Raw genomic sequence first — 56,515 nt, 5'->3', positions numbered from 1 at the left:
CCGAGCTGCGCGGCGCCACCGCCGCGGTCGACGTCGCCACCGCGCAGTACAATGAGTCGGTCGTCGCCGCCGCGCGCGACGCCGCCGATGCGATCGCGCGGGTCCAGGCCGCGGACGCCGCCCGCGTGCGCCAGCGCGAGGTCGTGACCGGGCTGGCCGAGACCAACCGGCTCAACGGCGTGCGCGTCCAGAGCGGGCTGTCGAGCCGGCTCGACCTCGTGAACACCGACATCCGCCTGCTCGACGCCGAGCTGGCCGACGCCAATCTCGCGATCGACTCGCTCGCGGCGCGCGCGCAGCTCGCCACCGCGCTCGGCGGCGGCTTCGCGCTGCCGACGCCCGCCACTCCTTCTCCCGCCACCGGCGCCCAGGACCTGTCCCGATGACCGACACCGCCGCTCCCTCGCCGTCGCCCGCCCCCGCCGCGACGCCCACGCCCACGCCCGCGGGTAAGCCGAAGGCGCGCCGCCGCGCGTTCCTGATCCTGGGCGCGGTGCTGCTGGTGGTGCTGATCATCTGGGCGATCATGCACTTCTTCTTCGCGCCGCCGGAGGAGGAAACCGACGACGCCTATGTCGCGGGCGACGTCGTCGCGATCACCGCGCGCGATCCCGGCACGGTGACCCAGCTCCACGCCGACAACACCCAGTCGGTCACCGCGGGCCAGCCGCTGATCGACCTCGATCCCACCACCGCCGACGTCAACGTCGCGGCGGCCGGCGCCGAGCTGGCGCGCGCGGTGCGCTCGACGCGCGCCGACTTCACGCGCGTGGGCCAGTCCGACGCCGGCATCGTCCAGGCCGAGGCCGAGCTCAACCGCGCGCGCGACGATTACGCGCGCCGCCGCGGGGCCGCGCAGCAGGGCGCGATCTCGGGCGAGGAGCTGAGCCACGCCGCCGACGCGGTGAAGGTGGCGACCGCCAACCTGCGGCTCGCGCGCGAGCAGCGCCGCCAGGCGCAGAGCGCGGTGCAGGGCACCGACGTCAACACCAACCCGGCGGTGCTCGCCGCGATCGCCAACTACCGTCGCGCCGCGGTGGCGCGCGGCCACATGCACGTGATCGCGCCGATCGCGGGCGTGGTGGCGCAGCGCACCGTCCAGGTCGGCCAGCAGGTCAACGCGGGCACGCCGCTGATGGCGATCGTGCCGCTCGACCGGCTGTGGGTCGACGCCAACTTCCGCGAGACCCAGCTCAAGGACCTGCGCATCGGCCAGCCGGTCAAGCTCACCGCGGACATGTACGGCGGCGACATCGTCTACCACGGCCGCGTGGTCGGCCTCGCCGCGGGCAGCGGCAACGCCTTCGCGCTGCTGCCGCCGCAGAACGCGAGCGGCAACTGGATCAAGATCGTCCAGCGCGTGCCCGTGCGGATCGCGCTCGACCCGCGCGAGCTCCGTGCCAACCCCCTGCGCGTCGGTCTGTCGGTCAACGCCACCGTCGACACCGCCGACCAGCGCGGCGCGCGGCTCGCGCAGGCCGCGGCGGCGCCCTATCACGGTGACACCAACGTCGGCACCGACCCCAAGGTCGAGGCGGAGATCCGCCGCATCGTGGCGGCGAACCGGTGAGCGGCGTCGCGGAGCGGCTCGGGGCGGTGACCGCGCTGCTGTTCCCCCATCCGTCCACCCCGGCGAACGCCGGGGTTCAGGTGGGGGACCTCAGCGTGGCGCACCCACGTCACCCGAGTGAACCCCGGCGTTCGCCGGGGTGGCAGGCAGAGGAAGCGGTCCTCTCCCTCATCGCGCGGACGGGCACCGATCATGGCTAGCGGCGCGCCGCAGGAACAGGCGCCGCTCACCGGCGTCCAGCTCGGCGTCACCGCCCTCGCGCTGGCGCTCGGCACCTTCATGATGGTGCTCGACAGCACGATCGCCAACGTCTCGCTGCCGACGATCGCGGGCAACCTCGGCGTGTCGAGCGACAATTCCACCTGGGTGGTCACCGCCTTCGCGGTCGCCAACGGCGTGGCGGTGCCGCTGACCGGCTGGCTGATGCGGCGCTTCGGCGTGGTGCGCGTGTTCTGCACCTCGGTGGTGCTGTTCACCATCGCCTCCTTCCTGTGCGGCGTGGCCTGGGACCTTCCCTCGCTGATCCTCTTCCGCGTGCTGCAGGGCGCCGTGTCGGGGCCGATGATGCCGGGCAGCCAGGCGCTGCTGATCTCGATCTTCCCGCACGACAAGCGCTCGACCGCGCTCGGCATCTGGTCGATGACCACGCTGGTCGCCCCGATCATGGGGCCGATCCTCGGCGGCTACATCTCCGACAACTACCACTGGTCGTGGATCTTCCTGATCAACGTGCCGTTCGGTGTCGTCACCGCGCTGGTGTGCTGGTTCAACCTGCGCAGCCGCGAGACGCCGACGATGAAGCTGCCGATCGACACGGTCGGGCTCGGGCTGCTGGTGCTGTGGGTCGGCTCGCTCCAGGTGATGCTCGACCTTGGCAAGAACGCCGACTGGTTCAACGACCCGCTGATCGTGGTGCTGACGCTCACCGCGGCGATCGGCTTCGTCGCCTGGGTGATCTGGGAGCTCACCGACGCCAATCCCACGGTGGACCTGACGCTGTTCGCGCGCCGCAACTTCTGGATCGGCAATCTCTGCTTCTCGCTCGGCTACGCGGTGTTCTTCGCCAACATCCTGATCCTGCCGCTGTGGCTCCAGACGCAGTTGGGCTACACCGCGACCTGGGCGGGTCTCGTGGCGGCGCCGAGCGGCGTGGTGGCGGTGCTCCTCACCCCGCTGGTGGCGCGCGTCTCGGGCAAGCTCGACGCGCGGTTCATCGCGACGATCGCCTTCGCCGGGTTCGCGATCAGCTACTGGATGCGATCCGGCTATACCGCGCAGGCGACGTTCGGCGACCTGGTGCTGCCGCTGCTCGTCCAGGGCGTGTCGATGAGCACCTTCTTCCTCGCGATGCTGACGATCTCGCTCGACAAGATCCCGCCGCAGCGGCTGCCCTCGGCGACCGGCATCTCGAACTTCTGCCGGATCACCGCGGGCGGGTTCGCGGCCTCGCTGATCTCGACCGCGTGGGACCGGCGCGAGGCGCTCCACCAGAGCCGGCTCGCCGAGGCGATCGGCAACGGCATGCCGTATCAGCTGGCGGCCGAGCAGATGCAGCGCATGGGGATGAGCGCGCAGCAGGCCGCCGCCGCGGTGACGCGGCAGATGGTGGGGCAGGCCTATCTGTTGGCGTCCGTCGACCTGTTCCGTTTGTCGGCGTGGCTGGCGGCGGGGCTGATCCTGCTGGTGTGGACCTGCCGCCGGCCGAGCGCGCCGTCCGGACCGGTGGCGGCGGACTGAGGCGCGCGGTGCCCCGGCGGAGGCCGGGGCCCAATGGGGAGACGCCGGTGAGATCCACTCCCGCCGTCCCGACTGGGCCCCGGCCTTCGCCGGGGCACGATGGGGCGCTGGAAAGTGCGGAGATGCGGTCCTCCCCCTTTCCCCTTACCACCCCGGCGGACGTCGGGGTCCAGTAGGGAAAGCCGTCGTGGGACTCGCCATCGTCCCCCAACTGGGCCCCGGCGTCCCCCGGGGCGGTACCGAGCGTGGAGCGGCAGCGCGCGTGCCGATTGGCCCGCCCCCTCCCCCGCGCTAAGACACGGACATGACCGACTTCGCCGCCACCCGCGCGCTGTTCCAGCTGCCCCCGGGCGTGATCTACCTCGACGGCAACTCGCTCGGACCGCTGCCGCGCGCGGCCGAGGCGCGCGCCGCCGCGGTGATCCGCGAGCAGTGGGGCGAGCGGCTGATCCGCGGCTGGAACGACTCCGGCTGGATGGCGCTGCCGACGCGCGTCGGCGACCGTATCGCGCGGCTGGTCGGCGCGCCCGCCGGGAGCGTGATCACCGGCGACACGCTCTCGATCAAGCTGTTCCAGGCGCTCGCCGCCGCGCTCGCGCTGCGCCCCGATCGCCGCGTGGTGCTCAGCGACAGCGGCAACTTCCCGAGCGACCTCTACATCGCCGAGGCGCTGCTCGACGCGCTCGGCCAGGGGCACGAGTTGCGAGTCGTCGCCCCGGAGGAGGTGGCGGAGGCGATCGACGACAGCGTCGCGGTGACGATGCTGACCGAGGTCGACTATCGCACCGGTCGCCTCCACGACATGCGCGCGCTCACCGCCCGGGCGCACGCCGCCGGCGCCATCGCGCTGTGGGACCTGGCGCACTCGGCCGGCGCGCTGCCGGTCGACCTCACCGGTGCGGACGCCGACCTCGCGGTCGGCTGCACCTACAAATATCTCAACGGCGGCCCCGGCGCCCCCGCCTTCCTCTACCTCGCGCCGCGCCACGCCGCGACCGCCCGGCCGATCCTGAGCGGCTGGCTCGGCCATCGCGCGCCCTTCGCGTTCGAGCGCGACTACGCGCCCGCGCCGGGAGTCGAGCGGATGCGCGTCGGCACGCCGCCGGTGATCGCGCTGTCGGTGCTCGACGCCGCGCTCGACGCCTGGGACGGCGTCGACATGGCCGACCTGCGCGCCGCCTCGATCCGCCTGTCACAGTGCTTCATCGCGGAGGTGGAGGCGCGCTGCCCGCAGCTCACGCTCGCCTCGCCGCGCGACCCGCACGCGCGCGGCAGCCAGGTGAGCTTCGCACACCCCCAGGCCTACGCGGTGATGCAGGCGCTGATCGGGCGCGGCGTGATCGGCGACGTGCGCGCGCCCGACCTACTGCGCTTCGGCTTCACACCCTTGTACCTCGGTGAAGAGGAGGTGGTGCGCGCGGTCGACGTCCTCGCGGACATCCTCGCCACCGACGCCTGGGATCGCCCCGAGCATCACGCCCGCGCCGCGGTGACGTGATGGGCGAGCATCACGACGCCGAGCTGAACTTCGCCGAGCGCATGGGCTATGGCGACTATCTCGCGCTCGACCGCGTGCTCGACGCGCAGCACCCGCTGAGCGACGCGCACGACGAGCTGCTGTTCATCATCCAGCATCAGACCAGCGAATTGTGGATGAAGCTGGCGGTGCACGAGCTGGAGAGCGCGCGCGACGCGATGCTGGCCGACCGCTTGCCGCAGGCGTTCAAGCTGCTCGCGCGGGTGGCGCGGATCCTCGAGCAGCTTAACGGCGCGTGGGACGTGCTGCGCACGATGACTCCGTCCGATTACACCACCTTCCGCGACGCGCTGGGGCAGTCGTCCGGGTTCCAGTCGTGGCAGTATCGCGCGGTGGAATACCTGTGCGGCAATCGCGTGTCGGCGACGCTCGGGCCGCACCGCCACCGCGCGCCGACGTTGGCGCGGCTCGAGGCGATCCTCGCGGCGCCGAGCATCTACGACGCCGCACTGACCCGCCTCCACGCCGCCGGGCTGCTCGCCGACCCGGCGCGCGACTGGCGTGCGGCGCACGTCGCGAGCGAGGCGGTCGTGGCCGCGTGGGAACAGGTGTACCGCGCGCCCGAGACGCACTGGCCGCTCTACGAGCTGGCGGAGAAGCTCGTCGACCTGGAGGATTATTTCCGGCGCTGGCGCTTCAACCACGTCACCACGGTGGAGCGCGTGATCGGGCTCAAACGCGGCACCGGCGGCACCGCGGGCGTCTCCTACCTGCGCAAGATGCTCGAGGTCGAGCTGTTCCCCGAGCTGTGGCAGGTGCGCACGCGGTTGTGAGGGGGCTCGCCACTTCTGCTTTCACCCCGGCTCCTCTCCACCCCCGCGACCGCCGGGATCCAGTCGGGGGACGCCGGTGCGACCCCCGACCGCCCCGGCGTTCGCCGGGATGGTCAAAGGGGCGGGCTGACGAGCGGACCGGGGAAGCGACGTCGCGGGGGATGCGCTCCGGTCGGTTCCGTCCTAGGCCCGCGGCAACCACCACGAAGGTCGCGCCCATGAGACTGCTTCTGCTCGCCTCCACCGCCCTCTTCCTCGCCGCGCCCGTCCTGGCGCAGCAGACGCACGCCGCCGCGGTCACGGCCGCCCCCGGGCCGGTCCCGCTCGGGCAGCTCCCCGACATCGCGCGCCCGAGCGCCTATCGCATCGACCTCACCGTCCGCCCCGAGCAGGAGCGTTTCACCGGCCACGCCGAGGTCGACGCCGAGCTCCGGCGTGCCGCCCCCTCGCTCTACCTCCACGGCAACGGCCTCGCGGTCGCTAAGGCGGTCGCGCGCGTCGGCGGCCGCACCGTCACCGCGCGCTACACCCAGGTCGACGCCTCGGGCGTGGCGCGGCTCGACTTCGCGACGCCGCTCCCCGCCGGCCGGGTCACGCTCGCCTTCGACTATGACGCGCCGTTCATGACCGGCGCCGAGGGGCTGTACCGTGCCAAGGTCGGCGACGACTGGTACGCCTGGACGCAGATGGAGCCGATCGACGCGCGGCGCATGTTCCCGGGCTTCGACGAGCCCGGCTTCAAGACGCCCTTCACGCTCAGCGTCACCGCGGCGAGCGCGCAGAAGGTCTTCGCCAACACGCCCGAGATCGCCGCGACGCCCGCCGGCGCGGGACTGACCCGGCACGTCTTCGCTCCCTCCAAGCCGCTGCCGACCTATCTCGTCGCGATCGCGGTCGGGCCGTTCGACGTCGTGCCCGGCGACGCGCCCGCCAACGCTGTGCGCACGACCGCGCTGCCCTATCGCGCGATCGCCACCAAGGGTCAGGCCGAGCGGCTTCGGCTCGCCGCGACCGAGGGGCCGAAGATCCTCGCGCTGCACGAGCGATATTTCGGCATCCCCTATCCGTACGAGAAGCTCGACCAGATCGCCGGCCCGGTGATGAGCGGCGCGATGGAGAATGCCGGTCTCGTCAGCTACAACGACACCCTGCTGCTGCTCGACCCGGACGCGCCCGCGTCGCAGCGGCGCGGCTTCGGCACGGTGGTGGCGCACGAGCTGGCGCACCAATGGTTCGGCGACCTCGTAACGCCGAAGTGGTGGACCGACATCTGGCTCAACGAGAGCTTCGCCGAATGGGCGGGCAACCGCGTCGGCGAGATCTGGCAGCCCGGGCTCGGCACCGACGTGGCGCAACTCGCCGAGGCGTTCGCGGCGATGGACACCGACAGTCGCGCGGTGGGCCGCCCGATCCGCCAGGAGATCACGCGCAACGACCAGATCGCCAGCGCCTTCGACTCGATCACCTATCAGAAGGGCGGCCAGGTGCTGACCATGGTGGAGCGTTATCTCGGCGCGGAGAAGTTCCGGAAAGGCGTGCAATTCCATCTGAACCGCTTCCGCTACGGCAGCGCGGCCGCGGACGACTTCTTCGAGTCGATGGCGACCGGCTCGGGCGATCCCGGCATCGTCCCGGTGTTCCGCAGCTTCGTGACGCAGACCGGCGTGCCGGTGATCCGCATCCGCGCCGACGGTGCCGGGCGGTGGCAGCTGAGCCAGCAGCGCTATCGCCCGATCGGCGTCGCCGCACAGCCCGCGCCGCAGACCTGGACGGTGCCGGTCTGCGCGCGCCAGGGCGCGACGCGCAGCTGCACCCTGCTCGGCGGTGCGACCGGCACGCTGGCGCTGCGCGGCAGCGGCCTGGCCGTGCCCAACGCCGATGGCGCCGGCTATTGGCGCTACAGCCTCGACGACGCCGGCTGGGCCGGGCTGCTCAAGGGCGCCGACACGCTGCCCGCGCGCGAGGCGATGGCGGCGGCTGACAGCCTCTGGGCCGACTTCCTCGCGGGCAACGCCAGTTTCGCGCGCGTGATCGCGGGAGCGCGCGCCTTCGCCGCGCATCGCGAGCGCAGCGCGACGCTGCAACTGCCGCAGGCGATCGCCGAGGTCGAGCAGCTCGACCTCTCCCCCGCCGCGACCGCGGGGCTGCGCCGGCTCGCGGGCGAGCTGTCGCTGCCGCGACTGCGCGCGCTCGGCGCCGTGTCGCTCGCGCCTGGCGCCTATGCGGGCGAGGAGACCGGGCAGAGCCTGCTGCGACAGAACCTGATCGACTATGCCGCGCAGACCGCGCGCGACCCGGCGCTCCGGTCGCAGCTCGCCGAGGCGGCCGAGGGCGCGCTCGCCGCGACGCCGCGGCCGGTCGATCCCTCCTATCGCGAGCTGGCGTTCGCCGTGGCGGTGGAGGATCGCGGCGTGCCCTTCATGGACCGCCTGCGCGACTCGCTGGCGGCGAGCGGCGATCCGCTGTTCCGCTCGCACGCGGTGCGCGCGCTCGGCCACGCCACCAGTGCCGCCGAGGTGGCGCGCGCGCTCGAGCTGACGCGCGACCCGGCGCTGCAATCGACCGAGCGGCTGACGCTCATGACCCGGCTCGCCTATCAGCCGCTCGGGCGCGACGCGTTGCTGGCGCTGTTCACGCGCGACTTCGACGGCGCGATCGCGGGCGTGCCGGCCTTCGCGCGCGCGCGCATCCCGACGCTGTTCGGTGGCTATTGCAGCGCGGACAAGGCCGACGCGGTCGAGGCATTGTTCCGCCCGCGGCTGGCGACGCTGGGCGGCGGCGCGCTGGAGCTGAGCCAGGCGCTCGGCGCGATCCGCCAGTGCGTCGCGCTGCGGGCGGCCAAGCGCGCGGAGGTGGAGGCGGCGCTGCGGTGAGGAGTGATAAGCGGGTAGCCGTGCTCCTGCGATAGCAGGAGCCTAGGATCACGAGCGCTGTCTCATGTGGCTCTAGGCTCCTGCGTTCGCAGGAGTACGCCCTCGGACACGTCGCGCCTGCTACGTCTAGGGTGGAGCAGGAACGGGTGTGGTCTGCGACCTTCGCCGACTTCCCCTACGCCCCCCGCAGCATCCGGATGATGCCGGAGAAATCCTCCCCGCCCTGTCCGCCCTCGCTGAACGCGCGGTACAGGTCGCGCGCGTGGCCGCCCAGCGGCAGCGCCGCGCCGCCGTCCGCCGCCGCGGCCATCGCCAGCTCGAGGTCCTTGAGCATCAGCGCGCCCGCGAAGCCGCCGCGATAGTCGTTGTCCGCGGGCGACTGCGGGCCGACTCCCGGCACCGGGCAGTAGCTCGTCATCGACCAGCTCTGCGCCGTCGCCTTGCTGGCGATGTCGTAGAACACCTGGGGATCGAGCCCGAGCCGCTCGGCGAGCACGAAGCCCTCGCAGGTCGCGATCATCGTCGCGCCGAGGATCAGGTTGTTGCAGAGCTTGGCCGCCTGGCCGGTGCCGCTCGCCCCGGCGTGGATCACCGCCTTGCCCATCGCCTCGAGGAACGGCCGCGCGCGCTCGAACGACTCGGCCGGGCCGCCGACCATGAAGGTGAGCGTGCCCGCGGTCGCCGCCGCGATCCCGCCCGACACGGGCGAGTCGACCGCGGCGACCCCGCGCGCGCGCGCCTGCTCGGCGACCGCGCGGGCGGTGGCGACGTCGATCGTCGAGCAGTCGATCAGGATCGCCGCGGCGTCGACCAGCGGCAGGATCTCGTCGTAGACCTGCGCGACGTGGCGCCCCGCGGGCAGCATGGTGACGACCGCCTCGGCGCCATCGACCGCCGCCGCGGCGCTCTCCGCGGCGAGGCAGCCGGCGGCCTCGGCGCGCGCCAGCGCCTCGGCGGAGAGATCGAAGGCGCGCACGTCGTGGCCGTGCTTCGCCAGGTTGGCGGCCATCCCGCCGCCCATGTTGCCCAGCCCGATGAACGCGACGCGTGCCATGTTGCCTCTCCTTCTCGCTGGGGCTTGCCCCCCATCCGTTCGCCTCGAGTAGCCGTCGAGCTTGTCGAGACGGCGTCTCGAGCGGTCAGCGCACGCGGCCCTCTCGACACGTGATCCCTCCAAGCTCGATCACTGCTCGCGGCGAACGGCGGAGAGACGACGAGGGTTTATCATTACCCCTCACCGCCCGCTCCACTGCCCGGCGCGCTTCTCCACGAACGCCGCCATCCCCTCCTTCTGGTCGGCGGTGCCGAACAGGGCGTGGAACAGCCGGCGCTCGAACTGGACGCCCTGCGCCAGCGTCGTCTCGAACGCGGCGTTGACCATCTCCTTGTTCGCGATCGCGGCGAGCGGCGCCATCTCGGCGATCGCCGCGGCGGTGCGCAGCGCCTCGTCGAGCAGCTCGGCCGCGGGCACGACCCGGCTGACCAGCCCGGCGCGCTCGGCCTCGTCGGCGTCGATCATCCGGCCGGTGAGCACCATCTCCATCGCCTTGGCCTTGCCGACCGCGCGCGCCAGCCGCTGCGAGCCGCCCATGCCCGGCGACACGCCGAGCTTGATCTCGGGCTGACCGAACTTGGCGGTGTCCGCCGCGAGGATGAAGTCGCACATCATCGCCAGCTCGCAGCCGCCGCCCAGCGCATAGCCCGCCACCGCCGCGATCAGCGGCTTGCGCGTCCGCGTCAGCTGCTCGTAGCCGGCGAAGAAATTGCCCGCGTACATGTCGGCGAAGCCCTGCCCCGCCATCTCCTTGATGTCGGCGCCCGCGGCGAAGGCGCGCTCGCTGCCGGTGAGCACCGCGCAGCGCTGCGCGGGATCGGCGTCATAGTCGGCGAGCGCTCGCAGCAGTTCGGCGAGCACCTGCGTGTTGAGCGCGTTGAGCGCCTTGGGGCGGTTGAGCGTCAGCAGCGTCACCGCGCCGCGTCGCTCGACCAGGATCGTCTCATAGTCGGCCATCGATCGGTCCCTCAATTGTGCGGAGTCCAGGCTTCGGCCTCGGGCAGCGGGGCGAAGATCTGGTCGATGACATGGTCGCTGACGCCCTCGGGGGTGGCGGGCTCCCAGCGCGGGGCGTTGTCCTTGTCGACGATCACCGCGCGCACGCCCTCGAGGAAGTCGTGGCGCTGCACCACGCGCGTGGCGACCGCATATTCCTGCCGCATCTCGTCGGCGAAATCGGCCATGCCCGCGCCGTCCTTGAGCAACTTGAGCGAGACCTTCATCGTCTGCGGCGACTTGGTGCGGAGGGTCTGGAGCGTCGCGCGCGCGAACGCGCTGTCGTCCGCCTCGAGCGCGGCGAACACCGCCTCGACCTCGTCGGAGGCGAACAGGCGATCGATCGCCTCGCGCTGGTCGAGCAGCGCGGCGGGGCCGGGCGCGACATGCGCTGCGTCGAGCACCGCGCGCAGCTCGGCCGGGCGCGCGGCGATGTCGCGCTTGACCGCGTCGAGCCGCGCGCTCTCGACATAGTGCGTCGCCAGCCCGAGCGCGTGGCACGCCGCGCCGTCGACGCGCGCGCCGGTGAGCGCGAGATACTGGCCGATCCGCCCCGGCAGGCGCGAGAGATACCAGCCGCCGCCGACGTCGGGGAACAGGCCGATCCCGGTCTCGGGCATCGCCAGCCGCGTGTGCTCGGTGGCGACGCGGTAGCGGCACGGTTGCGACAGGCCGACCCCGCCGCCCATCGTCACCCCGTCCATGAACGCGACGACGTCCTTGGCGTAGGTGAACAGCCGATGGTTCATCCGGTACTCGACGTGGAAGAAGGCGCGCGCGGCACTGCCGTCGCCCGCGCCGCTCTCGGCGAGCAGGCGGATGTCCCCGCCGGCGCAGAAGCCGCGGCCCGCGGCATGGTCGATCGTGACGCAGCGGATCGCGTCGTCACCGCGCCAGCGCTCGAGCGAGTCGAGGACGGCGGCGCACATCTCGGCGGTGAGCGCGTGGAGCGCCTGGGGGCGGTTGAGCCGCAGCCTGGCGACGCCGCCGTCGGCCTCGGCGATCAGGTCTGTCATGCGATCCTCCCCGGCACGGGGAGGGGCACCGCCGCGTGACAGCGCGATGGTGGAGGGGAGCTTCCCCGAGCGGTACACTCGACGACGCGCAGCGCTCGCGGAAAGCCCCCTCCACCATGCTGCGCATGGTTCCCTTCCCCGCTCGCGGGGAGGAATTGAGTCACCCCCCTCATTGCCGGGTCAGCTCGCGGCCGACGATCATGCGCATCACCTGGTTGGTCCCCTCCAGGATCGAGTGGACCCGCAGGTCGCGCCAGAAGCGCTCGATCGGATAGTCCTTGAGATAGCCGTAGCCGCCGTGGAGCTGCAGCGCGCGGTCGACGATCGACGAGCCGTTGTCGGTCGCCAGCCGCTTCGCCATCGCCGAGAAGCGCGACTTGTCGGGCGCGTCCGCGGTCACCTTGGCGGCGGCGAGGTAGAGCAGCGCCCGCGCCGCCTCCAGGTCGGTCGCCATGTCGGCCAGCGTGAACTGCGTGTTCTGGAAGTCGGCGATGGGCTGGCCGAACTGCTGGCGCTCGCGCGCGTAGCGGATCGACTCGTCGAGGCAGCGCTGCGCGCCCCCGAGCGAGCAGGCGCCGATGTTGAGCCGCCCGCCGTCGAGCCCCGCCATCGCGATGCGGAACCCCTCGCCCTCCGCGCCGACCAGGTTGGAGGCGGGCACGCGGCAGTCCTCGAAGATCACCTGCGCGGTCGGCGACGCGTTCCAGCCGAGCTTGCGCTCGGGCGCGCCGAAGGACAGGCCGGGCGTGCCCTTCTCCACCACGATCGCGCTGATGCCGCGGCTCTTCTCCTCGCCCGTCCGCACCATGCAGACGTAGACGTCGTTGTAGCCGGCGCCCGAGATGAACTGCTTGGTGCCGTTGAGCACGTAATGGTCGCCGTCGCGCCGCGCGCTCGTCTTCAGCGCCGCCGCGTCCGAGCCCGAGCCGGGCTCGGTGAGGCAGTAGCTGCCGATCGTCTCCATGGTGACGAGGCCGGGCAGGAAGCGGTCCCTGATCGCCGCCGAGCCGAAGCGGTCGATCATCCAGGCGACCATGTTGTGGATCGAGATGAAGGCGCTGGTGGCGGGGCAGCCATAGGCCATCGCCTCCATCACCAGCGCCGCCTCGAGCCGGCCGAGCGCGATGCCGCCCGACGCCTCGCTGACGTAGATCGCGCCGAAGCCGAGCTCGCCCGCCGCCTTCCACACGTCGACGGGATAGTGATGCGTCTCGTCCCACTCGGCCGCGTGCGGGGTGATGCGGTCGGCGGTGAAGCGGCGCGCGAGCTCCTGGATCTCGCGCTGGTCATCCGTGAGGTCGAACTGGTCGGTCATGTCCTGCCTTGCGGTCAGCAGCGCCGGTAGCGCTGGACGTTGGGTGCCTCGGTGCGGACGAGGATGGTACCGCCCTGCTCGAGCGTGAAGCGGTCGCGCCGCTCCCACGCCGCGCCCGCCCCGCCGTCGAAGCGGAGGTCCGCCACCACCTCATAGGGCGAGCGCTGCTCGAGCCGCTGCACGCGCGCCTTGGCCTCGTGGAAGCGGATCGTGTCGGCATCGACGTTGATCCGCCCGGTGGCCTCGGTGTTGGCGAGCTGGCAGTCGTCGTAGCTGACGCCCCAATAGCCGAGGAAGTCGGTCGGGAAGGCGCGCGATCGCGCCGCGGTCTCGACCGGCGCGGCGATCGGCACCCCGGCGCGTGCGGTGGTGGCGATGCCGTTCTGCGCCGCCGCGCGCTCGATCGCGGCCTGAGCGCGGGCCTCGTCCTCGGGCACGTCGTGGCGGTTGTAGTCCGCCGCGTTGGGCGAGCAGGCGGCGAGCATCGCCGCCACGCCCGAGGTCACCACCATCCGTCCGCTCCACCGCATATCGTCACCCCATCGTCGGGATCACGAACGCGTCCTGCACGCGCGAGGGTCCACCGTCCTCGCTCCCGGTCGGCAGCACGGAGCCGTCGGGCCAGCGCTGCGTCACGGTCTTGACCTTGGTCCAGAAGCGCACGCCCTCGGTGCCGTGCTGGTTGACGTCGCCGAACGCGCTGCGCTTCCAGCCGCCGAAGCTGTGATAGGCCACGGGCACCGGGATCGGCACGTTGATGCCCACCATTCCGACGTTGACTCGCGCGGCGAACTCGCGCGCGGCATGGCCGTTGCGCGTGAAGATCGCGACGCCGTTGCCGTACTGATGCTCGCTCGGCAGGCGCAGCGCCGTCTCGAAGTCGGGCGCGCGGACGATCTGGAGCACCGGCCCGAAGATCTCCTCGCGATAGGAGCGCATCTGCGGCGTCACGCGGTCGAGCAGGGTCGGGCCGACGAAGAAGCCCTGTTCATGCCCCTGCAGCGTGAAGCCGCGACCGTCGACGACCAGCTCGGCGCCCTCCTCCGCCGCGGTGCCGATCCACTCCTCGACCCGCTTCTTGTGCGCGGCGTTGACCACCGGCCCGTAATGCGCCTCGGCGTCGGTCGAGACGCCGACGCGCAGCGCGCGGATCGCCGGGACCAGTGCCTCACGCAGGCGTTCCGCGGTCTGCTCGCCGACCGGCACCACCACGGGCAGCGCCATGCAGCGCTCGCCCGCCGAGCCGAAGGCGGCACCGGCGAGATCGGCGACGACCTGGTCGAGGTCGGCGTCGGGCATGACGATGCCATGGTTCTTGGCGCCGCCCATCGCCTGGACTCGCTTCCCCGCCTCGACGCCGCGGCGGTAGACATAGTGCGCGATATCGGACGAGCCGACGAAGCTCACCGCCGCGATCGCGGGATGGTCGAGGATCGCGTCGACCATCTCCTTGTCGCCGTGGACGACCTGCAGGATACCCTCCGGCGCGCCGGCCTCGAGCATCAGCTCGGCGAGTCGCACCGGCACGCTCGGGTCGCGCTCCGACGGCTTCAGCAGGAAGGCGTTTCCACAGGCGATCGCGACCCCGAACATCCACATCGGGATCATCGCGGGGAAGTTGAAGGGGGTGATCCCCGCGCCGATGCCGAGCGGCTGCCGCATCGAGTAGACGTCGATGCCCGGGCCCGCGCCCTGCGTGTACTCGCCCTTCAGCACGTGCGGGATGCCGCAGGCGAACTCGATCACCTCGAGCCCGCGCTGGATGTCGCCCTTCGAGTCGGCGATCACCTTGCCGTGCTCGGACGAGAGCAGCCGCGCCAGCGAGTCCATCTCGCGCTCGACCAGCTCCTTGAACCGGAACATCACGCGCGCGCGGCGTTGCGGGTTGGTCGCTGCCCAGCCGGGCTGCGCCGCCTGCGCGGCCGCCACCGCGCGCTCCAGGTCGGCGGCGGTACCGAGCATGACGCGCGCCTGTATCTGGCCCGTGTTGGGGTCGTAGACGTCGCCGCCGCGCGCGCCATCCGACGGAGCGCCACCGCCGCCCGCGATCGCTGCCGCGCCGGCGATGTGATGGTCGATGGTGCGCATCGCCTCTCCTCTATCTCTCGGGATCGCTGTGCGGCGCGGCGCGATTGCAGGCAAGCGGCAATTCTGCAACCTCCACCTGCGATGACGCAGCCGATCGCCTGGGATGACCTGCAGGACTTCCTCGCGGTCGCGCGCGCCGGCCAGATCGCGCGCGCGGCCGCGCTGCTCGGCGTCGACGCCACGACGGTGGGGCGGCGGCTGCGCCGGCTCGAGGCGCGGCTGGGGCGGACGCTGTTCGAGCAGACCCGCGAGGGACAAGTGCTGACCGAGGCGGGCGAGGCGCTGCTCGCGCAGGTCGAGCAGATGGCGGCGGCGGCCGAGCGGATCGGCGAGGGAGCGGACCCGCCGGGCGCGCTCACCGGCACGCTGCGCGTCAGCGTGTCGGAGGGGTTCGGCACCTGGCTGGTCGCCGAGCATCTCCACTCGTTCGCCGCGGCGCACCCCGCGCTCACCGTCGACCTGGTCGCCAACTCGGGCTTTCTCAGCCCCTCGCGCCGCGAGGCCGACGTGGCGGTGCTGCTCGCGCGCCCGCGCCACGGCCCGGTGGTCGCGAGCAAGCTGGCCGACTACGCACTCCACCTCTATGCGGCGCGGGCGCTGATCGAGCGCGACGGCGCACCCACGCTGGCGACGCTGGGCAAGCGCCACCGCCTCGTCGGCTATATCCCCGACCTGTTATACGCGCCCGAGCTGCGGTACCTTCATGAGATCGACTCGGCCTTGGCGCCGACGCTGCGCAGCTCGAGCATCAACGCGCAGGCGCGGCTGATCGGGACGGGCGCCGGCGTCGGCGTGCTGCCACACTTCATCGGCGGCAACGATGAGTCGCTCTGTCGGGTGATCCCTGATGTGGCGATCACGCGGGGCTTCTGGCTGGTCACTCACCGTGACACGCGACAGTTGCGGCGGGTTCGCGCCTTCCGCGACTGGTTAACACAATTGGTCGATCAGCAGCGCGATCGACTGCTGCCACCTTGCAACACTGTCCCATGATAAACCTTTAACACAGGACATTTTTCTGGACTCACGCGGCAACCCACGTAGAGAGGGATCATCGCGCTTCCTTGACCGTTGTCGGTCCGGAAACAGGGACTCTCATCGATGACTAGCTGGCGTCGCCCGCTCACTGTGCTGTGGCAATTCACGATCGCGCGCGTCGCGGTCGGTGGGCTGGTCGGCGTGGCCGCGGTCGGCAGCTATGGTGCGATGGGCGGCACGATCGGCGGGCTCGGCATCGCCGACGCCTCGGCCAAGGTCGCGCGTCTCGTCGACCTGCCCGATCCGTCCGCCATCCTCGGCGCGCGCTCGCCGGGCGGTCGCGACGCGGGCGCGATGTTCACCACCAAGCCGGCCAAGCAGCGGCTGGCGTCGCGCCCGCGCGTGCCGCTGCCCGGCGCGCCGAGCGAGCGCGTGCTGAGCAACGTGCGCGAGCGGCCGAGCATCGGCTGGGCACCGCCCTATGTCGAGCTGCCCGAGACGCCGCTCGCTTTCGCGCCGGGGGTGCCGGTCGGTGACGTGCCGCTCACCCCGGCCGCGCTCGGCCCGCTCCCGCCGGGCGGTGGCTTCACCCCGTCGACGCCGTTCATCCCCGGTGGTGGCACGGGTGGCGGTGGCGGTGGCGGTGGCGACATCGTCACGCCGCCGCCCGCGGTGCCCGAGCCGGCGACCTGGGCGACGATGATCCTCGGCTTCCTGATGGTCGGCGGCGCGCTGCGTCGCGTCGCGCGTCGCCGCGCGGCGGAGGCCGACGCGGCGGCATGAGCCGGCTCGCCGGCGCGGCGGTCGCGCTGGCCGCGGCCGGCGTCGGCGCGCTCGGCATGGCGTGGTGGAGCCGATCGGCTGCCCCGCCCCCCCTGCCCGGTCCGCGCGCGACCGCGCCGGCGACGACGGTCGGCAGCTACGGCACGCGCGTGAGCTACCCGGTCGGGCGCGAGCCGGCCCTGGTGGCGCCCGACGGGACGCGGCTGCTGGTCCACAGCCTGCTCCGCGTCGATCGCCCGATGCGCTTCGGCGACTACGTGTGGAACGAGAGCGGCGTGCCCGCGGGGGGCGCCACCCGCATCCGGGTCGACCTGTCGCGTCAGCTCATGTCGGTGTTCCGCGACGGCCACGAGATCGGCACGGCCGTGATCCTCTACGGCACCGACCATAAACCCACCCCGACAGGGACCTTTCCGATCCTGGCGCGCGCGCGGCTCCACCAGTCGACGCTCTACGACGCCGAGATGCCGTACATGCTGCGGCTCACGAACGACGGCGTCGCGATCCACGCCAGCGCGGTGCGGCGCGGCTATGCCACGCACGGCTGCGTCGGCATCCCCGAGGATTTCGCGCGCCGCGTCTTCGCCGCCAGCGCGCGCGGCGACCTCGTCACGATCACCGCGTAAACATAGCTTACCCGCCGCTAACCGTGTTTGGCGACCGGTTGGCAAGTGGCGCCCCGGTACATCGCCCTCCTGGATCGAGCATCAGGAAGGGTTCCGGACATGCCGCGCGCCCACGCGCCCCGCCGGCTCATCGCCGCCGTCGCTGCCCTGCTGGCCGCCCCGCTGCTGAGCGGCGCGGCGAGCTTCTCACAGACCTTCGACGCCCGCGTTCTCGCGGCGCACAATCACGAGCGCGCCTCGGTCGGCCTCGCGCCGCTGCGCTGGAACCGCGAGCTCGTCCAGTCGGCGCAGCGCTGGGCCGACTATCTCGCCAGCACCGGCCGCTTCGAGCACGCGCCCGAGCGCCGCTATGACCCCGAGGGCGAGAACCTCTGGGCCGGCACGCGCGGCTATTTCACGCCCGAGGCGATGGTGAACGGCTGGATCCGCGAGAAGCGCTACTTCCGCCCCGGCGTGTTTCCATACAACAGCGTGACCGGCCGCGTCGACGACGTCGGCCACTACACCCAGCTGATGTGGCGCGACACCGACGAGGTCGGCTGCGCGGTGGCGCGCGGCGGCGCGGAGGACGTGCTGGTGTGTCGCTACAAGAACGCGGGCAATTACCTGGGCGAGCGGCCCTTCTGACGCGCTGAGCCAAGCCGCCGTCGCGCGGGCGACGCCGCTCACCCCAACCGGCTGGCGAGCACCCAGCGGCGGTCCGCCTCCAGCCCGAGGACGGAGAGCCGGTCAGAGGCATAGGCCCCGGTGTCGATGCCGATGCGGTTGCGCCGGACCTCGACCTTGTCGCTCACGGTATGGCCGTGAACCACCATCACCCCGTGGTCGACTCGACTGTCGAGGAAGTCGCGGCGGATCCAGCGCAGGTCGCGCTCGCTCTGCTCGTCGAGCGGCACGCGCGGGCGGATCCCGGCGTGGACGAAGAGATAGTCGCCGAGACGGACCTTGGCGACCATCCGCCGCAGGAAGGCCACGTGGAGCGACGGGATCGCCTCGTGGATCGCGCGGCGGAACGCCTCGGGGTCGCGCAGGTGGAGCGCCGGGTCGACACCGTAGCTCACCAGCGTCTCCACCCCGCCGACCGCGAGCCAGTCGTCGAGCCGCTCCCACGCGCCGTCGAGGATGTCGAGCAGCACCTGCTCATGGTTGCCGCGGATGAAGTGGCGCTGCCCGAACGCGGCGCGTCCGCTCGCGAGCATGCTCACCACCGCGGCCGAGGCGGGGCCGCGGTCGATCAGGTCGCCGAGGAAGACGACGTGAACCTCGGGGTAGCCGCCGCGCGAGTCGCTGTCCTCGCGGATCCAGTCGAGCATCGGCGCGAGCAGGTCGGCGCGGCCGTGGACGTCGCCGACGGCATAGGCGCGCACGCCCTCGGGCAGGCAGTAGCGCCGCTCGCGGTCACGGCCCAGCCATCGCCCGATCATCGCCGCATTGCTGCCTCACAAATGCCCGCCGTACTGCGGCGGCGCGGTCAGCCGCCGTCGAACAACAGCGTGTCGATCCGGTCAAGCACGGGATCGTCGTGCTCGAATTTGCGCGCGAAATGCGCGCTCGAGGCCATGATCGCGGGCAGGTCGGCGAGGCCGAGCTGCTGCGGGTGCGCCCCGCCACCGTTCCACTGCGCGTAGCGCCGGTTGTCGCGATCGAGCGTCAGCCCCGGCTCATTGCACAGCACGGTCTGGTAATAGCATTCCTCCGGGAGCGCGCGGCGGTGCAGGTGGCGCTGCAGCCGCAGGTGGCGCTCGCTCGGAGTCAGCAGCAGCCGCGCCGCACGCCGGTCGGCAGTGATCCAATGGTCGCCGTAGAAGCACGGGAAATCGCGCGAGAAGGGCGTCAACGGCGAGGCGAACGGCAGGTGCCAGGTGTATCGCCCGGGCCGCACGCGCCGCCCGCTGTCGTTGAAGCGCAGTATCGGGAACCACAGCTCCGCGCCCCGATAGTGGCTCTTCTTGAGCCGGCGGTTGCCGTCCGACTCGAACTGGCCGAGTTCGGGATTGCGCGGCCCGAACCGCTCGAGCGCGCTCGCCGCGGTGTCGCCGAGCTGGCGATAATCGATCAGCGCGTCGACCTGCGCCGCGGCCAGCTCGGCGCGGACCGCGTCGGCGGACTTGATCGGGTAATCGGCGCCACTGAGCAGCACGAACCAGTCCGGGTCAGCGTCGCGGTACAGCAGCTCCAGCGCGGCGAGGCAGGCGCGCACCACCGACCATTTCGCCCAGCCGGTGCGGATGCTCCGGACGACGAAGCGGACGTTGCGCGGGAAGAGCGACGCATCGATCGGGCATTGCGCCATATCGTGGTGGCACGCGATCGGCGGGTCGCCGTAGAGTCGATTGAGTGTGCGCACCAGCCGCAGCAACTGACGCGGCTCACGATGCGACAGGATCACGAAACCGATCTGCGGACTCATCCTCGACCTTCCCACCTCGGCGAACCCCCGCCCTGCGCCGATGCCGGCGGCGGGGCAACGCGAAAACGGCGGCCGCCCGGTAGGACGACCGCCGCTTGCTTCATAGCCTCATCCGGTCGGCGGGCCGATCAGATCGCCTGCGAGAAGCGAACCGCCGGGCGGCGGCGCATCGAATAACCGACCACGCCGAAGCCCAGGATCATCAGCGCCCAGGTGGCCGGCTCCGGCACCGCGGCGAAGCTGACGTTGGCGGTGTAGCTGCCGCCGCCCGACGAGTTGCCGCTGATCAGCAGCCGCTGCGGGTTGGCGATCGACGGGATGCCGGCGGTCGGCAGCGTCAGCGTGTACACATAGTCGCTGAGCTTGGTCAGCGTCAGCGCGGTGCCGTTGAGGCTGCCCGACATCAGCTGCAGCCCGCCCGTGATCGACAGCGAGATGACGCTGGCGCTGACCGAACCGGCGGTCGGCACGGCGAACTCGTAGGTGTCGTTGAAGGCGCCGACCATCGGCGTCACCGAGCCGGTCGTGCCCGAGTAGGTGCCATCCGTGCCCTGGGAGAGCGTGATGGTGGTAGCCGCCATGGCGGGGCTCGCGGCGACGAAGGCGCCGGCGACGAGTGCGGATGCAACGAACTTCTTCATGCGGATAACTCCCTTTCCTTAAAGACCTGAGACACCACGACCCGGACGGTTGAATGACGCGGTTGGCTCACCATCCGATCACTCGGCTGATAGTGGTCCACGGAAACTTCACCACCGCCGATTTGAAGCACCTCGGACAATTTCGGGACATGTCCTCAGTGTTACAAAGGGCAGGCTGCGTAAGATCCGCCTCACTTCGTCCTGCATATCTAAGAGCGCAGAGTGCGACACAGCGCAACGCACCGCTTTTCCAATAACGGGACGGATAGGTCACTTAGGTGATGGGATGAGTCTTGCCGACCGGCCGTCGATCGCTGCGTCCGCCCGGTCGGGAGCGCGCCGATAACTTAATACTTATAGTTAACGCGGGCCTCGCGGGTTTTGCGACACCGTCATCGCCCCCGCCGCGGCGATGAGGATCCCGCCCAGTTCCAGTATCCAATTGAGTCGAACGCAGAGGATCGTCTGGCTCAGCGCCCAGTCGACGTGGTGGAACGACGAAGCGCGCACGAGGATGAAGCCGTAAAGGAAGACGAGCCCCGCCAACGCGATGTTCCGCGCGCGCGGCTGGTGCCGCATGACATACGGCAGTGCAGCGAGAAGCGCCGCGCCGATCCCCGCGATCACGAAGATGAACAGCGCCTGGAACTCGCGCCGCCGCTCGTACCAGCCGTGCGCCTTCGCCCGATCCCGCAGGACTTGAGTGAAGAGCGACTGCAGGTCCAATTGCTTATTGATCCCCAGCAGGACGAGCAGCACGGCGAGCCACAGCCAGAAGAAGCGCGGGCGCGGGCCGGCGCCGTCGCGCCGCTGCGCCGCGGCGCACAGGAGCGCGGCGACGGGATAGGCCAGGACGGTGATCCAGCCGATCGCGGTGGGATCGCCGATCTGCGGGTGCCAGCGATCGTCCACGCGCTCAGTCCGGGACGACCGCGCCGCGTCCCGCGCGCCACGCCCGCGCCAGGCGGAAGATGCGCGGCCCCTCGATCAGATAGCGACGCCACAGCCGGCGCGGCTGCGACGCGAGGCGATGCGCCCACTCCAGCCCGAGCCGCTGCACCAGCCGCGGGGCGCGGCGCTGCCGCCCGACGATGAAGTCGAGCGAGGCGCCGACGCACAGCGCCACGCCGTGCGCCCCCGGCAGCGCGGCGATCCGCGCGGCGACGATCTCCTGCTGCGGCGAGCCGACCGCGAGCAGGAGGAAGCGAGCGCTCGAGTCGCGACCGAACGCCGCCGCCGCCTCCAGCGCCGCGGCATCGCGCAGCAGCCCCATCGGCGGGACGTGCTGGACGAGGTCGAGCGCCGGGTAGCGCTGTCGCAACGCCGCGAGCAGCGCCGCGTCCCCACCGATGATCGCGACACGGTCGCCCGGTCGCAACACCTCGTCGAACAGCCGGACGGTGAGGTCGCTCCCCGGCGCGACCGGCAGCGTCACGCCGCACCAGCGTGCCAGCCGCGCGAGCACGCGGCTGTCGCACAAGGTGAGCGCGGCGCCCTCGTAGGCGCGCCACAGCGCGGCGCCGGTCGGGTCCTCGCGGCCCGCGGCGTCGAGCCGCACGATATGGTCGACGTTGGGGGTCACCACATAGGCGAAGGGCGAGTCCGCGCTCGCGTCGCGCAGCCAGGCGAGCGCGGCCTCGGTATCGAGCGGATCGAACCGTAGCCCGAGAAAGGTGCGCGCCGCGCCGGGCTCAGTACGCATTCTTGTCGAACAGGATGTTGGCCGCGGTCTGGACGATGATCTTCAGGTCGAGCGTGAGCGACCAGTGATCGATGTAATAGCGGTCCAGCTCGACCCGGCGCTTGGCCCGCTCGATCGTCTGGATCTCACCGCGCAGACCGCGCACCTGCGCCAGCCCGGTGATGCCGGGCTTGACGCGGTGGCGCGCGGCATAGCCTTTCACCGCGTCGAAATAATAATGATCGCCCACTTTCATGTGGGTGGCATGCGGGCGCGGGCCGACGATCGACATCTCGCCGCGCAGCACGTTCCAGATCTGCGGCAGCTCGTCGATGCTGAGCTTGCGGATCAGCCGCCCGACGGGCGTGATCCGCGGATCGCCCTTGCGAGTCCGCTGCGCTCCCGAGACGTCCTGCCGGTCGACGTACATCGAGCGGAACTTGTAGACCATGATCTCGCGGTTGTTGAAGCCGAAGCGCGGCTGCTTGAACAGCACCGGCCCGCGGCTGGTCGCCTTGATCGCGAGCGCGGTGACGAGCAGCAACGGCGACAGGAACAGCAGCGCCACGGCGGCGATGAACAGGTCCTCGGCGTCCTTCAGCAAGGTGTCGCCGTCGCGCATCGGGCGCTGCCACAAGGTCAGCACCGGGATCGCGCCGACGAAGTTCACTCGATAGTCTGGCGCCAGCGCGATCGCCTCGCGCGGGATCAGCGAGATGTCGATTGCCACCTCGCTCAATTTGTCGAGGATGAGATCGAGCCGGTCGCGCTTCAGGTCGGCGAGCGCGATCAGCACCTGGTCCACCTCGCCGTCGCGCGCCATCGCGAGCAGCTCGGAGAACCCGCCGATGAACGGCAGGTCGCCGACCGTCTCGTCGCGCGAGCGCTGCGCATAATCGTCGGCCACGCCGACCAGCAGCAGCTGCGGCAGCGCCTGAAGATCGAGCATACGGCAGGTCCGCTCGACGATCTCGGTGTCGGCACCGTACAGCACGACTCGCTGCCGGATCCGCCCGCCGACCGCGAGGCGGTGCAGCAGCGCGCGCAACACGAAGCGGCTGACCAGCAGCGAGCCGACGCAGGAGCCGACATACCACAAGGTGAGCCCGCGCGAGAATTCATCGACCAGGCCGAACTGCCACACGATCGCGCTGCTCAGCAGCGCGGCGAAGACATAGTCGAGCGCCACCGCGGTATCGCTCGAGCGCAGCAGCGCGAGCGACTGGCTGTACACGCCGCGCGACTGGCGGATCAGGAAGAAGGCGACGCCGGCGATGAAGGCGGCGGCGGTGTGGACGCCCGGCACCACCATCAACCCGACCGAGAACTCGTACAGCAGCAGCGCCGCCGGCATGCTGACCAGCAGGCAGAGCAGATCGACGACGAAGATCAGCGACGGGATCACGTTGGACGTGAACCGCCTCACCTTGGTGGGTCGCACTACCGTCGCCACTCGCTCACGCCTCGCCGTTCCCTTCCCGCGCGAGAATATCTCACCACTGCGCCCGTGCTAACCGCTGCTGCTCTACAAATTGTTGACCCAGCTCGTCGAGTTCGTCGCTGCGCCCCGCCGCCACGAGATATCCCCGCAGCTCACGATAGAGCAGAGGGTCGCCGGGTATGTCCTGCAGGCCGCCGCGCAGCGCATTCTCCGCCAGCTGCAATTGCCCTGCCTGGCGATAGGCGCGTGCGAGTCGCACCCGGTCGTCGGGAGCGCGGGTCTTCTCCGCCACCAGCTTCTGCGCGTCGAACACCGCCTGGCGCCCGCGGCCGGTGCGCAGGTAGAGATCGGCGCGCGCGCGCAGTGCCACCACGTTGCTCCGGTCGAAGGCAAGCACCTGGTTGAGCAGCGACTCGGCCTCGCTGTCGCGACCCCGAGTGGCGCGGATCTGCGCCAGCAGCGCCAGCACCGAGGCGTTCTCGGCGGTCACCGGCGGTCGCGCCATCGGCGCCACCAGCGACTCGGCGTCGTCGGCCGCGCCGGACAGCATCAGGAAATAGGCGTAGCGCAGCCGATCGCGCGGCGCGGCCGCGGCGGCCAGCGCGCGGACGGTCGACACGCTCCAGCCGCGCGGCTCGTAGCGCCGCCACAGCGCGAGCACGTCGACCAGCGAGTCGCCGTAGGCGCCACCGCGGACCAGCCGCTCGGTCAGCGCGCGCGCCCGATCGTGCTGGCCGAGCGCGTAGAGCGTGTCGGCGTAGGCGACCCGCACGGCCGCGTCGTGCGGGCGCAGCGCCGCCAGCCTCTCGCGCGCCGCGGCGAGCGCCGGGAGCCGGTCGAAGCGCCGCGCCACCGTCACCATCGTGTCGAGCGCGGCGCCGTCGCGCGGATGGCTCGCGGTATAGCCCGCCAGCAGCTTGAGGGAGGCGTCCGGGTCGCCGCTCGAGGCGAGCGCGCGTGCCTTCAGGATCGTCGCGTTCGAGTCGTCGGGACGGCTGGCGAGCACCGTGTCGGCGCGTTTGAGCGCGGTGTCGAAGTCGCGGTCGTGCAACGCGACGAAGCCGAGCGTCGCCTGCGGCGCCGGGTCGCTCGGCAGCAGCAGCAGCACCTGATTGGCGTAGCGCCGCGCGTCCTCCACCCGCCCGCTCAACGCAGCGAGGTCGGCGAGCGTCTGGATCACGTTGGCGTCGGAGCGGTCAAGCTCGTTGGCGCGGACATAAGCGGCGAAGGCGCCGGAATAATCGCCCAGCGTCAGCTGCACGCGGCCGAGCGCTGCCCAATATTGCGGGTTCGAATCGTCGATCGCGACCGCGCGCTGCATCGCGAGCCGCGCCGTCCAGGGATCGTTGCCCGCCAGCGCCGCCTCATACATGCCGGCGAAACGGGCGGCGCGCTCCTCCGGCGCGCGGCAGGCCGCCAGGGTGGCCAGCGCCAACAACAGCGCGATTCCACCCGACGGCTTCGTTCGACGCACCAGAATGCTGCACATACTCAACAATCTCGTGCGTACATGGAAAGGAAAATGCGGTAAGGCGGCTGACGCTGCGCCCGGTACTCGATATGGGACAAACGATCAAATAAACTCGTGGCGCGCGCCGATCGCTTTGTGGATCAGGCCTTAGTAGTTGGGGGGTCAAGGAATGGTGAATAAGCTACTGTCCGGGGCGGTGTTGGCCTTGGCGCTGATCGGGGCTGCTCCCGCGTCGGCGCAGGCGGGGGCCGGCGGCTCGGCCACGGCGCTCGCGGCCTATCGTATCAACCCCGGCGACGAGCTCGACATCTTCGTCTGGGGTGAGGAGCGCCTCCAGCGCACCGTCCGTGTCTTGCCCGACGGCACCTTCTCCTTCCCGCTCGTCGGCAAGGTCGACGCGCTCAACGCGCTGCCCAGCGAGATCGAGGCGCGCATCACCAAGGGGCTGGAGAGCCAGTATCGCACCGCCGTGCCCCAGGTGACGGTGTCGGTGAAGACGCCTGCCGGGCTGCAATTCTCAGTCCTGGGCAAGGTCCGCACGCCGGGCTCGTTCAACCCGGGCCGCTACGTCAACGTGCTCGAGGCGCTGAGCTTCGCCGGCGGCCCGACCGAGTTCGCCTCGCTCGGCAACGTCGTGATCCTGCGCAAGACGCCCACCGGCGCGCAGGCGGTGCGCGTCCGCATCAGCGACTTGATGCGCGGCTCGACCGACAATCTCTCGAGCGAGTCGCTCCCGCTGGTGCGCGGCGGCGACACGGTGATCGTCCCGTGAGTGGCCTGACCCGTCGCCTCCGCGCCGGCGTGGCGCTGCCGCTCGGCGCCGCGCTGGCGGTGCTGCCGCCCGCGCTGGCGGACGCGCAGACCACGCGCCTCATCGTCGACGGCCAGGCCGGTATCGGTTACTCGACCAACCCATTCGTGATCGACGACAATGATACGGGCAGCGCCTTCTCCGAGCTGTCGATCACGCCGCAGCTCGTCCGCCTCGACGAGAAGGGCGAGGCGGCGCTGAGTGCCTATTACCGCCGCACCGATTATTTCACGCGCTACGATTCGGCCGACAGCTACGGCGTCGAGGCGCGCGCGCGGCGACAGCTGACCCAGACCTTCAACGCGCACGCGGTGGTGAGCTACGACAGCTCGATCATCGGCCAGAGCAGCTACGGGCTGGTCGGCGTCCTCGATCCGTCGCTGCCGCCCGACCTCGGCACGCCCGACATCGCGCTGCTCGGTCTGCGTCAGCGCCAGAAGAGCCTGGTCGCCGCGGTCGGCGCGGACCTGCGGATCAGCCAGCGCGACACCGTCAACGGCGAGCTGCGTGCCAGCCGGATCAGCTACGCCGACAGTGGCATCCTGACCTCGTCGACCACCAAGTCGGCGACGCTGGGCTGGTCGCACGCGGTGTCGGCACGCACCAGCGTCGGCCTGCAGGGGTCGGGCTCGTGGACGAGCTTTGAGCGCCAGCGCACCTCGGGCGCCTTCTACCAGCCGCAGGTGACGCTGACTCACCAGTTCAGCCCCTCGGTCACGGTGACGGCCGCGCTCGGCGCGCTGTTCATCACCTCGCGCACGCCGCTCGGGACGACTCACTCGACCGGGATGTCGGGCAATCTGTACGCGTGCAAGGCGGGGCAGCGCAGCAACACCTGCTTCCGCGCCTATTCGGACGCGCAGCCGACCGGCTTCGGCGACATCTCCAAGCGCCAAGGCGCGGGGTTGGACTATTCGTACCAGGTCCGCGAGAACGACGTGGTGCGCGCCTCGGTCGATTACTCGCGCGTGCAGGAGACGTCGAATCTTCTGCAGGCTCGCAACGCCTCCTTCATCACTGGTGGTGCAAGCTACGAACATGGCTTCTCGCGGCGCCTCTTCGGCGGCGTGGCGGGCGGCTATCGGCGGGCGACCGGCGGCGGGCGAGACTGGCCGTCGGATCTCAACGTCAAGGTATTCGTGCGAGCGAGATGGGGCGATACGCAGTGAGTGACGTCGACACGAACGAGGAAGAAGGCGGCGGCGCCGGCTTTTTCGGTTACATCCCCACGATCCTGTGGCAGCGCCGCTGGCTGATCATCGTCCCGTTCGTGGTGCTCTCCACGATCGGGGTGGCGCTCGCGCTGCTGCTGCCGCCGATGTACCGCTCGTCTGCCACGCTGCTGGTCGAGTCGCAGGAGCTGCCCTCGACGCTGGTCAGCTCGCCCCTGACCACGATCATCGACCAGCGTATCGCCAAGATCCGCGAGCAGGTGCTCAGCCGCGGCGACCTGATCGCGCTGATCGAGCAGAACAACCTGTACGAGAAGGAGCGCCGCTCCAAGCCGCTGTCCGAGATCGTCGAGACGATGCAGAAGGCCACCGCGGTCCAGGCGGTGAGCGGCGACATCGGCCAGGGGCAGCAGGCGCAGAACGGCGGCACCAGCACGATCGCCTTCACGATGAGCTTCGACTACGCCGATCCCGCCAAGGCGCAGGCGGTGATGCAGAGCATCGTCAGCCGCTTCCTCGAGATCGACGCGACCAGCATGGCGGCGCAGGCGACGAACACGGTCGACTTCCTGCAGGACCAGTCGCGCAAGCTGCAGGACCAGATCGGCCAGATCGAGGGCCAGATCACCCAGCTCAAGGCGCGCAACGGCAGCGCCCTGGCCTCGGGGGGCGTGGTCATGCCCTCGAACAGCGGCGGCTACAGCGCGCAGATCGCGCAACTGCAGAGCGAGAATCGCGCGCTGCTGGCGCAGTCGCGCAAGTCGGGCGGCAAGGACCCGCTGGTGCAGCAGGCCGAGCAGGCGCTGATCGCGGCGCGCGCGGTCTACAACGAGGGCCACCCCGACGTGATCCGCGCCAAGGCGCGGCTGGCGCAGGCGCAGGAGATCGCCAAGTCGCAGGACGACACGTCCGACACCTCGCTGGTGCAGAGCCAGATCCAGTCCAATAACGCGCAGATCGCGCAGCTCGAGTCATATCGCGCCAGCGACAATGCGCGCGCCTCGGCCAGCCTCGCCAATTCCTCGCGCGCGCCCGTGGTGCTCGAGCAGGTCAGCCAGCTGGAGGCACGGGCCAACGGCCTGCGCGACCAGCTCAAGGACATCACCGGCAACGTGCTGCGCGCGCAGAACTCGGCGCGGATGGCGCAGGAGCAGAAGGGCGAGCGGCTCACCGTGGTCGATCCGCCCGCGGCGCCCGATCGCCCGGTCTCGCCCAACCGCCTGCTGCTGATCGGCGGCGGCGTCGCCGGCGGGCTCGGCCTCGGCCTGGTGCTCGCGCTGGCGCTGGAGTTCCTGATGCGGCCGATCCGCGGGGTCGACCAGCTCAAGGCGCTCGGGCTCGAGACGCTGACGGTCGTGCCGACCTTCACCCCCGACCTGGCGCCGGGTCAGAAGCGGCGCCGCTGGCTGCCCGCGCTGCCGTTCCGCCGCAAACCCCGTCTGGCCGCCGACGCCGGCGGAGCGCTGTGACGATGACCGACATGCTCAAGGCCATTCCCATGACCAAGCCCGAGATCGCGCCGTTCACGGGCGAGACCTTCCCCGTGCTCGAGCAGAGTGCCGAGTTCGCCTGGAGCAGCGCGGAGTCGAAGCAGCGCGGCATCTACGGCTTCGACAGCCGCGACGTGCGCTCGCGCCCGTTCAACATGCTGCGCTCGCGGCTGCTCAAGCTGCACCGCCACAAGGGCTGGCGACTGTTCGGCATCGTCTCGGCGACGCCGGCGGTCGGCAAGTCGTTCTGCGCCACCAACCTCGCCGCGGCGCTGTCGCGCACGCCGGGGCTCGACACCTATCTGGTCGACCTCGACCTGCGCCGCGGCTCGATCGCGCACAACTTCGGCATCCCGGTCGAGCGCGGCATGCGCGACTACCTCGAGGGCGAGGTCGACTCGCTCGGTGCGTTCGCCTGTCACCCGCAGGGCGAGCGGCTGGTGGTCCTGCCGACCGACCGCGCCCCGGCGCACTCGGCCGAACTGCTCGCCTCGTCGCGGATGGAGCGCGCGATCGCGTCGATGCGCGCCGTCACGGCGCCGTCGATCTTCCTGTGCGACCTGCCGCCCGTCTTCGCCAACGACGACGCGACGATCGTGACGACCAAGCTCGACGCCTTCATCATGGTGGTGGAGGAGGGGCGCACGACCAAGAAGCAGGTCAAGGACGCGCTCCACGTGCTCGACCAGGCGCCCTGCGCCGGCGTGGTGCTCAACCGCTTCGACGGCGGCCTGCTCGCCGACAGCTACGGCTATGGCTACGGCGCCGGCTACGCGGACTACTACAAGTAAGCGGGAGGGCTGGCGTCGGGCGAGAGCGCGATCCGCCTGCTTGGACGTTGGCCCGGGGGCAGCGGGGGTCCGCCTTCCCTTCCCCTGAGAGTAAGGGTCGGCGTGGGGCCGCTTTCGCGAGCGCCACGCCGGCGGAGAAGGCCGCCCTCTTTGGCCCTGGATGCGTTCTTCGCAAGATCAACGTCATCCCGGCCTCGGGCGGGGATCCATGGTGACGCGACGGAATACTTCAGCGTCACCCAATCCGGTGGATCCCGGCTCGGGGCCGGGATGACGTTCGCTGATGGCGTGCCGTCGATCCGCGACGATCGCCCTCCGGGGAAGAGCTGCCGATCCCCGACGACGGATCGCGCCCGGTAGGACGACATCGCCCGGCGACGTCTCCCCGGCACGCGAGCGGCGGCGCCACGCGGCGCCGCCGCCCTCACCTCACTTAGCGGCAGCGGCCGGCGCACCGGAACCGGTCGGCGGCGGCGCATAGCCCGGCTGGTACTCAATCTCCGCGGTCGAGCGGAGCTGCCTCACCTGATCGTTGAGGCTCTTGTCTTCGTTCTGCTTGCGCAGCGCGGCGAGCGCGGCCTTGCGCATGTCGTCCGCCGACATCGCCACCGGCTCGCGCCCGACGATCACGTTGGCGAACAGCTTGCCGCCCGCGGGCAGCACGAACGGCTCGGTCGACGGCAGCGCGAAGATGCGCTTGAGCACCTCGGGCGGCACGCTGGCGGTGTCGAGCCTGCCGCTGGTGCGCGTGAACGGGATGTTGAGCTTGGTCAAAGCCGCGGCCACCGCGTCGAGCGAGTGCGCGTCCTTGAGCGGCTCCAGCGCCTTGGGATCGCTCGGCGGGTCGATCGCGATCTGCTGCAGCGCGAGCACCTGGCGCTGCGCGAAGGCCTGCGGGTTCGCCGCGATGAACTGGTCGACGGCCTTCTGATCGGGCAGCTTCTGGCTGCCGTTCTGGCGCTCCGCGTTCATGGCGATCAGCAGCTCGTCGGTGAGGCGGCGCTGGCGGCTGAGGAACTCGGGCGTCTTGTCGACGCCGTTCTTGCGCGCGTCCTGCGCCAACAGGCGGCGGCTGATGATATTCTGCAGCAGCTGCGCGCGCACCGCCTTCTGGTCGGCGCCTTGCGGCACATTGGCCTGCTGCAGTTCGGCGTTGAGCTCGCCGATCGAGATCTCGTCCCCGTTCACCACCGCGACCGTCTGCCCGGTCGGCTTGCGGTCACACCCCGCCGCGAGCAGCGCGAGCGAGCTCGCCGCGATCAGAGTCCCACGCCTGAACATCTCAATCCCCTTTTCACTGTTGATGGCCTACCTAGCACAAGCTGCGGATTTGCTGTACCGCTACCTCGTCAAGGATTGGACCGCCGGATGCAAACTGCTTACGATTGGGTGACTTTGGCCATTTTTGCCGGCCTTGTCGTGCTGTTTCTGCAACGATCTGTTTCCAGCGACCGGCAGGACTCGATGCTTGCCTATCTCGCCGGCGCGGTGATCTGCGCGCTCGCCAATTATTTCGGCAACTCAGGTCAGCATCTACTCGCGATCGCGCTGATCGTCGCCAATCTGGTCTTCATCCTCCTTGTGCTGAAGCCGATCGACCTGCCCAGCCGCCGCTCCTGACCCGGCTCAGCCGGCGGCGCCATCGAGCACCCGGCGCACGTCGGCCGGTACCGCGGCGAACAACGCGCGGGTGAACGCCGCGAGCGTCGCCATGCCCGCGTCGCGATCGTGTGTCAGCGTCGAGATCCGCACCAGCATCGCGTCGGGCACGTCGCCGCGCAGGTTGGCGCGCGCGACCGACCAGCGCTGCTGCGCCCAGCTCAGCGGCATGTCGCGCCCGACGCGCGTCCAGTACATCAGCTGCTCGACGCGGTTGTCGGCACTGGCGGTCATCACCGTGGCGTCGAGCTGCCCCCCCCGGGGCAGCGGCACCGAGCGGACCGCCTTGTCGGTCAGCTTGAACCCGCCCGCGGGGTAGCAATATTCGGGGCGGTGCACCTGGAGCACGCCGGTCTGGCCGCTGCTCTGCGCCATCAGCAGCATGATCGGCAGCTGGTCCGACGCCAGATACACGCGCGTGAGCAGCTGCGAGTAGAGCAGGTCGGAGAGCTGGTCGGGCGGCGGCGTCACCAGCCCGCTCTTCGAGTAGAAGGACCAGGGTCCGACCTGCGCCGGGATCAGCGGGTCGAGCTTCCGCTTGCCGAGCAGGTCGATGTGATGGCCCGGCACGCGCGCCGCCGCGACTCCCGCGGTGAGCAGGAAGGCGCCGCCCAGCAGGGCGCGGCGCCGGTCGAGCAGGCGCGTCTCGGGCAGCGTGGGGCCGTTCGCCTCAGTCATGGCCGTTTCCCAATGCGCGACGCAGCGGACTAGCCAGCGCGTCGATCGCGAAGATGGTGAGCACCGAGACCAGGAACATGACCAGGCCGGCGAAATCGTGCGCGAAGCCCTGCGCCGCCGCGTCACCGAAATAGTAGGTGATCAGGATCAGCAGGATGACCCGGATGAAGTTGGCGAAGATCGCGATCGGCACGATCGTCAGCATCAGCAGCCCGGCGTAGCGCCAGTTCGCGTGATGGCGCACGTAGATGTAGAACAGACAGATCGCGGTGAGGCTGATGATGGAGTTGAGCCCGGCGCAGGCCGCCGCCACCAGCAGGTCATATTGCGCGATCTGGATCGACACGCCCGAGCTGCCGATCGGATAACCCAGCGCGTAGAGTAGGTTCACCGCCTGCTCCGAGATCGCGATCTTGAGCGGCTGGGTGATCACCGCGACCAGCTGATCGGGCGGAGGAAAGACGAATCCGAGATAGACGATCGGGAACCACAGCTCGCGCAGCACCGTCCCGCCCAGCAAGGCGTAAGCGGCGACCAGCAGCGCGCCGTAGAGCGCGAAGCCCTCGATCTCGATGATGCCGGTGATATGTGCCGCGAGGTAGAGCAGCAGGCAGAGCGGCAGCAGCAGCGCCACCACCAGTGCCGATCCGGGGCGGCGCAGCGGCCACACGCCCGGCACCTCACGCCACAGCAGCCACAGCCCGGTGGCGAGCACCAGCGGGCCGTGGCCTCCCTGCTCGGTCGACCAGCTGAAGCGCGCGACCGTCACCATCGTCGGCGCCGCCAGCGCGATGCAGCCGATCAGCAGCAGCCAGGCCGAGGCCGGCAGCGAGGGAAGACGCGGCGCCGGCCGGCCACGCGGTCGATCGAGCTCGGCCGCGGTCGACATGGTCGCACTGTGCTGACTATTCACCTGTATCGAACTCGACGAGCGGGCACATACCGACGCGGCACCGGCGCCCCCTTCCGGCGGAACTTTGCATAAACATCAATCTACCCGCTCGCAACTGACCGGGCCGGTCATGCGCCACAGGGAATTGACGAAAGTGGCACGCTGTTAGGCAAACAAGCTGTTTACCGGACATTCACCCCGAGAAGCTAGTGGTCACCGCGCGCGCCGCTGCGCTAGAGCCGCGGCGGCGCCTCAGGCGGCGGTGTTCAAGGGGTAGGCGAGTGGCAGCAGTGGCAGTGATCGCGACCGTCGTCGCCGGGCTCGTCGCGGCGCCACTGCTGGCGCTCACCGCGGCCTTCGTGATCGAAGTCGTCGCCGGGCTGCGCTCGCCTCCCTCGCCCGCGCCGATCGGGCCGGTGCCGCGCGCGGTGATCGTGATGCCCGCGCACGACGAGGGGCCGATCATCGGTGCGACGGTGGCGCGCCTGCTCGCCGAGTTGCCGCCACAGTTCGAGCTGCTCGTGGTGGCCGACAATTGCCGCGACGACACCGCCGCGGTCGCCGCCGCGGCGGGCGCGAGCGTGACCCGCCGCGACGATCCGACGCGCCGCGGCAAAGGCTATGCGCTGGCACACGCGCGCGATCAGATCGCTGTGCGCTCCCCGGCCGAGCAGCCCGCGGTCGTGATGGTGCTCGACGCGGACGGCGCCACCGATCGCGCCTCGCTGCTCGCGATGGCGGGGCGCGCGACCGAGCGGCCAGTGCAGGCGACCAACCTGCTCGCCCCCGACCTGACCGCGGCACCCATGGTGCAGGTCTCGAACTTCGCGTTCGTCATCAAGAATCTGGTACGGCAGGGCGGGCTCGCCCGGCTCGCCGGGCGCGCCAATCTCACCGGCACGGGCATGGCGTTCCCCTGGCCGATCTTCCGCGACGCGCCGCTCGCCACCTCCGACATCGTCGAGGACCTCGCGCTCGGGCTCGATCTCGCGCGCCGGGGCAAGCTGCCGCGCTACGTGCCCGAGGCGACGGTGTGGAGCGCCGCGAGCAGCGCGGAAGGCACGTTGCAGCAGCGCCAGCGCTGGGAGGGCGGCTTCCTCGCCACCTCGCTGGCCCGGGCGCTGCCAGCGATGGGGACCGCGCTGCGCCGCGGCGACGCGCGCGCGCTCTGGGCCGGTCTGAGCCTCGCCGTCCCGCCGCTGACGCTGCTGCTGATGCTCGACCTCGCCGCTCTGGTCGTCACCGGCCTGCTCGTGCTCGCCGGCGCCTCGCCTTGGCCCGCGCTGCTGCTCGGCGCCGCGCTGACCGCCGCGGCGCTGGCATTGTGGGTAGCGTGGCGGCGCGTCGGTCGGCCGTTCCTCTCGGCGGCGGCGGCGGCGCGGCTGCCGCTCTACGTCCTGTGGAAGGTCCCGCTCTACCTCAAGCTGCTCGGCGGCCGCCCGACGTCCTGGCTGCGCGCGCGCTGAGCCAGCGCCGCTCGACGCGCTTGCCCAGCTCGATCATCGGCCGCTCGAAGCGGAAGGTGGAGAGATGCGCCGCGGCGAAGGTCACCGCGAACAGCAAGGGGCGCTTGGCATAGTGCACCACCGTGTCGCCGCTGCCGAGCCAGGTCGCCGCGATCATCGCGTGGAAGACATAGACGGCGTAGGACACCTCGGCGACGTAGCGAGCGGGCGCCGAGCCCAGCAAGGTACGCAGCCACGCCGGCGCGGCGTAGATCGAGCTGCCCACGCTCGCCGCGGCGAGATAGGGACGCAGGTACATCAGCGCGCCGGCGCTCTCGTGGCCAGAGGCGAGCAGCAGCGGCAGCAGCACCAAGGGCAGCATCCGCGGCAGCGACGCGGTCCAGCGCGGCGCGCGCGCGTGCAGCAGCGCCAGCGTCGCGCCGGCGAGGATCTCGTCGACTCGCTGCCAGGTGAAGATGCTGATCGGCGCGTGCTGCACCACGCGGGTCAGCGTCACCGCGACGCACAGCGCGGGGAGCAGCCACAAAGCCCGCCGACCGCCGACCGTCACCAGCAGCGCGACTCCGACGTAGAATTGCACCTCGACGCACAGGCTCCACAGATGCTCGCCGCCCGGCAGCAGCCGAGTCGGCGGCAAGTTGGCGACGAACAGCAGGTTGGCACCGAGCGCCTCCGCCCTCACGCGGCTCGCCAGCGCCAGCACGACCATCGCGCCCCAGCCGAGCGGCACGATGCGGAACAGCCGGCGGATCAGGAAAGGGACGACCTCGGGCCGGTGCAGCAGGAACTGCGTGATCAGGAAGCCCGACAGCGTGAAGAACAGCGCCATCCCGCTCGCCGCGACCGCGCCGTTGAGCCCCCAGCGGTGCGGCCCAAGCGGCAGCAGGTGCCCCGCGAGCACCAGCAGGATGCTCAGCGCGCGCCAGCCGTCGAGGATCGGGATGCGCTGCATCAATGGTCCCTTAGTCATTGGACGCCATGCTTGGCCAGCGTCGGCGACGTGACGACGGCTTTGTCTGAAAGCTTCCTTGTCGCCGCGGGGGATCATTGGCACAAGCACGCGCCCGGCGGTCGGTCGGGCGCCGGCCGGCGTTATCAGGGAGTTTTACCGTCTATGTCGCGCAACTATCAGTCGCGGAAGCGCGTGCTCGTCACCGGCGGCGCCGGCTTCCTCGGCTCGCACCTGATCGATCGCCTGCTCGATCGCGGCGACGAAGTGGTGTGCGTCGACAATCTCTTCACCGGCGCCAAGCGCAACATCGACCATCTGCACGGCAACCCGCGCTTCGAGTTCCTGCGCCACGACGTGTGCTTCCCGCTCTACGTCGAGGTGGACGAGATCTACAATCTCGCCTGCCCCGCCTCGCCGATCCACTATCAGTACGATCCGGTGCAGACCACCAAGACCTCGGTGATCGGCGCGATCAACATGCTGGGCCTCGCCAAGCGGCTCAAGTGCAAGGTGTTCCAGGCCTCGACCAGCGAGGTCTACGGCGATCCGCACGTCCACCCGCAGAAGGAGGACTATTGGGGCAACGTGAATCCGATCGGCATCCGCTCCTGCTACGACGAGGGCAAGCGCTGCGCCGAGACGCTGTTCTTCGACTATCACCGCCAGATGAACCTCGACGTGAAGGTCGTACGAATCTTCAACACCTACGGTCCGCGCATGCACCCGGCGGACGGTCGCGTGGTCTCCAATTTCATCATGCAGGCGCTCAAGGGCGAGCCGATCACGCTCTACGGCGACGGCTCGCAGACGCGCAGCTTCTGCTTCGTCGACGATCTGATCGAGGGCTTCCTGCGGCTGATGGACAGCGAGCCGGGCTTCGCCGGCCCGGTCAACATCGGCAATCCCAACGAGTTCACGATCCGCGAGCTGGCCGAGCTGGTGATCGAGCTGACCGGCTCCTCCTCGACGCTCGACTATCGCCCGCTGCCGCAGGACGATCCGATGCAGCGCAAGCCCGATATCGCGCTGGCGCAGTCGAAGCTCGGCTGGGAACCGACGGTGCAGCTGCGCGAGGGGCTGCAACGCACGATCGACTATTTCCGCGAGTTCGCTGCCTGAGGTGAGACGGGCGCGCGGAGGGGCACGCCGCGCGGCCACGTAGAGGTGGCGACGGCGAGCGGCCAGACTGCCGCTCCCCCGCGCCACTCGGGCGTTCGCGCCCTAAGTCCCCTCGCGCTCATCCATGCGACCGCGACGATCCAGGCACGCTGAGGCCACCGCTCCTGCTGCGAGGTCCGTGCCTGGGTTCCCGCCTCCGCGGGAATGACGGAGGGGCAAGGTCAGGGTACCTGGGCGGCCGCGCGCTCGCGGCTCGCGAGCGCCGCTCGCCTCACCCCGCCGGCGCGGCACTGTTGTCGGGTTCCTCGGCCGGTGTCGGCAGGTCCATCTCGCGCTGCTCGCGCGCGCGCTCGCGCTCGTCGCTGGTCACGGTGCCGTCGCGATTGGCGTCCTGCTGGTCGAAGCGCGCCAGCATCCACGCGCTCCACTCGTCGTTGGAGATGCGGCCGTCCTTGTCGCGGTCGATCTCGGCGAACCGGTCGGCCAGGCGCTGGGGCAGCTCGTTGGGCGTCAGATGGTCATCGTGGTTGACGTCGAGCCGGCGGAAACGGCGCTCCACCACGCCGCCATAGTCGAGCCGCGACATCACGAACGGGGGCACGTAATTGGCCAGCACCGCGGGATCGGCCGCCTCCTCCGCATTCTCCTTCGAGCAGGCGGCGAGCAGCACGGCCCCCGCCACCATCATCTGCCACCGCATGCGCCGCGTAACTCCCGTGTGTGTCACCCGCGGCGCGTCACGCCTCGAGCTCGACGTCCCAGTAGAGCCAGTCGTGCCAGCTTTCATGCAGATAATTCGGCGGGAAGCGGCGGCCGTGCTCCTGCAGCTGCCAGCTGGTCGGGCGGATCGGCTCGATCGCCAGCGGCATATGCGCCTGGCGCGGGGTGCGTCCGCCCTTCTTGAGGTTGCACGGCGCGCAGGCGGTGACGACGTTCTCCCAGGTCGTGCGGCCGCCCTGGGCGCGCGGCACGACGTGATCGAACGTCAGCTCGCGCGCGTTGCTGCCGCAATATTGGCAGGCGAAGGTGTCGCGCAGGAACAGGTTGAAGCGCGTGAAGGCGGGAAACTGCGACGGCTTCACGAACTGCTTGAGCGCGATCACCGAGGGCAGCCGCATCACGTGATTGGGGCTGCGCACCTCGCGCTCGTAATGCGCGACGATGTCGACCCGGTCGAGGAACACCGCTTTCACCGCGGTCTGCCACGGCCAGATGCTCAGAGGATAATAGGACAGCGGCGTGTAATCGGCGTTCAGCACCAACGTCGGGCAGCTGTCCGGATGCCGGATCAGGTCGGGATGGAACACGCTTGAACGTCTCCCTTACCTCTTCTTCGCGCCGGCGCTGTCGCGCAGTGGCGTGACGACATGATGACAGCCCGACTCGGTGGCTTCAAGACTGGTCGCGGCGCCGCGGCTGTGGCACGCGGTACGGCTTCGTCTCTCCACCACCGGGTCCCGTCCATGCCGATCCCTTCCGCGCGTCTCGGCGCGCTCCGCGACCAGCTCGTGCGCGACCAGCTCGACGGGTTCGTCGTCCCGCTGACCGACGAGCATATGAGCGAATATGTCGGCGACTACGCGCAGCGGCTGGCGTGGCTCACCGGCTTTGAGGGCTCGGCCGGCACGGCGGTGGTGCTGGCCGATGCGGCGGCGATCTTCACCGACGGTCGTTACACGATCCAGGTGCGCGAGCAGGTCGCTGGCTCGGATTGGTCGTTCGTCGGCGTACCCGAGAGCAGCGTCGCCGGCTGGCTCGCCGCACATGCCGGCGCCGGCATGCGTGTCGGCTATGATCCCTGGCTGCACACGCGCTCCTGGGTCGAGGAGGCGCGCGCCGCGCTCGCGGGCACCGATGCCGAACTGATACCCGTCGAGCGCAACCCGATCGACGCGATCTGGGCCGACCGCCCCGCCCCCTCGCCCGCGCCGCTCGCTGTCCATCCCGACCGGCTCGCCGGGCGCGGCGCCGCCGCCAAGCGCGCCGACGTGGCCGACTGGCTCGCCGCTGCCGACGCCGACGCGGCCGTGATCACTGCGCTCGATTCGATCGCCTGGCTGCTCAACGTCCGCGGCGCCGATGTCGCGAGAACGCCGGTGGCGCTCGCCTATGCGGTGGCGCACGCCGACGGCACCGCCGACCTCTACGTCGCGCCCGAGAAGATGACGCCCGAGGTCGCCGAGCACCTCGGCAACGCGGTGCGGGTGCACGACCGCGCCGCCTTCGCCGCCGCGCTCGACTCGCTCGCGGGCAAGCGCGTCGCGATCGACCCCGCGCTCGCGGTCGCCGCGATCGCCGATCGCGTCGAGCGCGCCGGCGGCACCGTGCTGCCGCTGCGCGACCCGACCGTGCTGCCGCGCGCCACCAAGAACGCGACCGAGATCGCGGGCCATCGTGCCGCCTCGCTGCGCGACGGCGCGGCGCTGACCCGCTTCCTGCGCTGGGTCGCCGGCGCGGCGCCGCGCGGCGGCGTGACCGAGCTCTCCGCGGCCGAGCGGCTGCTCGCCTTCCGCGCCGAGAGCGGCGTGTTGCGCGACCAGTCGTTCGACGCGATCTCGGCGACGGGGCCGCACGGCGCGATCCCGCACTATCGTGTCACGCCCGAGTCGAGCCTGCCGATCGAGCCGGGACAGCTGTACCTGATCGATTCCGGCGGGCAGTATGAGGACGGCACCACCGACGTCACCCGCGTGGTGCCGATCGGCGCGCCGAGCGACGAGATGCGCGACCGGTTCACGCGCGTGCTCAAGGGGCATATCGCGCTCGCCACCGCGACCTTCCCGCCCGGCACCAACGGCGGCCAGCTCGACTCGCTCGCGCGCCGGCCGCTGTGGGACGCCGGGCTCGACTATGCGCACGGCACCGGCCACGGCGTCGGCAGCTATCTCTCGGTGCACGAGGGGCCGGCGCGGATCGCCAAGCCGAGCTACCCGGGCGGCGGCCCGGCCGAGCCGCTGCTGCCCGGCATGATCCTCTCGAACGAGCCGGGTTATTACAAGGCCGGCGCGTACGGCATCCGCATAGAGAACCTGCTGCTGGTGGTCGAGCGCGCGCTGCCCGACGGTGACTCACCGATGCTCGGGTTCGAGACGCTGACGCTGGCGCCGATCGACCGCGACCTGATCGACCCGGCACTCTTGACCGACGCCGAGCTGACGTGGATCAATGACTACCATCAGCGCGTGGCGGCGACGATCGGGCCGGTGCTGGGGGGAGACGACGCGGCATGGCTCGAGGCAAGGTGTATGCGCATCACGCGCTGATCGTGGCGGGCGTGGGCGCGCTGTTCGGCGCGGCGTCGGTGAGCGTGTGGCACATGCTGTCGCTCGCCTTCACGCTGGGTCATCGCGCCGCGGGGGGCTGATCGGCGCGCGCGGGGCGGTGTCGTTGTCCTGACCGGCGCGCGCCTGCGCCTTGCGCCGCCGCAGGTTGAGGCGCAGCTGCTCGGCCAGACGGGCCGCCCGTTCGTCGCGGTCGCTCATGAAAAGCGCGCTAGAGCGAGTGAGGCACCTTGACAATCACCGGCGGCTCGTCTCTTAGGCGCCCTCCGCCCGACGAGGTCGGAAGTGCTGCCGTAGCTCAGTGGTAGAGCGCATCCTTGGTAAGGCTGAGGTCGTGAGTTCAATCCTCACCGGCAGCACCATTTTTCTCCTTCTTCTTCCTCCTTCACCCGGTTGATCCCGCCAACCGATCGGCGAGGAAATCGACGAACACGCGCACCCGCGCCGGCAGATGCGCGCCGCCGACGAAGACCGCGTGGATCAGCTCGATATCACCGGGATTATAGGCCTCGAGCAGCGGCACCAGCCGCCCGTCGGCGATCGCACCTTCGACGCTGAACCGTCCGACTCGTGCCACGCCGACGCCGGCCGCGGCGAGCTGCCCCAGCGTCTCGCCGTTGTTGGCGACGATCCCGCCCTCCACGCACAAGGTGAAATCGCGGCCGTCACGGCGGAACGGCCAGGTCGGCTCGGCGCGGCGGAAGCTGAAGTTGAGGCAATTGTGCGCGTGCAGGTCCTCCGGCACGATCGGCGTACCGTGTCGCGCGAGATAGTCGGGCGCGGCGACGATGACGCGCCCGCTCTGCCCGAGCTTGCGCGCGGTCAGCGCGCTGTCGGCGAGCGGGCCGAAGCGCACCGCGACGTCCGCCTGCCCCGCCGCGACATCGACCAACGTGTCGGTCAGCGCGATGTCGACCAGGATGTGGGGATAGGCGCGCGCGAAATCGCCGAGCAGCGGCACGACGCACAGCCGACCGTGCGAGAGCGCCGCCGAGACGCGCAGCCGTCCGCGCGGGCTGCCCTGATCGGCGATCTGCTGCTCGGCATCGTCGAGATCGGCGAGGATGCGCCGCGCCGCGAGCAGATAGGCCTGCCCCTCCGCGGTCAGCGTCAGCGCGCGCGTGGAGCGGAGCAGCAGCCGCACGCCCAGCCGCGCCTCGATCCGGTCGACCGCGCGCGCCACCGCAGACGGGGTCAGCGCCAGGATGCGCGCGGCGGCGGAGAAACTGCCCACCTCGACCACGGTGGCGAACAGAGCGAGCGCGCGCGCCCGGTCGCTGCCACCCGCCAGCTTTGCGTCCATCGCACAGATCCTTCGCCTGCTGCGGCGGTTCTACACCGCGTCATCCTTCGCCACTTAGTCGCCTCGGACCGGATGGCAAAAGGTGAAAGATGGACTATCGGCAACTGGGCGCATCGGGACTGCGCGTTCCCGCGCTGTCGTTCGGCACGGGGACGTTCGGCGGCAAGGGCCCGCTGTTCGGCGCCTGGGGGCAGAGCGACGCCGCCGAGGCGCGCCGCCTGCTCGATATCTGCCTCGACGCGGGGGTCACCTTGTTCGACACCGCCGATGTCTATTCGGAGGGAGCGTCGGAGGAGGTGCTCGGCGCGGCGATCAAGGGCCGCCGCGACGCGGTGCTGGTGTCGACCAAGACCGGCCTGCCGATGGGTGACGGGCCGCAGGATTGGGGCGCCTCGCGCGCGCGGCTGATCCGTGCGGTGGAGGACTCGCTGCGGCGGCTCGGCACCGATCACATCGATCTGCTCCAGCTCCACGCCTATGACGCGCACACCCCGGTCGAGGAGCTCATGGCGACGCTCGACCGGCTGATCACCGCGGGCAAGGTCCGCTACGCCGGCGTCTCCAACTATCCCGGCTGGCAGCTGATGAAGGCGCAGGCGGTGGCCGACCGTCACGGCTGGCCGCGGCTGGTCGCACACCAGGTCTATTATTCGCTGATCGGCCGCGCCTACGAGTGGGAGCTGATGCCGCTGGCGCAGGATCAGGGCGTCGGCGCGCTGGTGTGGAGCCCGCTCGGCTGGGGCCGGCTGACGGGCAAGATCGGGCGAGGACGGCCGGTCCCGCCGGGAAGCCGGCTGCATGACACCGTCCAGTTCGCGCCGCCGGTCGCGGACGAGCATCTCTACCGCGTCGTCGACGCGCTCGAGGCGGTCGCCGCCGAGACCGGGCGGACGCTGCCGCAGATCGCGCTCAACTGGCTGTTGCAGCGGCCGACCGTCGCCTCGGTGATCATCGGCGCGCGCGACGAGGCGCAGCTGCGCGACAATCTCGGCGCGATCGGCTGGGCGCTCAGTCGGGAGCATATGGCGACGCTCGACGCCGCCAGCGACGAGCTCCCGCCCTACCCCCACACGCCCTACCGCCAGCAGGAGGGCTTCGCCCGCCTCGCGCCGCGGCTGGTCTGAGCGGAGACGAGTCATGAAGCTCAATCCGGGCCTGTCCGCCCTGGCGATCGGCGCCTTCGGCATCGGCGTCACCGAGTTCGCGCCGATGGGCATGCTGCCCGTGATCGCCGCCGACCTGCGCGTCTCGATCCCCTCCGCCGGCCTGCTGGTCAGCGCCTATGCACTCGGCGTGCTGATCGGCGCGCCGCTGATGACGCTGACCACCGCGCGGCTCGATCGCCGTACCTTGCTAATCGCGCTGATGGCGATCTTCACCCTCGGCAACGCGCTGTCAGCAGCCGCCGGCGGCTACGCCTGGCTGATGGCGGCGCGCGTCGTCACCGCGTTCAACCACGGCGCCTTCTTCGGCGTCGGTGCGGTGGTCGCGGCGGGGCTGGTGCCGCCCGAGCGGCGTGCCGGCGCGGTCGCCGCGATGTTCACCGGGCTGACCGTGGCGACGATCGGCGGCGTGCCGCTCGCCACCTGGGTCGGCGAGGCGATCGGCTGGCGTCCCGCCTTCGCCGGCATCGCCGCGATCGGCGCGGTGGCGATGGTGACGCTGCGCCTCGCCTTGCCGCCGCTGCCCGCGCCGGCGGGGGCGGACCTCGCCGCCGAGCTGCGCGTGCTCGGCCGCCCGCGCGTGCTGCTCGCGCTGGCGCTGACCACGCTCGGCTTCGGCGGCGTGTTCACCGTGTTCACCTATATCGTGCCGATCCTGCGCGACGTCGCCCACGCCTCGACCGCGCTGGTCACGGTGTCGCTGATGCTGTTCGGCGTCGGCGCGACGATCGGCAACACGCTCGGCGGCCGGCTCGCCGACCGATCCGTGACGCGCGCGCTCGCCGCGATGCTCGCGCTGCTGACGCTGGTGATGCTCGCCTTCGCCTGGCTGATGCACGCGCCGCTCTCCGCCGCCGCCGCGATCCTGGTCTGGGGCATCGCCAGCTTCGCGACCGTGCCGCCGTTGCAGATGCAGGTGATGGCCGCGGCGGGCGAGGCGCCCAACCTCGCCTCGGCGATGAACATCGGCGCGTTCAACCTCGGCAATGCGATCGGCGCGGCGCTGGGCGGCGGGGTGATCGCCGCCGGGCTCGGCCTGCCCGCGGTGTCGCTGGCGGGCGCGGCGATGGCCGCGGCGGCGCTGGCGCTGCTGCTGCTGGCGTCGCGTCAGCCGCGGGTCGCCTGCGCCGGGTGACGCGCGAGGACGTGCGCGCGCTTGTCGGCTTGGCGCGCGACCTGGACGGCGACATGGCCGTCGCGCAGCGCCAGCGCGGCGCCTGCACCGCGCCGCCGCGCTCGCGCCTGACATAGCGGGGCGGGCCGTCGATCCAGCGCATCGCGGGCAGCACCGGCGGCGTGCCGCGGTGCTGGCGCGCCAGCCCGGCATGCCGCCGCCGTACGCGATCCAAGCGGCGCGCCCGCGTCGGCCATCGACCCCGGATGCGGCACGCGGAAGCGCGCTGCAGCCGGTTCCCCGTGTTGATCGTCCCGATCAGGCGCGTCCGCCACACCTGCTCGGCCTGCGGGCCCAGAGAGAACCGCCCGGTGTGACATGCGACAGCGCTCACCGCCCCTTATCGCCGCTGCCCGCGCGCGCTAGGCTGCGGCGGGGCGCGCGAGGCGCCGCGGGAGCCAGCACGATGCCGACCGGACCCGACCGCGCCGCGCTCGAGTGCGACCTCGTCATGAAGGGCGGCGTGACGAGCGGGATCATCTACCCCGGCGCGATCGCGGCGATCGCGGCGACGTACCGGCTGCGCGCGATCGGCGGCACCTCGGCCGGGGCGATCGGCGCGGCGGCCGCGGCGGCGATGGAGTTCGGTCGGCGGTCGGGGCGCCATCCGGGCGCGCGCGAGCGGCTCGAGCGGCTGGCGCTCGAGCTGGGCGAGCAGCACGGCGGCGCGCCGCTGCTCCAGCATCTGTTCGAGCCCGACGCGGCGACCGCACCGCTGTTCCAGCTGCTGCGTCGGCTTCAGGCGGCGGCGGGCCGGCGCGGCGTCGCCGGCGTGATCGGCGTCCTCGCTCGCGCGGCGCTCTGCTGGGCGGGGCTGATGCTCGGGCTCGTCGCGGCGGCGTTGCTGTGGCTCGAGCCGACGCGCGGTGCGGCGCTCGCGCTCGCGCTGCTGCTGCTCCTCGCCGTCGGCGTGCCCGCGCTGGCGCTGCTGCTCGCGACGCTCCTTTGGTCGCCGGTGCTGCGCACCGGGCTGCGCGCGATCGCCGCCAACGGTTACGGCTTCTGCTCGGGCGCGGCACGGGCGCGCGTCGCTGGTGAGACCTTGCCGTCGCTGACCGAGTGGCTGCACGCACGCTTCCAGGAGCTCGCCGGGCTGGCGGCGGACGAGCCGCTCACCTTCGGCGACCTCTGGGCGGCCTCGCACCGCGGCGCGGGGCCGACCCGCGACGAGGCCTTGGCCGCCGCGCTACGCGGCGCGCACGATCCGCGGCGCCCATCCCCGAGCCTCGCCACGATCGCCCGCGACATCGAGCTCGTGCTGGTCGCGTCCGACATCAGCCGGGCGCAGTCGGTGCAGCTACCGTTCCAGCGCCGCGAGGATCTGCTCTATGCCCGGCGGAGCGACCTCGCGGCGCTGTTCCCGCCCGAGATCGTCGCGTGGATGGAGCACCATCAGCGCGCGCCGACCGATCCGCGCGACGATCTCGCCGGCGTCGCGCTGCACGACGTCGACGCGGGCGACATGCTCCGGCTGCCCCGACCGGAGGACCTGCCGGTGCTCGTCGGCGTCCGGATGTCGCTGAGTTTCCCATTCCTGTTCCGCGCGGTACGACTTTACGTGCTGCGCGAGCGCGCCGGCGCGCTCGGCGGCGGGCGCGAGCTCGCGGAGCTGTGGCTCACCGACGGCGGGATCACCTCCAACTTCCCGCTTCACCTGTTCGACGCGCCGATCCCGACACGGCCGACCTTCTGCCTGAACCTGCTCTACCATGACGACGAGCTGCAGCCGGAGCGCGTGCCCGCCGAGGCCGAGGCGCCGGATCCGGGTCTCGCCCCCGCCGACGCGCCGCCCGAGGAGATGGTCTACATGCTGCGGACCAACCGCGGTCGGCTGGCAAACTATACCCGCCTCGCCGGCGGCTCGCCCGTGGCGCAGCTGCTGCGCTTCGCCGGGCGCATCATCACGACCGCGCGGCAATGGGGCGACAATCAGCTGATCGACGTGCCGGGCTATCGTGATCGGATCGTCCATGTCCGCATGCGCGACGGCGAGGGCGGCTTCAATTTCGCGATGGACGCGGCGACGATCGCCGACCTGCAGCGCCGCGGCGCGCGCGCGGGCGAGGTGATCGCCACCCGCTTCGTGCCCGACACCTTGGTCGACCCGCTGTTCGCGGGCGAGCCGCTCGTGCTCAACTGGGCCAACCACCGCTTCGTCCGCTTCCGCGCCTTTCTCGCGGGCCTGGAAGTGAGCGCCGCGCGCTTCGCCGCCGGCTGGCACGACGACCGCGCGCGCGCCGCACTGCCCGCGACCGACCCGCTCCACCAGGCGCCGAGCATCGAGCGCATGGCGGCGGAGGCCGGGACCGCCGCGGGCGAGTCGATGCCGACCCGCCCGGGCTATCCCTTCGCCAATGCGACGCAGCGCGCGCTCGCGCTCGACATGGCCGCGGGTGTCGAATCGCTCGCCGCGCTCGCGCCGACGCCGGCGATCGACGGCGTCGACCGCGTCAACGGCCGCCCCGGCGCACCGCGGCCCAAGCAGGCGCTGCGCCTGCGCCCCAGCATCGACTCGGACCCGCGCGCCGAGCTGCCGTGATCCGTGGCGACGCGCCCGCGGCTTTGTGGCACAGCGCGGCGATGGTCCAGCGCGTGCATATCCTCGTCGACGCCGACGCCTGCCCCGTGAAGGAGGAGATCTACCGGGTCGCCTACCGGCTCGAGATACCCGTCGCGATCGTCAGCAACGCGCACCTGCGAGTCCCCGCTCACCCGCTGATCGAGCGCGTGACGGTCAGCGACATGTTCGACGCGGCGGACGACTGGATCGCCGAGCACACAGACGCGGGCGCGATCGTGATCACCGCCGACATCCTGCTCGCCGACCGCGCGATCAAGGCGGGCGCGGCCGCGGTGATCGGTCCCAACGGACGGCCCTTCACCGCCAACTCGATCGGCAGCGCGGTGGCGGTGCGCGCGATCATGAGCGACCTGCGCGCGGGCGGCGACCGCGTGGGTGGTTCGCCGCCGTTCGCCAAGGAGGATCGCTCGCGCTTCCTCTCCGCGCTCGACGAGGCGATCCAGCGCGCGCGACGACGAGCCGGCTAACCATCCGGCATCACGGGCGATTGCGCGACGACGCGGGCTGACGCAGTCTCACCGCGGCGATGCTTCCCGCGTCGCCCGGCACCTCTCCCGGCGCCGATCACAGCGGAACTCCTGCCCCATGCCGATCCGTCCCGCGCGCCACCTCGCTGTCCTGCTCGCCGCTTCCGCCCTCGCCACCCCCGCGCTCGCGGCGCCGACGCTTGACGGCGCGATCGGCGAACATGCGGTGCTCCAGCGCGACCGGCCGATTGACGTCCGCGGCACCGCGGCGCCGGGCGAGACGGTGATGATCAGCCTCGCCGGCCATAGCGTCAGCGCCACCGCGGCGCGCGACGGCCGCTTCACCGCCCGCCTCCCCGCCCTGCCCGCGGGTGGCCCTTATGAGCTGACCGTCGCCGCACCGAGCGGCGCGACGCTGCTGGGGGACATCCTGATCGGTGACGTGTTCCTCTGCTCGGGCCAGAGCAACATGGAGCTGACCGTCGACGACGCGCAGACGCTGTTCGCCGACGCGCACCCGCCGCTCGACCCGCAGCTGCGGCTGCTGACGATCGCCAAGAACGCCAGCGCCACGCCGCTCGACCGCCTCGCCACGGCGCCGCGCTGGCAGGCCGCGGGGCCGGACAATGTCGGCGGCTTCTCGGCCGCCTGCTTCTACATGGTGCAGTCGCTGCGGCGGACGCAGAAGGTGCCGATCGGCGCGATCCACTCGAGCTGGGGCGGGTCGCGGATCAGCGCGTGGATGAGCGACGCCGCGCTCCGCGCCGGCGGCCAGGCGGATGCCGCGACGCTGATCGCTCTCTACGCGCGCGACCCCGCGGCCGCGGTGCGGCGGGCGATCGGGCAGTGGGAGGAGTGGTGGCGCGGCGCCAGCGGTGACCCGCGCGGCAAGGAGCCGTGGCAGCCCGACGCCGCGCTCGACTGGCGCGCGGTGCCGGCGCTGACCAACTTCGAGACCTGGGGCGTGCCCGAGCTGGCCGACTACAACGGCATGATCTGGTACCAGAAGACGGTCGAGCTCACGCCGGCGCAGGCGCGCGGGGCGGCGACCTTGTCGCTCGGCACCGTCGACGACGCCGACACCACCTGGGTCAACGGCGTCGGCGTCGGCTCTAGCAGCCTCGCCTCGCAGCCGAGAGTCTACGCGCTGCCCGCGGGCACGCTGCGCGCCGGGCGCAACGTCATCACCGTCAACGACGACGACGTCTACGCGCTCGGCGGGATGACCGGCCCGACGGAGCGGATGCGGCTGACCTTCGCCGACGGCAGCAGCGTCCCGCTCGACGGCGGCTGGCGCTACGCCGTGGCCAAGCGTGTCGGCGGCGGCGCGCCGCGCGTGCCGTGGGACGACATCAACGGCGCGGGCACGCTCGACAACGCGATGATCGCGCCGCTCGCGCCGCTCCAGCTCGCCGGCATCGCCTGGTACCAGGGCGAGTCGGACACCGGCCTGCCCGGCTACGACAGGCGCCTCGCCGCGCTGATCGCCGACTGGCGCCGCCGCATGGGCACACCCGAGACCGGCTTCGCGGTGGTGCAGCTCGCCGATTATGGCACGCGCGCCAAGGCCCCCGCGGAGAACGGCTGGGGCATGGTGCGCGACGCGCAGCGCCGCGTCACCGCGGCCGACCCGCACGCCGGGATGGCGGTGGCACTCGACCTCGGCGACGCGCTCGACATCCACCCGGGCGAGAAGCGCGAGGTGGGGCTGCGGCTCGCGCGCGCGATGCGCGCCGCCCGCTACGGCGAGCCGGTCGCGGCGGCGGGGCCGGCGATCGCGGGGGCGAAGCGCGGCGCCGACGGCGGCGCGGTGCTGCGCTTCACCGGCGCGACGGGGGCGCTCAGCGCGCGCGGCGCGGCGCAGGCGATCGGCTTCGAGCTGTGCGGCGCCGCGGCGGGATCGTGCCGCTTCGCCGCGGGGACGGTCACCGGGGACACGGTGACGCTGGCGGGCGACGGCCAGCCGGTGACGCACGTCCGCTACGCCTGGGCCGAGACGCCGGTGGTGAACCTGTTCGACGAGGCGCAGCTGCCGGTCGGGACCTTCGACGTGCCGGTGGACTGAGCGGGCGGGCGTGGGTGGCATGGGGTGTGCGGGCAGCGACCAAGCTTGACCCTCATAACAGGTGAGAACGACTCATCCTCCCCTGTAAGGGGAGGTGGCGCGCGCAGCGCGACGGAGGGGTGTCCGCGTCGGCGAGGGCGGGTGCACTCACCACCGGCCCCCCGTCAGGACTTCGGCCTGTCACCTCCTCCGTGGGGAGGATTGCTAAGCACCCTCGCTCGCTACGGCCGAGTGCGCTCGCCCCCAGCCACCGGCGACAGCGTGAACGAATCGACGTCCACCCATCCCCTGCTCTCGCCCGGCGCGTAGCAGAACAGGGCGAACTGCTCGCCCTGGAAGGTGCCGGTGCGCCACGCGAAGCGCAGCGGGAAGTCGCCGCCGAGCCCGCGCCAGCGGCGCCCGTCGTCGCTGTACGCGACGCGACCGGTGGAGGCCCGGAAGTCCATCTCGGTGCGGAGCCACAGCCGATCGCCCGCGAGCGGCACGGTGGCGCGGGTCTCGGTGCGCGCGCCCTCGAGCTCGTCCTCGGTCACCTCCATCGCCAGCGACGCGCGCCCGTCCGGCCCGCGCGTGGCGGTGAGATTGGCGCTCACCTGACCGAGCGTGCCGAAGCCGCAGCGGTCGCCCGGGGCGAGATGCGCCAGGTCGAGCACCACCTCGCCGCGGCTCGCCGGCCCCTGCCCCTTCTGGGTCAGCGTATTGCGCGCGTCCCAGAAGCGCGCCGCGCGCGTCGGGCGCAGCCGCAGCCAGCCCGGCCGCTCGGTCAACGACCAGCGGCGGTCGTCCGGATTGTGGTTCCACTGCCACTGAGCGCCCAGTATCGGGCGGTCGAACGTGTCGGACGAGGGCGGCTCCGCGAAGGCGCCGCCGGCGATCGGCTTGCGCGCGCGCGCGGGCACGCGACCGGGCGCGTCGGGCGTGCCCCAGACGGGCCAGTCGTCCTTCCAGAACACGGGCGAGACGTTGGTCATCCGCCCGATCGCGCCGCTGTCCTCCATCACATAGCCGAACCAGCCGCCGTCGGGCAGGTCGACCAGCGCGCCCTGGTGGCCGCCGCTGTGATCGTCGATCTGGTCGCGCGTCTCCCACGGCCCGAACAGGCTGCGCGCGCGCGACACGCTCAGCGCGAGGCGCGGCGGCAGCGCGTTGAAGAGGTAGTAATAACCGCCGCGGCGGATCAGCTTCGAGCCTTCCGCCCCCTTGATATAGTGGATCTTGCGCGCGCCGGTCACCTTGGAGAGCGTGCGGTCGAGCGTCAGCAGCGTGATCGTGCCGTCGGCGGTGGTCGCGGTCGCCAGATAGGCGCGGCCGTCGGGCTCGATGAACAGCCCGGGGTCGAACGCCTCGCGGTCCAGCTCGTGGTAGCGCCACGGGCCGCGGATGGTCTTGGCGTAGTAGATGCGCGTCTTCTGCCCCACCGGGGTGATCGCGAGATAGAAGGTGCCGTCGTGGTGGCGCAGGCTCGCCGCGTAGAGCCCCTTGCGATAGGCGTTGCCGCCGACGAGATCGTAGCGCGGGTCGCCATCGAGCTTCGTCGCGACATGGGTGGCGATCGTCCAGTTGATCAGATTGCGGCTGTGCAGGATCGTGATGCCGGGCACGTTCACGAAGGTGGTCGAGACGAGATAATAGTCGCGCCCGACGCGGATCACGTCGGGGTCGGGGTAGTCGGCGTAGAGCACCGGGTTGCGGTACGTGCCGTCACCCTGGTCGGCGCGCCACACCTGCGCGGTCGCGACCGCCGGGGCGGCGAGCAGCAGCGCCGCCAGCGCGACGCGCCTCACGGGAACACCAGAGCGCGCGAGAAGAAGGGGATCACCTGCTCCTGCACGCGCGTCGCCACGCCGCTGACATGGTCGCCGGGATAGACCGCGAAATCGTGACGGATGCCGTAGCGGTCGAGCGCGGCGTGGAGCGTCTGGGCGTCGGCCTTCAGCCCGTCGCGGTCGCCGACGTCGAGCCCGATCGCGCGATACTGGCGCAGGTTGCCGACATATTGGTCGACCATCGCCAGCGGGGCGTTGGCCGCCCAGCGCGCCACCACCTCCGGGCGCGGCTGACCGTTCTCCGTCGGCAGGTCGAGGAAGAGCGGCGGCTTGGTCGGGTTGGGCGACCAGGCCGCCGCGGCGGCGAGCTGCGCGCGCTGGCCCCAGCTCAGCGTCGCCGAGTCGGCGGGCGAGCGCAGCGCGGCGAAGGTCTTCTCGTCCGCGGCCGCGTCCCCGCCCGGGGTCCGCGCGGAGAGACAGCACGGGCTCATTATATACAGCGCGCCGAAGGTCTCCGGGTGCTTCATCCCGATCCGCGCGGTGCCGTAGCCGCCCATCGAGTGGCCGGCGAGCCCGCGGCTGTTGCGGTCGGCGACGGTGCGATAGTGCGAGTCGATGTAGGCGACGAGGTCGCGCGCGACGAAGCGCTCGAAGTCGCCGGTCGTCACCGAACTCGAATACATCGAGCCGTTGTGTGCGGTCTTGCTGTCGGGCAGCACCACGATCATCTCGCGCGCGCCCTGCGCGAAGGCGCCCTCGATCGTCTGCGGCACGTGGATCTCGCGGGTCCACTGCTCCGCCCCGATCGAATAGCCGTGGAGCGCGTAGACCGCCGGATAGCGTCGCTTCGGGCTGCTCCTGTAGCTCGGCGGTAGCACGACCAGCACGGTGCGGTCGGCGCTGTCACCCTCCAGGCTGCCCTCGAGCGAGCGGCCGTGGACGGTGATCCGCTCGACGACCGCTGCCTTCGCGCCTGCCACCGCAGGAGGCGCGGGCGTGGACACCTGAGCCGCCGCGGCGGGTGCCAGCAGCGCGAGCAGCGTCGCCGCCGCCGCGCGCACGGACCGAACCTTCTTCATCCACCCTCTCCTTGTTACCGCTATCTGCCTGTGGCGGGCGGCCTCTTCGCGCAGAGAGTAAGTAGTTGAACGAGCGGCCGTCAATGGCGCCCGCTTGATCCACGGCATATGGCGCCGCCTGATGTTAGCGCTATACATCTAGTCATGACCGGCGATCGACCGGCGCGAGGAGGACGAGGATGAGCAAGGCGCGGATCAGCATCGGTGTGTCGATCATAGCGATGCTGCTGGCGAGCGGAGCCCCGGCGCAATCGCGTCACGCGACGCCCGCGGCGAGCGAGCTGACGCTCAACGCGAGCGGCTATTACGAGGCGCCCGGCGCCGACGTGCTGGTCTTCTCCAACTGGTACGACGGGCTGTTCGCCGACTCGAAGATCAGCGGCGTGGAGATCATCCAGCAGGACGAGCGGATCGCCACCAACGGCGACGTGCGCCTCGCCGCCACGCCGGGCCAGTGGGACCCGACCGCGCGCTTCATCGGGCGCGAGGTCGACCAGCGCAGCGGCGCGATCACGGTGACGCTCGAATATCCCGACCAGCACTGGCGCTACCGCGTCCGCTCGGAGAAAGTGGGCGGCGTGGTGAAGATCTCGGTGCTGCTCGACCAGCCGGTGCCCGCCGCGCTGGCCGGCCGTGCCGGCTTCAACCTGGAGTTCCTGCCCGCCGCCTACTTCCACCACGGCTATCTCGCCGACGATCGCACCGGCACCTTCCCGCTCTACCCCGCCGATGCGATGACTCGCACGCCCGAGCGCAACGCCGCGAGCGGTCGCGCCGAGGGGCCCGGCGCCGAGCCGCAGCCGATCGCCGCCGCGCGGCGTTTCGTGCTCGCGCCCGAGGATGCGGCGCGGCGCGTGTCGATCGAGTCGAGCGAGCCCGTGCAGCTCTACGACGGGCGCAACCAGGCGCAGAACGGCTGGTTCGTGCTGCGCTCGCTGCTCCCGACGGGGAGGACCGGCGCCGTGCTGGAATGGACGGTGCGCCCGACCAGCGTGCCGGGCTGGCGCCGCGCGCCGGTGATCGCGCACTCGCAGCTGGGCTATACGCCGGGTGGGCGCAAGGTGGCGACGATCGAGCTCGACCGCTCCGACACGCGCGCGCTCACCCCGCGGCTGCTGCGCGTCGGCAGCGACGGCGCGATGGCGCCGGTGACGATCCCCGCCGCGACGCGCTGGGGCGACTATCTGCGCTATTCCTATCTGCGGCTCGACTTCAGCGCGGTGCACCAGCCCGGCCTCTACGTGCTCGAATACGGCACGACCCGCACCGCGCCGTTCCGGATCGCCGACGACGTCTATGCCGGCGCGTGGCACCCGACTCTCGACGTCTACTTCCCGGTCGCGATGGACCATATGTACGTCAACGAGGGCTATCGTGTGTGGCACGGCGAGGCGCACCGCGACGACGCGCGCCAGGCGCCGGTCAACCACGAGCACATCGACCTCTACGCGCAGGGCCCGACGACCGACAGCAAGTACAAGCCGGGCGAGCATATCCCCGGGCTCAACACCGGCGGCTGGTTCGACGCGGGCGACTTCGACATCCGCACCCAGTCGCAATATCAGGTGATCCGCTCGATGGTGGACAGCTGGGAGCGCTGGCGTCCGACGCGCGACACCACCGCGGTCGACGAGGCGCGCCGTCGCACCGAGCTGCACGTGCCCGACGGCACGCCCGACCTGCTCCAGCAGATCGCACACGGCACGCGCCAGCTGGTCGCACAGTTCGACGCGGTCGGCCATGCCATCCACGGCATCGTCGAGCCCGACGTCGCGCAATACACGCATCTCGGCGACGCCTCGACCAAGACAGACGGGCTGATCTACGATCCCGCGCTGAAGCTCGGCGAGGAGAAGGGCGGCCGCAGCGGCATGCCCGACGATCGCTGGGCCTTCACCACCAAGGCCTCGGCGCTCAACTACGGCTCGATCGCGGGGCTGGCCGCAGCGTCGCGAGCGCTACAGGCGTCCGATCCCGTACTGGCGAAGCGCGCGCTCGCGCTGGCCACCGCCACCTGGGCGGAGGAGCAGTCGCACCCGCCCGACCTCTACCAGCACGGCAACACCACCGGCGGTCCGCTCGAGATGGAGCGCTTCTCCGCCGCGGTCGAGCTGCTGCGCGCCACGCGCGACCCCCGCTACGTCACCGCCGTGGAGGCACTCTATCCCGAGGTGGAGAAACGCTTCGCGCCGAGCCTGCGTGACGCCGTCGCCGCGATCCCCTTCATGCCGGCTTCCTATCGAGAGCGGATGATCCCCGCGGTCCGCGCCTACGCGACCGAGGCGGACACGGCAGCGACCGCCAACCCCTTCGGCGTGCCGATCACCACGGGCGGCTGGGCCGGCAGCGGCACGGTGATGGGCTATGCGCTCAACGCCTATGCGCTGCACAAGGCCTTCCCAGACATCGTCCCCGCCGACGCGGTCTTCCGCGGCGCCGAGTTCCTGCTCGGACACCATCCCGGCTCGGACCGCTCGTTCGTCTCGGGCGTGGGGACGCTGTCGAAGGAGGTCGCCTATGGCAACAACCGCGCCGACTTCTCCTTCATCGCCGGCGGCGTCGTCCCCGGCGTGCTGGTGATCAAGCCCGACTTCCCCGAGAACCACGAGGACTGGCCGTTCTTCTGGGGCGAGAACGAATATGTCATCCCCGAGGGCGCGATGTGGATCGAGCTGGCGCAGGCGGTCGACGAGCTCGCGCGCGAGCGGAAGCGTTGATGTCGCTGTTCGATCATGTGGTCCGGCGTGCTCCTCCGCAGGCCGGAGCCCGGGGTCGCAGACGATAGTCTCCGTGTTCTGGGCTCCTGCTGGCGCAGGCCCACGCCGTTCCTGAGGCGACCTGGCTTCACTTCCGCGTGAAAAGGCGTTCTCCCCGAGCGGCGGTTCCGCTCGCCGTGGGCGCCCGTGCCGCGCCGTCGCGTTCCTGCCAGACAGCCGCTCGCGCGCGGCGCCGAGGCGGCGGACCGCGGTTCACCGGCGCAGGCAGCAGCAGCGGTGAGGACCGCGCGATGAGGCCGGCGAGAACGCCCCGGCCCCGCGTCTGTCCCCCGGCCGCGCACGTCAGGCACGCCCGCCACGGATCCCTCAGGCGAACGGTTCAGCGCGGCGCGAAGACGTGCATGCTCTTGGGCACCGCGACGTCGCGCTCGCCCGCGGCGAGGCGGTACGCCGCTTCGACCGCGCGGCTGAGCGCCGCCGTCGCGAACGGCTTGCCGACGCAGCCGATGATGAGCGGGTGATCCGCCACGGTGGGACAGTTGCCGCTGACGTAGAGGCACGGCACGCCGCGTGCGGAGAGCTCGCGCGCGACGGTGACGCCGCTGTCATTCTCCGCCAACCGCACGTCGCAGAGGGCGAGGTCGATCGGCTCGCGCGCGGCGATCGCCAGCGCCTCGCCCGCGCTCTCGGCCACGCCGACGACGATATGGCCCGCCATGGTGAGCGCGTCCTCGACGAGCATGGCGATGATCGCCTCGTCCTCGACGACGAGCAGGCGGAGCGAGCGGGTATCGGTGTCAGCCTGCATGGGCGAGCGGAAACCTCAGGTGGATCGCGCCAGCCTCCTCGTAGAGGCTGGCGTTGAGCTGGCGCAACAGCGAGCTGGCGAGCCGATCGAGCGGCGGCGCCGACGCGCCCTCCGCGGCGAGCGTGATCCGCGCTTCCAGGGTCGCGGCGCGGCGCGCCACCGCGACTCGCGCGCCGGGGCCGTCGCGGTCGCCGAGCAGCGCATGCACCAGGAGAGAGAAGGCGACCGCCTGCTCGATCGGGATCATCACCCGTTCCGCCGCCTCGACCCGCCCGTTCCCGCCGGTGGTGAGCTCGACCGCACCGTGCAGGATCTCGACCGCGTCGACCGCGAGCGAGGCGCCCTCGGCCTGGTAGAGCGGACGGTGCGCCAGCGCGATCAGCTCGAGCCGCTCGGCGACGGTGATCAGCGCCGGCGGCACGGGCTCGGCGCCGCGCAGCTCGTTGCGCACGACGCCGACCGCCATCTGCAGGTTGTTGCGGACGCGGTGGTTGAGCTCGGCAAGCAGACGGTCGCGCTCGGCGATGTTGCGGCACAGCTCCTCCTCGTGCCGCAACCGCAGCTTGGCCAGCGCGACATAGTGACACAGCGTGTGGAGCAGCTGGAGCTCCTCGGCGCTGAAACAGCGGCTGTCGCGCCGGCCGAAGCCGAGGGTGCCGAGCAGCCGCTCGCCGTCGAGGAGCGGGGTGCAGGCGTAGCAGTCGAGCCCCACCGAGCGGACGAAGGCGAGTTGCGGGTCGTCGGAGCGCTGCACCGCCTCCGCGTGGATCCGGCGACGCTCCAGCGCGGCGCAGCCGCACACCGCCTCCCCCAGGCGCAGCTCGGCACCGTCGAGCGCCTGCTGCGCGGTGAGCCCGGCATAGGCCTCGAGACGGAGCAAGCCGTCGTCGTGGCGATAGTTGAAGAAGACGTCGAGCCGCAACTCGGCGCGGATCAGCGCGAACAGCTCGTCGACCATGCGCGCCGGGTCGGTCGCGGCGAGCAGCCGATCGGCCGCTTCCGCAGCCAGCGCGAGATAGCGTCGCGACAGGTCGGGCGCCGCGACCGGGACCGCCTGAGAGGGTGGGAGTCCGCGCTCAACCTCCGACATGGCAGGGTGGTTAGCGCCCGCCCGTCGCTTTTCACAGCGAGAATCCATTTGCCTAAGTGAATCAGCGGTGCCGCGGTGACCTACATCGGCGAGGCGTAGAGCGCATGGTGGGTCAGGATGTACAGCGTGCGGCGGTCGGCGCCGCCGATCAGCACCTGGAGCGGCCGCTCGGGTACGTCGATCCGCCTCGTCTCGCTGCCGTCGGGCGCGTAGACGAAGACCTGGCCGTTGGCGACGTAGAGGTTGCCGGCGTCGTCGCGCGCGACGCTCTCGCCGCCGCGCTCGGCCACCACCTTGAGGTCGGTCACCTGCCCGCCCGCGCCGACCAGGCCGCTGTAGGTGCGGTTCTCCGAGGCGTTGGTCAGCGTCACGCGGCTGCCCGGCGCCGCCCCGACGAGCCCGTAGGAGTCGAGCGTGTCGGACCAGCGCCAGCCGGTATGATCGTCCGGTCCCTGGTTCCAGACGCGAAAGGCAGGGAGCACCAGCGAGCCGTCGGGCGAGACATATTCCTGCGGCTTGGCCTCGCCCATCTTGCTGGTGAAGAAGAAAGAGATCGGCGGGAACTCATAGGTTTTCGGGTCGATCCGATCGGCGAACTCGCCGTTCGCCCAGACGTTGACCGGCAGCAGCGTGGCGGCGCCGGGATGGGCGCGCGCCGCGGTCGGGGCGATCACACGCACGTCCTCGGGCCTGGCGGGATCGATGCTGTAGACGGTCCCGTCGCGCCCGGCCGAGGACTGGACGAGCAGGTCGCCCGATCGCGCGACCGCCAGGTTGACGGGGTCGAGCGGCGCCTGCGCCACGGTCGACAGCCCCTCCTCGCGCGACCAGCCGTGGATGCGGTGGAAGAAGCGGTCGATGAAGTAGAGCTTGCCCGCCTTGTCCACCGCGCCGCCCGCGATCGAGTAGAAGCCGTCGGCCAGCTTCTCAATCCCCGGTGACACCGGCACCCCCGCGGCGGTCGCGGCGCTCGCCGCCACGGCGGGCACGTCGAGCCGCGC

51 protein-coding genes and 1 tRNA gene (2 of these 52 cut by a window edge) are annotated in these 56,515 nt (G+C 71.3%); 26 read left to right on the top strand and 26 right to left on the bottom strand.

The window, feature by feature from the left end; genetic code table 11:
* From FHY05_RS10090 to FHY05_RS10065, 6 genes are all read left to right on the top strand, one after another.
* Positions 1-386: the final stretch of an efflux transporter outer membrane subunit gene (locus FHY05_RS10090; RefSeq protein ID WP_183944251.1), read on the top strand. The gene continues 1,048 nt to the left of window position 1, outside the view; only the last 386 of its 1,434 coding nucleotides appear in the window; its start codon lies off the left edge, out of view; it ends in the stop codon at positions 384-386.
* Positions 383-1,570, top strand: a complete 1,188-nt coding sequence (locus tag FHY05_RS10085; protein ID WP_183944250.1) for an HlyD family efflux transporter periplasmic adaptor subunit — start codon at positions 383-385, stop codon at positions 1,568-1,570. The genes FHY05_RS10090 and FHY05_RS10085 overlap by 4 nt, the downstream gene beginning before the upstream one ends.
* A gap of 192 nt (positions 1,571-1,762) precedes the next feature.
* Entirely contained in the window at positions 1,763-3,307 is a 1,545-nt protein-coding gene (locus tag FHY05_RS10080; RefSeq protein WP_183944249.1) for a DHA2 family efflux MFS transporter permease subunit, read from the top strand.
* 304 nt (positions 3,308-3,611) lie between these two features.
* Positions 3,612-4,805, top strand: coding sequence for a kynureninase (gene kynU, locus FHY05_RS10075; protein WP_183944248.1), 1,194 nt, complete (start codon positions 3,612-3,614; stop codon positions 4,803-4,805).
* Complete coding sequence (locus tag FHY05_RS10070; RefSeq protein ID WP_183944247.1) at positions 4,805-5,617, top strand: tryptophan 2,3-dioxygenase; 813 nt, start codon at positions 4,805-4,807, stop codon at positions 5,615-5,617. The genes kynU and FHY05_RS10070 overlap by 1 nt, the downstream gene beginning before the upstream one ends.
* A 218-nt stretch (positions 5,618-5,835) precedes the next feature.
* Entirely contained in the window at positions 5,836-8,490 is a 2,655-nt protein-coding gene (locus FHY05_RS10065) for a M1 family metallopeptidase (RefSeq protein WP_183944246.1), read from the top strand.
* Positions 8,491-8,665: 175 nt separating this feature from the next.
* Here the strand turns inward: FHY05_RS10065 and mmsB are convergent, their stop codons facing one another.
* The 6 genes from mmsB to FHY05_RS10035 all read right to left on the bottom strand — a co-directional run bounded on the left by mmsB (position 8,666) and on the right by FHY05_RS10035 (position 14,959).
* Complete coding sequence (gene mmsB, locus FHY05_RS10060) at positions 8,666-9,544, bottom strand: 3-hydroxyisobutyrate dehydrogenase (RefSeq protein ID WP_183944245.1); 879 nt, start codon at positions 9,542-9,544, stop codon at positions 8,666-8,668.
* A gap of 180 nt (positions 9,545-9,724) precedes the next feature.
* Positions 9,725-10,501, bottom strand: a complete 777-nt coding sequence (locus FHY05_RS10055; RefSeq protein WP_183944244.1) for an enoyl-CoA hydratase — start codon at positions 10,499-10,501, stop codon at positions 9,725-9,727.
* 11 nt (positions 10,502-10,512) lie between these two features.
* Positions 10,513-11,556: an enoyl-CoA hydratase/isomerase family protein gene (locus FHY05_RS10050; RefSeq protein WP_183944243.1), complete on the bottom strand. Its 1,044-nt coding sequence runs from the start codon at positions 11,554-11,556 to the stop codon at positions 10,513-10,515.
* 169 nt (positions 11,557-11,725) lie between these two features.
* The gene (locus tag FHY05_RS10045; RefSeq protein ID WP_183944242.1) at positions 11,726-12,871 is read right to left on the bottom strand and encodes an acyl-CoA dehydrogenase family protein; all 1,146 of its coding nucleotides are present in this window, start codon (positions 12,869-12,871) and stop codon (positions 11,726-11,728) included.
* A gap of 14 nt (positions 12,872-12,885) precedes the next feature.
* Entirely contained in the window at positions 12,886-13,383 is a 498-nt protein-coding gene (locus FHY05_RS10040) for a hypothetical protein (RefSeq protein ID WP_183944241.1), read from the bottom strand.
* A gap of 22 nt (positions 13,384-13,405) precedes the next feature.
* Positions 13,406-14,959 (bottom strand): CoA-acylating methylmalonate-semialdehyde dehydrogenase, encoded by a 1,554-nt coding sequence (locus tag FHY05_RS10035; RefSeq protein ID WP_183944240.1) that lies wholly within the window; start codon positions 14,957-14,959, stop codon positions 13,406-13,408.
* An 81-nt stretch (positions 14,960-15,040) separates the two neighbouring features.
* Here FHY05_RS10035 and FHY05_RS10030 point away from each other — a divergent pair, with 81 nt between their 5' ends.
* The 4 genes from FHY05_RS10030 (at position 15,041) to FHY05_RS10015 (ending at position 17,973) form a co-directional block, all read left to right on the top strand.
* Complete coding sequence (locus FHY05_RS10030) at positions 15,041-15,952, top strand: LysR family transcriptional regulator (RefSeq protein ID WP_183944239.1); 912 nt, start codon at positions 15,041-15,043, stop codon at positions 15,950-15,952.
* Between the two features lie 108 nt (positions 15,953-16,060).
* A complete protein-coding gene (locus FHY05_RS10025) occupies positions 16,061-16,720 on the top strand; it encodes a PEPxxWA-CTERM sorting domain-containing protein (RefSeq protein ID WP_260181450.1) in 660 nt (219 codons plus the stop codon).
* The gene (locus FHY05_RS10020; protein WP_260181449.1) at positions 16,717-17,346 is read left to right on the top strand and encodes a L,D-transpeptidase family protein; all 630 of its coding nucleotides are present in this window, start codon (positions 16,717-16,719) and stop codon (positions 17,344-17,346) included. Before FHY05_RS10025 ends, FHY05_RS10020 begins: the two co-directional genes overlap by 4 nt.
* 99 nt (positions 17,347-17,445) lie before the next feature.
* Complete coding sequence (locus FHY05_RS10015; RefSeq protein WP_183944238.1) at positions 17,446-17,973, top strand: CAP domain-containing protein; 528 nt, start codon at positions 17,446-17,448, stop codon at positions 17,971-17,973.
* Between the two features lie 38 nt (positions 17,974-18,011).
* Here FHY05_RS10015 and FHY05_RS10010 read toward each other — a convergent pair whose 3' ends face one another.
* The 7 genes from FHY05_RS10010 to FHY05_RS09980 form a co-directional block, all read right to left on the bottom strand.
* Entirely contained in the window at positions 18,012-18,770 is a 759-nt protein-coding gene (locus FHY05_RS10010) for a metallophosphoesterase (protein WP_183944237.1), read from the bottom strand.
* A 47-nt stretch (positions 18,771-18,817) separates the two neighbouring features.
* Positions 18,818-19,756: a beta-1,6-N-acetylglucosaminyltransferase gene (locus tag FHY05_RS10005; protein ID WP_183944236.1), complete on the bottom strand. Its 939-nt coding sequence runs from the start codon at positions 19,754-19,756 to the stop codon at positions 18,818-18,820.
* Positions 19,757-19,884: 128 nt separating this feature from the next.
* The gene (locus FHY05_RS10000; RefSeq protein WP_183944235.1) at positions 19,885-20,397 is read right to left on the bottom strand and encodes an FxDxF family PEP-CTERM protein; all 513 of its coding nucleotides are present in this window, start codon (positions 20,395-20,397) and stop codon (positions 19,885-19,887) included.
* 360 nt (positions 20,398-20,757) lie between these two features.
* The gene (locus FHY05_RS09995) at positions 20,758-21,309 is read right to left on the bottom strand and encodes an isopropylmalate isomerase (RefSeq protein WP_183944234.1); all 552 of its coding nucleotides are present in this window, start codon (positions 21,307-21,309) and stop codon (positions 20,758-20,760) included.
* Positions 21,310-21,313: 4 nt separating this feature from the next.
* Positions 21,314-22,099, bottom strand: coding sequence for a WecB/TagA/CpsF family glycosyltransferase (locus FHY05_RS09990; protein ID WP_183944233.1), 786 nt, complete (start codon positions 22,097-22,099; stop codon positions 21,314-21,316).
* Positions 22,089-23,531, bottom strand: coding sequence for an undecaprenyl-phosphate glucose phosphotransferase (locus tag FHY05_RS09985; RefSeq protein WP_311732438.1), 1,443 nt, complete (start codon positions 23,529-23,531; stop codon positions 22,089-22,091). The genes FHY05_RS09990 and FHY05_RS09985 overlap by 11 nt, the downstream gene beginning before the upstream one ends.
* Before the next feature lie 40 nt (positions 23,532-23,571).
* On the bottom strand, positions 23,572-24,954 hold the full coding sequence (locus tag FHY05_RS09980) for a tetratricopeptide repeat protein (RefSeq protein ID WP_183944232.1): 1,383 nt from the start codon (positions 24,952-24,954) through the stop codon (positions 23,572-23,574).
* A 205-nt stretch (positions 24,955-25,159) separates the two neighbouring features.
* On the opposite strand from FHY05_RS09980, the gene FHY05_RS09975 reads away from it, so the two are divergent.
* From FHY05_RS09975 to FHY05_RS09960, 4 genes are read left to right on the top strand one after another with little or no spacing between them, the layout of a single operon-like run.
* A complete protein-coding gene (locus tag FHY05_RS09975; protein ID WP_183944231.1) occupies positions 25,160-25,762 on the top strand; it encodes a polysaccharide biosynthesis/export family protein in 603 nt (200 codons plus the stop codon).
* Complete coding sequence (locus FHY05_RS09970) at positions 25,759-26,970, top strand: hypothetical protein (protein ID WP_183944230.1); 1,212 nt, start codon at positions 25,759-25,761, stop codon at positions 26,968-26,970. Before FHY05_RS09975 ends, FHY05_RS09970 begins: the two co-directional genes overlap by 4 nt.
* Entirely contained in the window at positions 26,967-28,442 is a 1,476-nt protein-coding gene (locus FHY05_RS09965) for a GumC family protein (protein WP_183944229.1), read from the top strand. The genes FHY05_RS09970 and FHY05_RS09965 overlap by 4 nt, the downstream gene beginning before the upstream one ends.
* A gap of 2 nt (positions 28,443-28,444) precedes the next feature.
* Entirely contained in the window at positions 28,445-29,254 is an 810-nt protein-coding gene (locus tag FHY05_RS09960) for a CpsD/CapB family tyrosine-protein kinase (protein ID WP_183944228.1), read from the top strand.
* A gap of 429 nt (positions 29,255-29,683) precedes the next feature.
* Here FHY05_RS09960 and FHY05_RS09955 read toward each other — a convergent pair whose 3' ends face one another.
* Positions 29,684-30,535 (bottom strand): SurA N-terminal domain-containing protein, encoded by an 852-nt coding sequence (locus tag FHY05_RS09955; protein ID WP_183944227.1) that lies wholly within the window; start codon positions 30,533-30,535, stop codon positions 29,684-29,686.
* A gap of 87 nt (positions 30,536-30,622) precedes the next feature.
* On the opposite strand from FHY05_RS09955, the gene FHY05_RS09950 reads away from it, so the two are divergent.
* The gene (locus FHY05_RS09950) at positions 30,623-30,874 is read left to right on the top strand and encodes an XrtV sorting system accessory protein (RefSeq protein ID WP_183944226.1); all 252 of its coding nucleotides are present in this window, start codon (positions 30,623-30,625) and stop codon (positions 30,872-30,874) included.
* Between the two features lie 6 nt (positions 30,875-30,880).
* Here the strand turns inward: FHY05_RS09950 and epsI are convergent, their stop codons facing one another.
* Complete coding sequence (gene epsI, locus FHY05_RS09945; protein WP_183944225.1) at positions 30,881-31,591, bottom strand: exosortase-associated protein EpsI, V-type; 711 nt, start codon at positions 31,589-31,591, stop codon at positions 30,881-30,883.
* Positions 31,584-32,480, bottom strand: coding sequence for an exosortase V (gene xrtV, locus FHY05_RS09940; RefSeq protein ID WP_183944224.1), 897 nt, complete (start codon positions 32,478-32,480; stop codon positions 31,584-31,586). The genes epsI and xrtV overlap by 8 nt, the downstream gene beginning before the upstream one ends.
* Before the next feature lie 284 nt (positions 32,481-32,764).
* On the opposite strand from xrtV, the gene FHY05_RS09935 reads away from it, so the two are divergent.
* The gene (locus tag FHY05_RS09935) at positions 32,765-33,949 is read left to right on the top strand and encodes a glycosyltransferase (protein WP_311732437.1); all 1,185 of its coding nucleotides are present in this window, start codon (positions 32,765-32,767) and stop codon (positions 33,947-33,949) included.
* Here the strand turns inward: FHY05_RS09935 and FHY05_RS09930 are convergent.
* Entirely contained in the window at positions 33,903-34,901 is a 999-nt protein-coding gene (locus FHY05_RS09930; RefSeq protein ID WP_183944223.1) for an acyltransferase, read from the bottom strand. The two genes, FHY05_RS09935 and FHY05_RS09930, sit on opposite strands and share 47 nt — an antisense overlap.
* Positions 34,902-35,063: 162 nt before the next feature.
* On the opposite strand from FHY05_RS09930, the gene FHY05_RS09925 reads away from it, so the two are divergent.
* Positions 35,064-36,020 carry a UDP-glucuronic acid decarboxylase family protein gene (locus FHY05_RS09925; RefSeq protein WP_183944222.1) on the top strand — a complete coding sequence of 319 codons (957 nt, stop codon included), beginning with the start codon at positions 35,064-35,066 and terminating at the stop codon, positions 36,018-36,020.
* Between the two features lie 271 nt (positions 36,021-36,291).
* On the opposite strand, the gene FHY05_RS09920 is transcribed toward FHY05_RS09925, so the two are convergent.
* Both FHY05_RS09920 and FHY05_RS09915 read right to left on the bottom strand, forming a co-directional pair.
* Positions 36,292-36,720: a hypothetical protein gene (locus tag FHY05_RS09920; protein WP_183944221.1), complete on the bottom strand. Its 429-nt coding sequence runs from the start codon at positions 36,718-36,720 to the stop codon at positions 36,292-36,294.
* A gap of 37 nt (positions 36,721-36,757) precedes the next feature.
* The gene (locus FHY05_RS09915; protein ID WP_183944220.1) at positions 36,758-37,327 is read right to left on the bottom strand and encodes an HNH endonuclease; all 570 of its coding nucleotides are present in this window, start codon (positions 37,325-37,327) and stop codon (positions 36,758-36,760) included.
* Between the two features lie 156 nt (positions 37,328-37,483).
* Between FHY05_RS09915 and FHY05_RS09910 the strand changes: the two genes are divergently transcribed.
* Positions 37,484-39,283, top strand: coding sequence for an aminopeptidase P family protein (locus FHY05_RS09910; RefSeq protein WP_183944219.1), 1,800 nt, complete (start codon positions 37,484-37,486; stop codon positions 39,281-39,283).
* Positions 39,247-39,384, top strand: a complete 138-nt coding sequence (locus tag FHY05_RS09905) for a hypothetical protein (RefSeq protein ID WP_183944218.1) — start codon at positions 39,247-39,249, stop codon at positions 39,382-39,384. The genes FHY05_RS09910 and FHY05_RS09905 overlap by 37 nt, the downstream gene beginning before the upstream one ends.
* Here FHY05_RS09905 and FHY05_RS09900 read toward each other — a convergent pair.
* Entirely contained in the window at positions 39,353-39,502 is a 150-nt protein-coding gene (locus FHY05_RS09900; RefSeq protein ID WP_183944217.1) for a hypothetical protein, read from the bottom strand. The genes FHY05_RS09905 and FHY05_RS09900 overlap by 32 nt on opposite strands.
* A gap of 86 nt (positions 39,503-39,588) precedes the next feature.
* Here FHY05_RS09900 and FHY05_RS09895 point away from each other — a divergent pair.
* Positions 39,589-39,663, top strand: a tRNA-Thr gene (locus tag FHY05_RS09895).
* 23 nt (positions 39,664-39,686) lie between these two features.
* Here the strand turns inward: FHY05_RS09895 and FHY05_RS09890 are convergent.
* Positions 39,687-40,604 (bottom strand): LysR family transcriptional regulator, encoded by a 918-nt coding sequence (locus FHY05_RS09890; protein ID WP_183944216.1) that lies wholly within the window; start codon positions 40,602-40,604, stop codon positions 39,687-39,689.
* 89 nt (positions 40,605-40,693) lie between these two features.
* Between FHY05_RS09890 and FHY05_RS09885 the strand changes: the two genes are divergently transcribed.
* From FHY05_RS09885 to FHY05_RS09865, 5 genes are all read left to right on the top strand, one after another.
* Complete coding sequence (locus FHY05_RS09885; RefSeq protein WP_183944215.1) at positions 40,694-41,728, top strand: aldo/keto reductase; 1,035 nt, start codon at positions 40,694-40,696, stop codon at positions 41,726-41,728.
* Positions 41,729-41,741: 13 nt separating this feature from the next.
* On the top strand, positions 41,742-42,902 hold the full coding sequence (locus tag FHY05_RS09880; RefSeq protein WP_183944214.1) for an MFS transporter: 1,161 nt from the start codon (positions 41,742-41,744) through the stop codon (positions 42,900-42,902).
* A gap of 445 nt (positions 42,903-43,347) precedes the next feature.
* On the top strand, positions 43,348-45,480 hold the full coding sequence (locus tag FHY05_RS09875) for a patatin-like phospholipase family protein (RefSeq protein ID WP_183944213.1): 2,133 nt from the start codon (positions 43,348-43,350) through the stop codon (positions 45,478-45,480).
* A 53-nt stretch (positions 45,481-45,533) separates the two neighbouring features.
* The gene (locus FHY05_RS09870) at positions 45,534-45,989 is read left to right on the top strand and encodes a YaiI/YqxD family protein (RefSeq protein WP_183944352.1); all 456 of its coding nucleotides are present in this window, start codon (positions 45,534-45,536) and stop codon (positions 45,987-45,989) included.
* Between the two features lie 118 nt (positions 45,990-46,107).
* The gene (locus FHY05_RS09865; RefSeq protein WP_183944212.1) at positions 46,108-48,054 is read left to right on the top strand and encodes a sialate O-acetylesterase; all 1,947 of its coding nucleotides are present in this window, start codon (positions 46,108-46,110) and stop codon (positions 48,052-48,054) included.
* 221 nt (positions 48,055-48,275) lie between these two features.
* Here the strand turns inward: FHY05_RS09865 and FHY05_RS09860 are convergent, their stop codons facing one another.
* Both FHY05_RS09860 and FHY05_RS09855 read right to left on the bottom strand, forming a co-directional pair.
* Entirely contained in the window at positions 48,276-49,838 is a 1,563-nt protein-coding gene (locus FHY05_RS09860) for a glycoside hydrolase 43 family protein (RefSeq protein ID WP_183944211.1), read from the bottom strand.
* Positions 49,835-50,899 carry an alpha/beta hydrolase family protein gene (locus tag FHY05_RS09855; protein WP_183944210.1) on the bottom strand — a complete coding sequence of 355 codons (1,065 nt, stop codon included), beginning with the start codon at positions 50,897-50,899 and terminating at the stop codon, positions 49,835-49,837. Before FHY05_RS09855 ends, FHY05_RS09860 begins: the two co-directional genes overlap by 4 nt.
* Positions 50,900-51,078: 179 nt before the next feature.
* Between FHY05_RS09855 and FHY05_RS09850 the strand changes: the two genes are divergently transcribed.
* Positions 51,079-53,616: a glycoside hydrolase family 9 protein gene (locus FHY05_RS09850; RefSeq protein ID WP_183944209.1), complete on the top strand. Its 2,538-nt coding sequence runs from the start codon at positions 51,079-51,081 to the stop codon at positions 53,614-53,616.
* A 379-nt stretch (positions 53,617-53,995) separates the two neighbouring features.
* On the opposite strand, the gene FHY05_RS09845 is transcribed toward FHY05_RS09850, so the two are convergent.
* The 3 genes from FHY05_RS09845 to FHY05_RS09835 form a co-directional block, all read right to left on the bottom strand.
* Positions 53,996-54,424 carry a response regulator gene (locus tag FHY05_RS09845; RefSeq protein ID WP_183944208.1) on the bottom strand — a complete coding sequence of 143 codons (429 nt, stop codon included), beginning with the start codon at positions 54,422-54,424 and terminating at the stop codon, positions 53,996-53,998.
* Positions 54,414-55,514 carry a GAF domain-containing protein gene (locus tag FHY05_RS09840; RefSeq protein ID WP_183944207.1) on the bottom strand — a complete coding sequence of 367 codons (1,101 nt, stop codon included), beginning with the start codon at positions 55,512-55,514 and terminating at the stop codon, positions 54,414-54,416. The genes FHY05_RS09845 and FHY05_RS09840 overlap by 11 nt, the downstream gene beginning before the upstream one ends.
* An 80-nt stretch (positions 55,515-55,594) precedes the next feature.
* On the bottom strand, positions 55,595-56,515 hold the final stretch of the coding sequence (locus FHY05_RS09835; protein WP_183944206.1) for a glycosyl hydrolase family 28-related protein. The gene runs 2,091 nt beyond the window's last position; 921 of the gene's 3,012 nt are visible here — the last part of the coding sequence; its start codon lies beyond the right edge, outside the window — the gene reads right to left on this strand; it ends in the stop codon at positions 55,595-55,597.

The organism is Sphingomonas sp. BK580 (assembly GCF_014194975.1).
In the GTDB taxonomy this organism is placed as follows: domain Bacteria; phylum Pseudomonadota; class Alphaproteobacteria; order Sphingomonadales; family Sphingomonadaceae; genus Sphingomonas.
Note: the sequence above shows the minus strand (reverse complement) of the source record. Positions and strands in the feature narration are given on the sequence as shown.

Coding starts and splice junctions, on each gene's coding strand:
- FHY05_RS10085 (WP_183944250.1), top strand. CDS start 383: ATGACCGACACCGCCGCTCCCTCGCCGTCGCCCGCCCCCGCCGCGACG.
- FHY05_RS10080 (WP_183944249.1), top strand. CDS start 1,763: ATGGCTAGCGGCGCGCCGCAGGAACAGGCGCCGCTCACCGGCGTCCAG.
- kynU (WP_183944248.1), top strand. CDS start 3,612: ATGACCGACTTCGCCGCCACCCGCGCGCTGTTCCAGCTGCCCCCGGGC.
- FHY05_RS10070 (WP_183944247.1), top strand. CDS start 4,805: ATGGGCGAGCATCACGACGCCGAGCTGAACTTCGCCGAGCGCATGGGC.
- FHY05_RS10065 (WP_183944246.1), top strand. CDS start 5,836: ATGAGACTGCTTCTGCTCGCCTCCACCGCCCTCTTCCTCGCCGCGCCC.
- mmsB (WP_183944245.1), bottom strand. CDS start 9,544: ATGGCACGCGTCGCGTTCATCGGGCTGGGCAACATGGGCGGCGGGATG.
- FHY05_RS10055 (WP_183944244.1), bottom strand. CDS start 10,501: ATGGCCGACTATGAGACGATCCTGGTCGAGCGACGCGGCGCGGTGACG.
- FHY05_RS10050 (WP_183944243.1), bottom strand. CDS start 11,556: ATGACAGACCTGATCGCCGAGGCCGACGGCGGCGTCGCCAGGCTGCGG.
- FHY05_RS10045 (WP_183944242.1), bottom strand. CDS start 12,871: ATGACCGACCAGTTCGACCTCACGGATGACCAGCGCGAGATCCAGGAG.
- FHY05_RS10040 (WP_183944241.1), bottom strand. CDS start 13,383: ATGGTGGTGACCTCGGGCGTGGCGGCGATGCTCGCCGCCTGCTCGCCC.
- FHY05_RS10035 (WP_183944240.1), bottom strand. CDS start 14,959: ATGCGCACCATCGACCATCACATCGCCGGCGCGGCAGCGATCGCGGGC.
- FHY05_RS10030 (WP_183944239.1), top strand. CDS start 15,041: ATGACGCAGCCGATCGCCTGGGATGACCTGCAGGACTTCCTCGCGGTC.
- FHY05_RS10025 (WP_260181450.1), top strand. CDS start 16,061: ATGACTAGCTGGCGTCGCCCGCTCACTGTGCTGTGGCAATTCACGATC.
- FHY05_RS10020 (WP_260181449.1), top strand. CDS start 16,717: ATGAGCCGGCTCGCCGGCGCGGCGGTCGCGCTGGCCGCGGCCGGCGTC.
- FHY05_RS10015 (WP_183944238.1), top strand. CDS start 17,446: ATGCCGCGCGCCCACGCGCCCCGCCGGCTCATCGCCGCCGTCGCTGCC.
- FHY05_RS10010 (WP_183944237.1), bottom strand. CDS start 18,770: ATGATCGGGCGATGGCTGGGCCGTGACCGCGAGCGGCGCTACTGCCTG.
- FHY05_RS10005 (WP_183944236.1), bottom strand. CDS start 19,756: ATGAGTCCGCAGATCGGTTTCGTGATCCTGTCGCATCGTGAGCCGCGT.
- FHY05_RS10000 (WP_183944235.1), bottom strand. CDS start 20,397: ATGAAGAAGTTCGTTGCATCCGCACTCGTCGCCGGCGCCTTCGTCGCC.
- FHY05_RS09990 (WP_183944233.1), bottom strand. CDS start 22,099: ATGCGTACTGAGCCCGGCGCGGCGCGCACCTTTCTCGGGCTACGGTTC.
- FHY05_RS09975 (WP_183944231.1), top strand. CDS start 25,160: ATGGTGAATAAGCTACTGTCCGGGGCGGTGTTGGCCTTGGCGCTGATC.
- FHY05_RS09960 (WP_183944228.1), top strand. CDS start 28,445: ATGACCGACATGCTCAAGGCCATTCCCATGACCAAGCCCGAGATCGCG.
- FHY05_RS09955 (WP_183944227.1), bottom strand. CDS start 30,535: ATGTTCAGGCGTGGGACTCTGATCGCGGCGAGCTCGCTCGCGCTGCTC.
- FHY05_RS09950 (WP_183944226.1), top strand. CDS start 30,623: ATGCAAACTGCTTACGATTGGGTGACTTTGGCCATTTTTGCCGGCCTT.
- epsI (WP_183944225.1), bottom strand. CDS start 31,591: ATGACTGAGGCGAACGGCCCCACGCTGCCCGAGACGCGCCTGCTCGAC.
- xrtV (WP_183944224.1), bottom strand. CDS start 32,480: ATGTCGACCGCGGCCGAGCTCGATCGACCGCGTGGCCGGCCGGCGCCG.
- FHY05_RS09930 (WP_183944223.1), bottom strand. CDS start 34,901: ATGCAGCGCATCCCGATCCTCGACGGCTGGCGCGCGCTGAGCATCCTG.
- FHY05_RS09925 (WP_183944222.1), top strand. CDS start 35,064: ATGTCGCGCAACTATCAGTCGCGGAAGCGCGTGCTCGTCACCGGCGGC.
- FHY05_RS09920 (WP_183944221.1), bottom strand. CDS start 36,720: ATGCGGTGGCAGATGATGGTGGCGGGGGCCGTGCTGCTCGCCGCCTGC.
- FHY05_RS09910 (WP_183944219.1), top strand. CDS start 37,484: ATGCCGATCCCTTCCGCGCGTCTCGGCGCGCTCCGCGACCAGCTCGTG.
- FHY05_RS09905 (WP_183944218.1), top strand. CDS start 39,247: ATGGCTCGAGGCAAGGTGTATGCGCATCACGCGCTGATCGTGGCGGGC.
- FHY05_RS09900 (WP_183944217.1), bottom strand. CDS start 39,502: ATGAGCGACCGCGACGAACGGGCGGCCCGTCTGGCCGAGCAGCTGCGC.
- FHY05_RS09890 (WP_183944216.1), bottom strand. CDS start 40,604: ATGGACGCAAAGCTGGCGGGTGGCAGCGACCGGGCGCGCGCGCTCGCT.
- FHY05_RS09885 (WP_183944215.1), top strand. CDS start 40,694: ATGGACTATCGGCAACTGGGCGCATCGGGACTGCGCGTTCCCGCGCTG.
- FHY05_RS09880 (WP_183944214.1), top strand. CDS start 41,742: ATGAAGCTCAATCCGGGCCTGTCCGCCCTGGCGATCGGCGCCTTCGGC.
- FHY05_RS09875 (WP_183944213.1), top strand. CDS start 43,348: ATGCCGACCGGACCCGACCGCGCCGCGCTCGAGTGCGACCTCGTCATG.
- FHY05_RS09865 (WP_183944212.1), top strand. CDS start 46,108: ATGCCGATCCGTCCCGCGCGCCACCTCGCTGTCCTGCTCGCCGCTTCC.
- FHY05_RS09855 (WP_183944210.1), bottom strand. CDS start 50,899: ATGAAGAAGGTTCGGTCCGTGCGCGCGGCGGCGGCGACGCTGCTCGCG.
- FHY05_RS09850 (WP_183944209.1), top strand. CDS start 51,079: ATGAGCAAGGCGCGGATCAGCATCGGTGTGTCGATCATAGCGATGCTG.
- FHY05_RS09845 (WP_183944208.1), bottom strand. CDS start 54,424: ATGCAGGCTGACACCGATACCCGCTCGCTCCGCCTGCTCGTCGTCGAG.
- FHY05_RS09840 (WP_183944207.1), bottom strand. CDS start 55,514: ATGTCGGAGGTTGAGCGCGGACTCCCACCCTCTCAGGCGGTCCCGGTC.